This window comes from Devosia honganensis (assembly GCF_042648785.1).
Lineage (GTDB): Bacteria > Pseudomonadota > Alphaproteobacteria > Rhizobiales > Devosiaceae > Devosia > Devosia honganensis.
In genome coordinates, this window is the sequence record NZ_JBHRYD010000013.1 from 1 (window position 1) to 57256 (window position 57256).

The 57256-nt window shown below is 65.8% G+C and carries 48 protein-coding genes and 3 tRNA genes (1 of these 51 cut by a window edge); 32 read left to right on the forward strand and 19 right to left on the reverse strand.

The window, feature by feature from the left end; all coding sequences use genetic code 11:
* Positions 1-460: 460 nt before the first annotated feature.
* The 4 genes from ACFOOL_RS13250 to lipB form a co-directional block, all read right to left on the reverse strand.
* Positions 461-2230 carry an SLC13 family permease gene (locus ACFOOL_RS13250; protein WP_380097638.1) on the reverse strand — a complete coding sequence of 590 codons (1770 nt, stop codon included), beginning with the start codon at positions 2228-2230 and terminating at the stop codon, positions 461-463.
* 201 nt (positions 2231-2431) lie between these two features.
* Entirely contained in the window at positions 2432-3757 is a 1326-nt protein-coding gene (gene rimO / locus ACFOOL_RS13255) for a 30S ribosomal protein S12 methylthiotransferase RimO (protein ID WP_380097639.1), read from the reverse strand.
* Positions 3758-3890: 133 nt separating this feature from the next.
* A complete protein-coding gene (locus ACFOOL_RS13260) occupies positions 3891-4505 on the reverse strand; it encodes a DUF4282 domain-containing protein (RefSeq protein ID WP_380097640.1) in 615 nt (204 codons plus the stop codon).
* 427 nt (positions 4506-4932) lie between these two features.
* Positions 4933-5640 carry a lipoyl(octanoyl) transferase LipB gene (lipB, locus tag ACFOOL_RS13265; RefSeq protein ID WP_380097641.1) on the reverse strand — a complete coding sequence of 236 codons (708 nt, stop codon included), beginning with the start codon at positions 5638-5640 and terminating at the stop codon, positions 4933-4935.
* Positions 5641-5716: 76 nt separating this feature from the next.
* Between lipB and ACFOOL_RS13270 the strand changes: the two genes are divergently transcribed.
* The 7 genes from ACFOOL_RS13270 to ugpC all read left to right on the forward strand — a co-directional run bounded on the left by ACFOOL_RS13270 (position 5717) and on the right by ugpC (position 10674).
* Positions 5717-5950: a FliM/FliN family flagellar motor switch protein gene (locus ACFOOL_RS13270; RefSeq protein ID WP_380097642.1), complete on the forward strand. Its 234-nt coding sequence runs from the start codon at positions 5717-5719 to the stop codon at positions 5948-5950.
* Between the two features lie 62 nt (positions 5951-6012).
* Positions 6013-6138, forward strand: coding sequence for a hypothetical protein (locus ACFOOL_RS13275; protein ID WP_380097643.1), 126 nt, complete (start codon positions 6013-6015; stop codon positions 6136-6138).
* Positions 6103-6187: transfer RNA gene (locus ACFOOL_RS13280), tRNA-Leu, on the forward strand. Before ACFOOL_RS13275 ends, ACFOOL_RS13280 begins: the two co-directional genes overlap by 36 nt.
* Before the next feature lie 307 nt (positions 6188-6494).
* A complete protein-coding gene (gene ugpB / locus ACFOOL_RS13285) occupies positions 6495-7823 on the forward strand; it encodes a sn-glycerol-3-phosphate ABC transporter substrate-binding protein UgpB (RefSeq protein ID WP_380097644.1) in 1329 nt (442 codons plus the stop codon).
* Positions 7824-7890: 67 nt separating this feature from the next.
* Positions 7891-8775 (forward strand): sn-glycerol-3-phosphate ABC transporter permease UgpA, encoded by an 885-nt coding sequence (ugpA, locus tag ACFOOL_RS13290; protein ID WP_380097645.1) that lies wholly within the window; start codon positions 7891-7893, stop codon positions 8773-8775.
* 8 nt (positions 8776-8783) lie between these two features.
* On the forward strand, positions 8784-9623 hold the full coding sequence (gene ugpE, locus ACFOOL_RS13295; RefSeq protein WP_380097646.1) for a sn-glycerol-3-phosphate ABC transporter permease UgpE: 840 nt from the start codon (positions 8784-8786) through the stop codon (positions 9621-9623).
* Positions 9624-9627: 4 nt separating this feature from the next.
* Positions 9628-10674: a sn-glycerol-3-phosphate ABC transporter ATP-binding protein UgpC gene (ugpC, locus tag ACFOOL_RS13300; RefSeq protein ID WP_380097647.1), complete on the forward strand. Its 1047-nt coding sequence runs from the start codon at positions 9628-9630 to the stop codon at positions 10672-10674.
* A 402-nt stretch (positions 10675-11076) separates the two neighbouring features.
* Here the strand turns inward: ugpC and ACFOOL_RS13305 are convergent, their stop codons facing one another.
* Positions 11077-11433, reverse strand: coding sequence for a hypothetical protein (locus ACFOOL_RS13305; RefSeq protein WP_380097648.1), 357 nt, complete (start codon positions 11431-11433; stop codon positions 11077-11079).
* 118 nt (positions 11434-11551) lie between these two features.
* Here ACFOOL_RS13305 and mgtE point away from each other — a divergent pair, with 118 nt between their 5' ends.
* The 3 genes from mgtE to ACFOOL_RS13320 all read left to right on the forward strand — a co-directional run bounded on the left by mgtE (position 11552) and on the right by ACFOOL_RS13320 (position 14398).
* Entirely contained in the window at positions 11552-12967 is a 1416-nt protein-coding gene (mgtE, locus tag ACFOOL_RS13310) for a magnesium transporter (protein WP_380097649.1), read from the forward strand.
* Positions 12968-13298: 331 nt separating this feature from the next.
* On the forward strand, positions 13299-13976 hold the full coding sequence (locus ACFOOL_RS13315; RefSeq protein ID WP_380097650.1) for a glutathione S-transferase family protein: 678 nt from the start codon (positions 13299-13301) through the stop codon (positions 13974-13976).
* Positions 13973-14398 (forward strand): DUF1489 family protein, encoded by a 426-nt coding sequence (locus tag ACFOOL_RS13320; protein ID WP_380097651.1) that lies wholly within the window; start codon positions 13973-13975, stop codon positions 14396-14398. The genes ACFOOL_RS13315 and ACFOOL_RS13320 overlap by 4 nt, the downstream gene beginning before the upstream one ends.
* Positions 14399-14593: 195 nt before the next feature.
* Here ACFOOL_RS13320 and uvrA read toward each other — a convergent pair whose 3' ends face one another.
* Positions 14594-17488, reverse strand: coding sequence for an excinuclease ABC subunit UvrA (gene uvrA, locus ACFOOL_RS13325; RefSeq protein WP_380097652.1), 2895 nt, complete (start codon positions 17486-17488; stop codon positions 14594-14596).
* Between the two features lie 390 nt (positions 17489-17878).
* Between uvrA and ssb the strand changes: the two genes are divergently transcribed.
* On the forward strand, positions 17879-18367 hold the full coding sequence (gene ssb, locus ACFOOL_RS13330) for a single-stranded DNA-binding protein (RefSeq protein ID WP_380097653.1): 489 nt from the start codon (positions 17879-17881) through the stop codon (positions 18365-18367).
* 159 nt (positions 18368-18526) lie between these two features.
* On the opposite strand, the gene ACFOOL_RS13335 is transcribed toward ssb, so the two are convergent.
* A complete protein-coding gene (locus tag ACFOOL_RS13335) occupies positions 18527-19048 on the reverse strand; it encodes a hypothetical protein (RefSeq protein ID WP_380097654.1) in 522 nt (173 codons plus the stop codon).
* A 215-nt stretch (positions 19049-19263) separates the two neighbouring features.
* The gene (locus tag ACFOOL_RS13340) at positions 19264-21669 is read right to left on the reverse strand and encodes an efflux RND transporter permease subunit (protein WP_380097655.1); all 2406 of its coding nucleotides are present in this window, start codon (positions 21667-21669) and stop codon (positions 19264-19266) included.
* 193 nt (positions 21670-21862) lie between these two features.
* On the opposite strand from ACFOOL_RS13340, the gene gyrA reads away from it, so the two are divergent.
* The 10 genes from gyrA to map all read left to right on the forward strand — a co-directional run bounded on the left by gyrA (position 21863) and on the right by map (position 32885).
* Positions 21863-24637: a DNA gyrase subunit A gene (gene gyrA / locus ACFOOL_RS13345; protein ID WP_380097656.1), complete on the forward strand. Its 2775-nt coding sequence runs from the start codon at positions 21863-21865 to the stop codon at positions 24635-24637.
* Positions 24638-24670: 33 nt separating this feature from the next.
* On the forward strand, positions 24671-25489 hold the full coding sequence (locus ACFOOL_RS13350) for an aminoglycoside N(3)-acetyltransferase (RefSeq protein ID WP_380097658.1): 819 nt from the start codon (positions 24671-24673) through the stop codon (positions 25487-25489).
* 137 nt (positions 25490-25626) lie between these two features.
* Positions 25627-26121 (forward strand): pantetheine-phosphate adenylyltransferase, encoded by a 495-nt coding sequence (gene coaD, locus ACFOOL_RS13355; RefSeq protein ID WP_380097659.1) that lies wholly within the window; start codon positions 25627-25629, stop codon positions 26119-26121.
* On the forward strand, positions 26118-26705 hold the full coding sequence (locus tag ACFOOL_RS13360) for a peptidylprolyl isomerase (RefSeq protein WP_380097661.1): 588 nt from the start codon (positions 26118-26120) through the stop codon (positions 26703-26705). Before coaD ends, ACFOOL_RS13360 begins: the two co-directional genes overlap by 4 nt.
* A 241-nt stretch (positions 26706-26946) precedes the next feature.
* Complete coding sequence (locus ACFOOL_RS13365; protein ID WP_380097662.1) at positions 26947-27459, forward strand: peptidylprolyl isomerase; 513 nt, start codon at positions 26947-26949, stop codon at positions 27457-27459.
* 126 nt (positions 27460-27585) lie between these two features.
* Complete coding sequence (gene queA / locus ACFOOL_RS13370) at positions 27586-28665, forward strand: tRNA preQ1(34) S-adenosylmethionine ribosyltransferase-isomerase QueA (protein ID WP_380098010.1); 1080 nt, start codon at positions 27586-27588, stop codon at positions 28663-28665.
* Positions 28662-29288, forward strand: a complete 627-nt coding sequence (locus tag ACFOOL_RS13375) for an exopolysaccharide biosynthesis protein (RefSeq protein ID WP_380097664.1) — start codon at positions 28662-28664, stop codon at positions 29286-29288. The genes queA and ACFOOL_RS13375 overlap by 4 nt, the downstream gene beginning before the upstream one ends.
* Positions 29289-29331: 43 nt before the next feature.
* Positions 29332-30459, forward strand: coding sequence for a tRNA guanosine(34) transglycosylase Tgt (gene tgt / locus ACFOOL_RS13380; protein ID WP_380097665.1), 1128 nt, complete (start codon positions 29332-29334; stop codon positions 30457-30459).
* Positions 30460-30485: 26 nt separating this feature from the next.
* Complete coding sequence (gene pgi, locus ACFOOL_RS13385) at positions 30486-32126, forward strand: glucose-6-phosphate isomerase (RefSeq protein ID WP_380097667.1); 1641 nt, start codon at positions 30486-30488, stop codon at positions 32124-32126.
* A 3-nt stretch (positions 32127-32129) separates the two neighbouring features.
* On the forward strand, positions 32130-32885 hold the full coding sequence (gene map / locus ACFOOL_RS13390) for a type I methionyl aminopeptidase (RefSeq protein ID WP_380097669.1): 756 nt from the start codon (positions 32130-32132) through the stop codon (positions 32883-32885).
* A gap of 190 nt (positions 32886-33075) precedes the next feature.
* On the opposite strand, the gene ACFOOL_RS13395 is transcribed toward map, so the two are convergent.
* From ACFOOL_RS13395 to ACFOOL_RS13410, 4 genes are all read right to left on the reverse strand, one after another.
* Positions 33076-33603 carry a hypothetical protein gene (locus ACFOOL_RS13395; RefSeq protein WP_380097671.1) on the reverse strand — a complete coding sequence of 176 codons (528 nt, stop codon included), beginning with the start codon at positions 33601-33603 and terminating at the stop codon, positions 33076-33078.
* 53 nt (positions 33604-33656) lie between these two features.
* Entirely contained in the window at positions 33657-33830 is a 174-nt protein-coding gene (locus tag ACFOOL_RS13400) for a hypothetical protein (RefSeq protein ID WP_380097672.1), read from the reverse strand.
* A 99-nt stretch (positions 33831-33929) separates the two neighbouring features.
* Positions 33930-34004, reverse strand: a tRNA-Lys gene (locus tag ACFOOL_RS13405).
* 152 nt (positions 34005-34156) lie between these two features.
* Positions 34157-34942, reverse strand: coding sequence for a hypothetical protein (locus tag ACFOOL_RS13410; RefSeq protein ID WP_380097673.1), 786 nt, complete (start codon positions 34940-34942; stop codon positions 34157-34159).
* A 141-nt stretch (positions 34943-35083) separates the two neighbouring features.
* Between ACFOOL_RS13410 and glmU the strand changes: the two genes are divergently transcribed.
* On the forward strand, positions 35084-36436 hold the full coding sequence (gene glmU, locus ACFOOL_RS13415; protein ID WP_380097674.1) for a bifunctional UDP-N-acetylglucosamine diphosphorylase/glucosamine-1-phosphate N-acetyltransferase GlmU: 1353 nt from the start codon (positions 35084-35086) through the stop codon (positions 36434-36436).
* Between the two features lies 1 nt (position 36437).
* A complete protein-coding gene (gene glmS, locus ACFOOL_RS13420) occupies positions 36438-38264 on the forward strand; it encodes a glutamine--fructose-6-phosphate transaminase (isomerizing) (protein WP_380097675.1) in 1827 nt (608 codons plus the stop codon).
* 321 nt (positions 38265-38585) lie between these two features.
* Here the strand turns inward: glmS and recG are convergent, their stop codons facing one another.
* A complete protein-coding gene (gene recG / locus ACFOOL_RS13425) occupies positions 38586-40694 on the reverse strand; it encodes an ATP-dependent DNA helicase RecG (protein ID WP_380097676.1) in 2109 nt (702 codons plus the stop codon).
* Positions 40695-40848: 154 nt separating this feature from the next.
* Between recG and ACFOOL_RS13430 the strand changes: the two genes are divergently transcribed.
* The 3 genes from ACFOOL_RS13430 (at position 40849) to ACFOOL_RS13440 (ending at position 45468) form a co-directional block, all read left to right on the forward strand.
* Positions 40849-41127, forward strand: a complete 279-nt coding sequence (locus ACFOOL_RS13430) for an FAD assembly factor SdhE (RefSeq protein WP_380097677.1) — start codon at positions 40849-40851, stop codon at positions 41125-41127.
* Positions 41124-44612, forward strand: coding sequence for a transcription-repair coupling factor (mfd, locus tag ACFOOL_RS13435; protein ID WP_380097679.1), 3489 nt, complete (start codon positions 41124-41126; stop codon positions 44610-44612). The genes ACFOOL_RS13430 and mfd overlap by 4 nt, the downstream gene beginning before the upstream one ends.
* 145 nt (positions 44613-44757) lie before the next feature.
* A complete protein-coding gene (locus tag ACFOOL_RS13440; protein WP_380097681.1) occupies positions 44758-45468 on the forward strand; it encodes an invasion associated locus B family protein in 711 nt (236 codons plus the stop codon).
* Positions 45469-45744: 276 nt separating this feature from the next.
* On the opposite strand, the gene ACFOOL_RS13445 is transcribed toward ACFOOL_RS13440, so the two are convergent.
* Positions 45745-46902 carry an FAD-dependent monooxygenase gene (locus tag ACFOOL_RS13445; RefSeq protein ID WP_380097682.1) on the reverse strand — a complete coding sequence of 386 codons (1158 nt, stop codon included), beginning with the start codon at positions 46900-46902 and terminating at the stop codon, positions 45745-45747.
* Positions 46903-47162: 260 nt separating this feature from the next.
* Between ACFOOL_RS13445 and ACFOOL_RS13450 the strand changes: the two genes are divergently transcribed.
* From ACFOOL_RS13450 to ACFOOL_RS13460, 3 genes are all read left to right on the forward strand, one after another.
* Positions 47163-48080 carry a TerC family protein gene (locus tag ACFOOL_RS13450; protein ID WP_380097683.1) on the forward strand — a complete coding sequence of 306 codons (918 nt, stop codon included), beginning with the start codon at positions 47163-47165 and terminating at the stop codon, positions 48078-48080.
* Positions 48077-49048: a quinone oxidoreductase family protein gene (locus tag ACFOOL_RS13455; RefSeq protein WP_380097684.1), complete on the forward strand. Its 972-nt coding sequence runs from the start codon at positions 48077-48079 to the stop codon at positions 49046-49048. Before ACFOOL_RS13450 ends, ACFOOL_RS13455 begins: the two co-directional genes overlap by 4 nt.
* 378 nt (positions 49049-49426) lie before the next feature.
* A complete protein-coding gene (locus ACFOOL_RS13460; protein ID WP_380097686.1) occupies positions 49427-49957 on the forward strand; it encodes a dihydrofolate reductase family protein in 531 nt (176 codons plus the stop codon).
* Between the two features lie 17 nt (positions 49958-49974).
* Here ACFOOL_RS13460 and ACFOOL_RS13465 read toward each other — a convergent pair whose 3' ends face one another.
* The gene (locus tag ACFOOL_RS13465; protein ID WP_380097687.1) at positions 49975-50442 is read right to left on the reverse strand and encodes a GNAT family N-acetyltransferase; all 468 of its coding nucleotides are present in this window, start codon (positions 50440-50442) and stop codon (positions 49975-49977) included.
* Between the two features lie 75 nt (positions 50443-50517).
* Positions 50518-50607 (reverse strand) — tRNA-Ser (locus ACFOOL_RS13470).
* 207 nt (positions 50608-50814) lie between these two features.
* On the opposite strand from ACFOOL_RS13470, the gene recJ reads away from it, so the two are divergent.
* Together recJ and ACFOOL_RS13480 are read left to right on the forward strand one after the other, a co-directional pair.
* On the forward strand, positions 50815-52605 hold the full coding sequence (gene recJ, locus ACFOOL_RS13475) for a single-stranded-DNA-specific exonuclease RecJ (RefSeq protein ID WP_380097689.1): 1791 nt from the start codon (positions 50815-50817) through the stop codon (positions 52603-52605).
* A gap of 177 nt (positions 52606-52782) precedes the next feature.
* The gene (locus tag ACFOOL_RS13480) at positions 52783-54018 is read left to right on the forward strand and encodes a class I SAM-dependent methyltransferase (protein ID WP_380097690.1); all 1236 of its coding nucleotides are present in this window, start codon (positions 52783-52785) and stop codon (positions 54016-54018) included.
* Between the two features lie 104 nt (positions 54019-54122).
* Here the strand turns inward: ACFOOL_RS13480 and rpmG are convergent, their stop codons facing one another.
* Positions 54123-54290, reverse strand: a complete 168-nt coding sequence (rpmG, locus tag ACFOOL_RS13485; RefSeq protein ID WP_380097691.1) for a 50S ribosomal protein L33 — start codon at positions 54288-54290, stop codon at positions 54123-54125.
* Between the two features lie 118 nt (positions 54291-54408).
* Here rpmG and ACFOOL_RS13490 point away from each other — a divergent pair, with 118 nt between their 5' ends.
* Positions 54409-54825, forward strand: coding sequence for a hypothetical protein (locus ACFOOL_RS13490; protein WP_380097692.1), 417 nt, complete (start codon positions 54409-54411; stop codon positions 54823-54825).
* 6 nt (positions 54826-54831) lie between these two features.
* Here the strand turns inward: ACFOOL_RS13490 and ACFOOL_RS13495 are convergent, their stop codons facing one another.
* Together ACFOOL_RS13495 and rnr are read right to left on the reverse strand one after the other, a co-directional pair.
* A complete protein-coding gene (locus ACFOOL_RS13495; protein WP_380097693.1) occupies positions 54832-55230 on the reverse strand; it encodes a DUF983 domain-containing protein in 399 nt (132 codons plus the stop codon).
* A gap of 3 nt (positions 55231-55233) precedes the next feature.
* On the reverse strand, positions 55234-57256 hold the 3' portion of the coding sequence (gene rnr, locus ACFOOL_RS13500; protein ID WP_380097695.1) for a ribonuclease R. It continues 257 nt past the right edge of the window; 2023 of the gene's 2280 nt are visible here — the last part of the coding sequence; the start codon falls outside the window, past its right edge — the gene reads right to left on this strand; its stop codon occupies positions 55234-55236.

Consider the following 57256-nt stretch of genomic DNA (forward strand, 5'->3'; position numbering starts at 1 on the left):
AACGAAGTAGAATCAATGTCATGCACGTAGTCCAGAAAATTTAACCGGACAGCAGTGGGCTCGACCCGAGGGCCGGCTTGGGAGCCCCGAAATTCGAGTTTCTTGCGCGTGGACAGTGGCCCTCGGGTCAAGCCCGAGGGCAGCCCGGTGGGTGGGGTGGCGGCGTTCAGATTTTGACGGAAGCGGCGACCGGCGCTCCCCGGAGCGGAGGGTTGGGGGGTGGATTTGCGAGCCACGGTAGGACCCCCACCCCCGACCCCTCCCCTCAAGGGGGAGGGGAGAGTGCCCGGGACGCGGAACGCCATAGCCATTCGAGCGTAGCTCTCATGGCCTTCTGACCTAAAATCGCTCCACCGGAGCGATTTTGCCGAAGGCACGGTCTTGCCACTCGAGCATAGCTCTCGTGGCCTTCTTCGCTCAAATCTCTCCACTGGAGAGATTTGTCCGCTGCGCGGAACGCTCAGAAGGGCCAAACGATCATCAGGGCGGGGACGGCGACGAGGACGACGAGGATGGAGAGGGGCAGGCCGAGGCGCCAGTAGTCGCCGAAGCGGTAGCCGCCCGGCACCATGACCAGCGTGTTGCACTGGTGGCCGATGGGGGTGAGGAAATCGCTGCCCGCGCCGATGGCCACGGCCATGAGGAAGGCCTCGGGGCTGTAGCCGAGGCCGGTGGCGAAGGCGGCGGCGATGGGCGCCATGACCAAGACGGTGGCGGCGTTGTTGAGAAAGGGCGTCACCGCCATGGCGGCGAGCATGATCAGCGCCAGCGCCGCCCAGCCGGGCAGGGTCTGGGCGAGCTGGGTCAGCCAGACGGCCACCAGATCGGTGCCGCCGGTGGCCTGCAGGCTCTCGCTGACCGGGATCAGGCAGGCCAGCATGATCAGGATCGGCCCGTCGATCTGGGTATAGACCTCGCGCAGCGGCAGGGCGCCGGACAGGATCATCAGCGCCGCGGCGGCGAAGAAGGCCGGGGCGACCGGCACGAAGCCCAACGCGGTGGCGGCCATGGCGGCGAAGAGGATGGCCAGCGGCAGGAGGCCGCTGCGCACGCTGCCCAGCTTGATGCCGCGCTCGACCAGCGGCAGGCAGTCCCATTCGCGCAGCAGCTCGGGAATGCGCTTGAGGTGCCCCTGCAACAGGATCACGTCGCCATTGCGGAAGCGGATCTGGCCCAGCCGCTCGGTGAACCGCTCGTCGCGGCGCGAAATGGCCAGCAGGTTGAGCCCGGTGCGGTCGAACAGGGTCAGCTCCTGTGCGCTGGCGCCGATCAGGGGCGAACTGTCCCCGATGATCGCCTCGATGACGCCGACATTGGCGCTGTCGCGGGCGGCGCCGCCCCGGCGTTCGGAAAAGGACAGGCCCGTCTGGCTGACCATCTTGTCGAGCGCTTCCGGATCGCCCTCGACCAGAAGGATGTCGCCGGCGCGCAGCGTCACGTCGGGCAGGGGGGTGCGGCGCCGGCCCGCGGCGCTGACGATGCCGGTGACCATGGCGGCGCCATCGGCGGCGGCATGCAGATCGGCCACGGTCCGGCCGATGGCAGTCGAATCGGGCAGCACCCGCGCCTCGGTGGTGTAGTTCTTGATCTCGATGGCCTTGTCGAGGCCCGACTGCTCGCGCTTGCGCTCGGGCAGCAGCCAGTAGAACAGCCCCAGGAACACCACCCCCACCACCGCCAGCAGGGCGCCCACCGGGGTGAAGTCGAACATGGTGAAGGCGGTGCCGGTCAATTCCTGGCGCACGCCCGAGACGATGATGTTGGGCGAGGTGCCGATCTGGGTCATCAGCCCGCCCAGCAGCGAGCCGAAGGCCATGGGCATGAGGAACATGGAGGGCGAGACATTGGAGCGCCGCGCCATCTGGAAGGCGATGGGCATCATGATGGCCAGCGCGCCGATATTCTTGACGAAGGCGGAAAGCACCGTGACCACGGCCACCAGCACGATCAACTGGGCGCGCGGGCCGGGCAGGTCGGGCGCGAAGCGGCGGATGGCCAGCTCCATGATCCCCGACCGGGCCACCGCCGCGCTGACCACCAGCGCGCTGCCCACGATGATCACGATGTCATTGGCAAAGCCGGTAAAGGCCGCCTCGGCCGGCACGATGCCCGACAGCATGGCCACCAGCAACGCGCAGATCGCCACGATATCGTAGCGCCAGCGGCCGATCATGAAGGCGAACATCATACCCGCAATGATCAGGAAGGCGAGCAATTGCGGGGTTGTCATGGGCTGCTCCGTTACCGGACTACATAACGCGGCAGGCCCACAATAGTCGCATCGGCGCGCGGGGCATAAGCCGATTGTGGGGGGCGCGACGGTTTGGCTGTGGGAAAGGGAGGAAGGAGGATGCCCCGTCCGGCGCCACTGCGGGGCTTCGCGTGGATTGCCGGGACGAGCCCGGCAATGATGGGGGGCGGGGGCGTGGCGTCAATGCCTGGCCGGCTCGGCGAACAGGTCGTATTCGTCGCTGTCGGTGACGGTGACCGGGACGATGTCGCCGATCTTGATGCCGGTGGCGTTGTCGACGATGACCTGGCCGTCGACTTCCGGGGCGTCCCATTTGGAGCGGGCGATGGCGCGGTTCTCGTCCGGGCGGACGTCGTCGACGATGACCTCGATGGTGCGGCCGACCCTGGCGCGCAGCCGTTCGAAGGAAATGTCCTGTGCCACTTCCATCAGCCGGGCGAAACGCTCGTCCTTGACCTCGTCGGGCACGGCGCCCTCGAGCGCGTTGGCGGGGGCACCGGTGACGGGCTCGTAGCGGAAGCAGCCGGCGCGGTCGATCCCGGCTTCTTCCAGCCAGTCGAGCAGGAACGCGAAATCCGCCTCGGTCTCGCCGGGATAGCCGACGATGAAATTGGAGCGGATGGCCAGGTCCGGGCAGATTTCCCGCCACTTCCTGATCCGGTCCAGCGTCTTTTCCTGATTGGCCGGACGGCGCATGGATTTGAGCACGGAAGGGGAGGCGTGCTGGAAGGGAATGTCGAGATAGGGCAGGACCAGGCCCTCGGCCATCAGCTCGATGACGGCATCGACATGAGGGTAGGGATAGACGTAATGCAGGCGCACCCAGGCGCCGAGATCGCCCAGTTCCCGGGCCAGATCGTAGAATTTCGCCTTGACCGGGCGGCCGCGATATCTGCTCTCGGCATATTTGATATCGACGCCATAGGCGCTGGTATCCTGCGAGATGACCAGCAGTTCCTTGACGCCGGAACGCACCAGCCCCTCGGCTTCCGACAGGATGCCGGCGGCGGGACGCGACACCAGGTCGCCGCGGATCTGGGGGATGATGCAGAAGGAGCAGCGGTTGTTGCAGCCTTCGGAAATCTTCAGATAGGCGTAGTGGCGCGGGGTGAGCCGCAGGCCGCTTTCGGGCACCAGGTCCACGAACTTGTTGGGCACGGGCGGCAGGTGGTCGTGAACGGCACTGACCACGCTTTCATATTGATGCGGGCCGGTGACGGCGAGGACGCTGGGATGGGTCTCCCGGATCAGGTCCTCCTCGACGCCGAGGCAACCGGTAACGATGACGCGACCGTTCTCGTTGAGCGCCTCGCCGATGGCCTCGAGGCTCTCCTGCTTGGCGCTGTCGAGAAAGCCGCAGGTATTGACCAGCACCACATCGGCGCCTTCGTAGTCGCGGCTGAACGCATAGCCCTGCGCGCGCAGGGTCGTCATGATGCGCTCGCTGTCGACGAGCGCCTTGGGGCAGCCGAGGCTGACTAAACCGATTTTGGGCGCCTGGGTCATGCGCGGGTCGATGTCCGGTTCTCTGTCTGGATGGCGCGTCATACAGAAAGTCGGGCGGCTGCGCAATGTGACCGCCCTGCCAGCAGGGCGGGGCAGGGTTGCGAGGGGCGGAGGGGTGGGGCCGGAAAGGCGGTCAGGCGGGCGGCTTGGGCGGGGTGCGCTTTGCCGTGCGGCGGGGCTTGTGGGTTTCGCCGGCCCTGGTGGCGGGGGCGCGCTTGGCCGCGGCGGGCGGCGACGGCGGAACGGGCGCGGGGGCCGGGGTGGCCGGCGCTGCGGGTGGGGCGGGCGGCGCGGGCGGAACGTGGGGCACGGGCTCGGTGGCGGGGGTGAAATATTCGTCGGCCTCGGCGTAGTCGGCTTCCTCGCCCTCCTCGGCCAGGTCGCGGATGGCGTCGCGCACCTCGTCCAGCAGCGAGGCGGAATAGCGCGAGCGCTGCACGGTGTCGCCGGCCGCCTCATGGCTCTTGAACCAGACCAGCAGCGCCTCGCAGCCAATGCGCAGGGCGATGAAGGCGAACAGGCCGAAGACCACGATCTCGAGCAGGCCCCAGAGCCCGTCACCGAAACCGGTGCCGAAGCGGAAGAAGAAATGGCTGATGGCCCAGAGCAGGATGGCGGCGAGGCCCAAAGCATAAAGGATCGGCATCAGGCGCGGCGCCAGGATCGCATCGAGACGGAACAGGGTCTGACGGGTCAGGAGGCGTTTGAGATCGTCCAGGGTCATCTTGTCCTCGATAGTCTGGGCCATGCGGGCCAAAGGGCGCCGTCCGGCGCTTCCCCCCGAAAACACCATTTTCGAATCGGCCTGACAAGACTCCTCGCCACCGGCAGTTCGGCGGGACGCGTTGCGAAGCGTGGATTCATTCCTCCGGCGGGGAGCAAGGGCACGGCTATCGCCGACGAATGCCGATGGGTTCCCCTCACGCTTGTGGGGAGTGTTCATTTCCCCACAGGGGGCTTCCCTCGGGCTTGACCCGAGGGCCTCTATCCACGTGCAGGAAACCCGGGTTTCAGGACGCCCAGGCCGGCCCTCGGGTCAAGCCCGAGGGCAGCAAAGTGCTTGTGTGGGCAACAAAAATCAATCCAGGAGGGTCCAAAGTAAACACTCCCTGGGAGGGAGGCGAAGGGAGCGGAGGCGCGGATTTATCCATGCGGCGTTGGCCGGCAGAGGGAACTCAGCCCGTGGGGCCGAAGATCGCTTCGAAGCGGGCGCGCAGCACCGAATCGACCTCGGCCATGGACAGCAGCACGCCCAGATCCTCGAAGGAGGTGACCCCCTGATCGGCGATGCCGCAGGGCACGATGCCGTCATAATGGGAAAGATCGGGAGCGATATTGAGGGAAATGCCGTGGAAGGTGATCCATTTGCGCACCCGCACGCCGATGGCGGCGATCTTGTCCTCGCGCCCGAAACCCTTTTCGGGCCGCGGGACCCACACGCCGACGCGGCCCTCGCGGCGCCCGCCGGCGATATTGTGGGCGGCGAGGGTGTCGATGACCCATTGCTCCAGCCCCTGCACCAGGCAGCGGATGTCGCGGCCGCGCCGCGTCAGGTCGAGCATGACATAGGCCACGCGCTGGCCGGGGCCGTGATAGGTGTATTGCCCGCCGCGCCCGGCGGGGTAGACCGGAAAGCGCGGATCGAGCAGGTCCCCGGGCCGGGCCGAGGTGCCGGCGGTGTAGAGCGGGGGGTGTTCGAGCAGCCAGACCGCCTCCGGCGCCGTTCCGGCGGCGATGGCGGCGACCCGCTCGTCCATCATGGTGAGGGCCGCCGGATAATCGAGCGGCGCCTCGAAAATGCGCCATTCGACCGCCTGGCCGTCGCCGCGCCAGAGTTTTGCGCCGCTTTGGCACGTTTCGTCCGGGCTCGTTAACACTTCCATAACCAGAGCTGACCGACTTTCCTCGTTACCGAATCCGCACGCGGGGCGCGGATCATCTCGCTCGAACGTCTTATCTATGAACACATTGGACAATATTGAAGTCGATATCACGGTGGAGCTGGGCGCGACCACCATGCCGATCCACCATTTGCTGCGCATGGGGCGCGGCGCGGTGATCGAACTGGACGCCACCGAGGACGATCCGCTGAGGATCTACGCCAACAATACGCTGGTCGCCAAAGGCGAGGTCAATGTGGAAGAAGGGCAATTGCGCGTCTTCGTCACCGAAAAGACCGCCCGGGGCGGCTGAACCGGGAGCGCCGGCCGGACCGTCCGCCGGCGGCGGCGCCGAAGTCTCCACAAGCCGGAAGAATGACGATTTATCCGCTTGAGGTTGTGGAGGAGCTTTGCTACACCGCACTCGCTTCGGTGCCGCTGGCGCAGAAGCTTCTACCACACAGTGCGGTCGTGGCGGAATTGGTAGACGCGCAGCGTTGAGGTCGCTGTGCCGCGAGGCGTGGAAGTTCGAGTCTTCTCGACCGCACCATGTCACTTCGGTGACGACGAGGAAGCTGCCTGCGGGCGGCTTTTTTGTTTTTGGGGCCTCGCCATTCGAGCATAGCTCTCATGGCCTTCACACCTGAAATCGCTCCACCGGAGCGATTTCGCCGCGAAGCGGCCGGTGTGAAGTCATCGATCCTTCATCAAAGCTTCAAGCAAGCGTCAAGCGCGCTGACTAGAGAGACCGCGGCGCGCCGGTGGTTTCGGTTGGTTTCGGATGGTTTCGTCTCTCCGGCCCGGCGCCGCAGATGACAGGTCCGGCCGGTGCCGGGCCGGCCTATTGGGAGACTGACATGAAGACCGTGAACCGCGTGGGCCTCGCCGCCCTTTCGCTGATGCTTTCGACTTCGGTGGCGCTCGCGCAGACCGAAATCAACTGGTGGCACTCCATGGGTGGCGAACTGGGCGCGCGCCTGGAAGGCATCGCCGCCGATTTCAACGCCAGCCAGTCCGACTATGTGGTGGTGCCCTCCTATCGCGGCGAATACGAGGAATCGATGGTCAACACCATCGCCGCCTTCCGCGCCGGCGAGCAGCCGCACATCGTGCAGGTCTATGAAGTGGGCACCGGCACCATGATGGCCGCCAAGGGCGCCGTCTATCCGGTCTATCAACTGATGGCCGACCATGGCAGCAATTTCGACCCGAGCGCCTACCTGCCGGTGGTGACGGGCTATTACACCGACACCGAGGGCAACATGCTCTCGATGCCGTTCAACTCCTCGACCCCGATCCTCTACTATAACAAGACCGCCTTCGAAGCCGCCGGCCTCGACCCGGACGTGGCGCCCAGGACCTGGGACGACATCGAAGCCTTCAGCCAGCAGATCATCGACGCCGGCGCCGCAAAATGCGGCTTCACCATGGCCTATACCGCCACCTGGCTGGGCACGGAAAACCTCTCGGCCCTGCACAACGTGCCCTATGGCACGCTGGAGAACGGCTTCGGGGGCCTGGGCAGCGAGCTGACCTTCAACCACGACCTGGCCGTGCGCCTGTGGGAGAAGCTGGCCGAATGGCAGCAGTCCGGCGTCTATTCCTATGGCGGCACCGCCGGCGGCGCCGACAACGCCCCGAAATTCTACTCGGGCGAATGCGCCATCTACATGAACTCCTCGGCCTCGCGCGCCGGCGTGCTGGCCAATGCCGACGGGTTCGAGGTCGGCTTCGGCATGCTGCCGGTGTTCGGCGACGTCGCGGGCGCGCCGCAGAACTCGATCATCGGCGGGGCCACGCTGTGGACGCTGGCCGGCCACGAGGACGCCGAATATGAAGGCGTCGCGCAGTTCCTGACCTATCTGTCCTCGCCGGAAGTGCAGGCCGCCTGGCACCAGGCCACCGGTTACCTGCCGGTTACGCTGGCCGCCTACGAACTGAGCCAGGAACAGGGCTATTACGACGCCAATCCGGGTTCGGACATCGCCATCCAGCAGATCAACCTCAACCCGCCCACCGAGAACTCGAAGGGCGTGCGCTTCGGCAACATGCCGCAGATCCGCACCGTGGCCGACGAGGAACTGCAGGCCGTGCTGAACGGCTCCAAGACCGCCAGGGAAGCGCTGGATTCCGCCGTCGAGCGCGGCAACCAGATCCTGCGCGAATTCGAAGCCGCCAACCAGTAAGCGCGCTCACCCTATCGAAAGGCCGGCTCCGGCGGGGCCGGCCTTTCACCATCCGGACAGGCGGACGATGGAAACCAAGCGAACGATTTTCCCCAACAAGGGGCTGCCCTATCTGCTGGTGGCGCCCCAGTTGATCATCACCTTCATCTTCTTCATCTGGCCGGCCAGCCAGGCGGTGAAATCCTCGTTCGAGCGGCAGGACCCGTTCGGCATGTCCACCCAGTTCGTCGGGCTGACCCATTATCTGCGCCTGTTCCAGGACCCGTACTACCTCGCCTCGATCGGGCGCACGGCGCTGTTCGCGGTGGCGGTGACGGCCATTTCCATGGGCTTCGCGCTGGTGCTGGCGGTGGCGGTGAGCCGGCTGATCCGCTCGGCGCAGGCCTATACGACGCTGCTGGTCTGGCCCTATGCGGTCTCGCCGGTGGTGGCAGGCATATTGTGGTGGTTCCTGTTCAACAGCGCCACCGGCATATTGCCCTTCGTGCTGCGCTATTTCGGGGTGAACTGGAACGCCAACCTCAATGGCGACCACGCCATGATCCTCATCATCGTGGCGGCGAGCTGGAAGCAGATCTCGTATAATTTCCTGTTCTTCGTGGCGGGGATGCAGTCGGTGCCCCATTCGCTGACCGAGGCGGCGGCCATAGACGGCGCCGGGCCGTGGAAGCGATTCTGGACCATCGTGTTCCCGCTGCTCTCGCCCACCACCTTCTTCCTGTTCATCGTCAATGTGAACTACGTCATGTTCGACACGTTCGGCATCGTCGCCGCGACCACGGAGGGCGGGCCGAACCAGGCCACCAACATCCTGGTCTACAAGGTCTATTCGGACGGGTTCATCGGCCTCAATATCGGCTCCTCCTCGGCGCAGTCCGTGGTGCTGATGCTGTTCGTCATCCTCCTGACCTTCGTGCAGTTCCGCTATGTGGAACGGCGCGTGCAGTATTGAGGCACCCCATGGTCGAGAACCGTCCCTTCCTCAATCTCCTGACGCATCTGGTGCTGGTGCTGGGTGTCGTCATCGTCGCCTTCCCGGTCTATGTGGCGGTGATCGCCATGACCCACACCGAAACCGTGCTCAATACCGGCGCGCCGCTGCTGCCGGGGGGCGAGCTGTTCGCCAATCTGGAAAAGGTGTGGAACTTCGATCCGCCGGGCCTGCCGCCGTTCCGGGTGATGGTGTGGAATTCGACGCTGATGGCGCTGATCATCATGGCCGGCAAGATCGCCATCTCGATCGTCTCGGCCTATGCCATCGTCTATTTCCGCTTCCCCTTCCGGGTGCTGGCCTTCTGGATCATCTTCATCACGCTGATGCTGCCGGTGGAGGTGCGCATCATCCCCACCTATGAGGTGGTGGCCAATCTGGGCATGCTCAATTCCTATGCCGGGCTGACCATTCCGCTGATCGCCTCGGCGACCGCCACTTTCCTGTTCCGGCAGTTCTTCATGACCGTTCCGGACGAATTGATGGAGGCGGCGCGGGTGGACGGGGCCGGGCCGGTCAAGTTCTTCTTCGATATCCTGCTGCCGCTGTCGCGCACCAATATCGCGGCGCTGTGCATCATCCTGTTCATCTTCGGCTGGGTCCAATATCTCTGGCCGCTGCTGGTGACGACGCGGGAAGAGCATTTCACCCTGATGATGGGCGTCAAGCAGATGGCCGGCGCCCAGGAAGTCGATCCGCAATGGAACATCATCATGACCGCCGCGGTGCTGGCCATGCTGCCGCCCGTCCTCATCGTCATCCTCATGCAGCGCCTGTTCGTCAAAGGCCTCGTGGAAACGGAGAAATAGCCAGATGGCAAATATCGACCTCAGACATGTCCGCAAGGTCTATCCGGGCAATGTCACCGCCATTCACGGGCTCGACCTCGAAATCGAGGATGGCGAGATGGTGGTGCTGGTGGGGCCCTCGGGCTGCGGAAAATCCACCCTGCTGCGGATGATCGCCGGGCTGGAGACGATCAGCGAAGGCACGATCTCCATCGGCGCCGAGGTGGTCAACAGGAAGGAGCCGGCCGAGCGCGACATTGCCATGGTGTTCCAGAACTACGCGCTCTATCCGCATATGAGCGTGCGGCAGAACCTCGAATACGGGCTGAAGAACCGCGGGACCCCACGCGGCGAGATCGACCGCCGCGTCACCGAAGCGGCGCGGGTCCTCGAGATCGCGCCCTTCCTCGAGCGCCGCCCGCGCCAGCTTTCGGGCGGGCAGCGCCAGCGCGTGGCCATGGGACGGGCCATCGTGCGCCAGCCCAAGGCGTTCCTGTTCGACGAGCCGCTGTCCAATCTCGACGCCAAGCTGCGCGGGCAGATGCGCATCGAGATCCGGCGGCTGCAGCGCTCGCTCAAGACCACCAGCGTCTATGTGACCCACGATCAGCTCGAGGCGATGACGCTGGCCGACCGGCTGGTGGTGATGAATGGCGGGCGCATCGAGCAGGTCGGCAAGCCCATCGAGCTCTACGACCGGCCCGCCAGCCTGTTCGTGGCCGGCTTCATCGGCTCGCCGCCGATGAACCTGCTGCCGGTGGAGGCGCTGGCGGGCCTCGCCGGCGCGGCGCTGCCCAGCCTGCCCCGGGGCACCGACATCGTCGGCATCCGGCCGGACGGCATCGCCTTCGGCCCTGTTCCGGACGGAATCCCGCTGTCCGGCAAGGTGGAGCTGATCGAGCCGGTGGGCGGGGAAAACCACCTCTATGTGCGCGTCGCCGGACTGGAGCAGACGCTGATCCTGGTGCAGCAGGGCCGCTCGGGCACGAACGAGACCGAGAGGGTGGAGTTCACGCTGCCCTTCGCGGCGCTGCACGCCTTCAACCGGGAGAGCGGCTTGCGGATGGGGTAGGCCTCACCCCCACCCTCCGCCCAACCCACAAGAACGGCAAATACACCATCTGCTTCGGCGCCATCCCCGTCGCAACCATCGATCTCAATACCCAGAACTGACTGTCAGGCATGTCTCCGAACACCTGTCAGGCATCTCTCCGGGCTTTACACTTGTCCGGGCAATCCAGGGGAGCATTGCAAAGGTGGATTGCCGGGACGAGCCCGGCAATGACGAAGGAGATGGGTTTAGGGCTGGTGGGGCGTCGGGGCGGCTGCCTGGGATGGCGTGGGGTGGGTGGCGGCGAAAGGACGGCGCGTTCGGCAGGCAACAATCGCCTTCCCCATCGTCACTACCGGGCTTTACACGCGTCCCGGTGGTGACCGCGAGGAGAGAAGCGATTCCACGCCAACGCCCGATGCTCTAATCGATGCTCTTTTTGAGGCTTTCGGGGGCCTTGAAGACCCAGGCGTCGTGCAGGCGCAGCGAGAGTTCCTCGTCGCCGATCTTTTCGAGGTCGATGAGCATGGCGTCGTAGCCGACATAGTGCTCGGTCTCGAAATAGATGTGGGGCGAGATTTCCATCAGCAGAACCTTCTGGTCGACCGGGCATTGCAATACGGCGGTGGCCGGATCGAGCAGGCGGACAAAGGCCACGCCGCCGACCGCGAGGGCGGGGGTGCGGTAGCTGGTGGATCGCTCCACGCCGGGCAGGTTGCGGGCAGCGGCGAGGCGGAGCAGGCGGGCGAAACTGGTGTCGAGGGAAGGGCTGTCGGTCATTTGAAGATCATCTCCCCGAAACGGCGAAAAAGCGCGAGGACGACACTGGCGCAACGCAGGACGATTGGCTACAGCTTGTCCCGCCCCTGAAACCCCCAGGACACGCAAAGGGCTCCCGATGAGTGACGATTCCGACATTCCGCCCGGTGGCGAGACCTGGGTGGCGAGCGACGCTTTCCGCGACGAAGAGGGCCAGATCGGCGCGCTCTGGCTGGAGCGGCTGAAGGCGTTCATCCTCGGCCGGCGTAGCGAGGACATGGCGCTGGTGATGGCGCCGCTGCACATCGCCGATGTGGGCGACGTGCTCGAACAGCTCGAGGCGCAGGAACGCATCGCGCTGGTGCGGATGCTGGGGGAGCGGTTCGATTTCTCGGCGCTGACCGAGGTGGACGAAAGCATCCGCCTCGAAATCATGGAAGCCCTGCCCAATGCCGAGATCGCCCGCGCCATGGCGGAACTCGACAATGACGACGCGGTGTTCCTGCTCGAGGACCTGGAGAAAGCGGACCGGGACGAGATTCTCTCGGCCCTGCCGGCCTTCGAGCGGCTGGCGCTGAAGCGAAGCCTCGACTTTCCCGAGGATTCCGCCGGGCGGCGGATGCAGACCGATTTCATCGCCATTCCGCCGTTCTGGACGGTGGGGCAGGCCATCGACTATCTGCGCGCCGACCAGGACCTGCCGGACGAATTCTACCAGCTCTATGTGGTGGACGCCGCCTACAAGGTGCTGGGCACGCTGCCGCTGGACAAGTTCCTGCGGGCCAAGCGCGCCACCCGGATCGAGGCGATCATGAATACCGGCCAGGTGCTGGTGGACGCGCTGGAGGACCAGGAGGAGGCGGCGCGCAGCTTCGAGCGCTACGACCTGGTGGAAGTGGGCGTGGTGGACGAGAACGGGCGGCTGGTGGGCGTGCTGACCATCGACGACATCGTCGACGTGATCCATGAGGAAGCCGACGAGGACATCAAGCTGCTGGCCGGGGTGGGCGACGAGGAGGTGTCGGACACCACCCTCGACACGGTGAAGAGCCGCATGCCGTGGCTGTCGGTCAACCTGGTCGCCGCCGTGCTCGTCTCCTTCGTCATCGGGCTGTTCAACGCCACGATCGAGCAGATGGTGGCGCTGGCGGTGCTGATGCCCATCGTCGCCTCCATGGGCGGCAATGCCGGAACCCAGACCATGACGGTGACGGTGCGCGCCCTGGCCATGCGCGAGCTGGAGGGCGGACGACTCAGGCGGCTGATTCGCCGCGAAATGGTGGTCGGGGTCGCCAATGGGGTGATTTTCGCCATTTTCATCGGCGTCGTCACGGCCTTCCGCTATGGCAGCATGGCGCTCGGTGCCGTCATCGGCAGCGCCATGGTGATCAACATGATCGTGGCCGGAACCTTCGGAATTCTCATTCCGGTGACGCTGGACCGGCTCAGGGCGGACCCGGCCATCGCCTCGGCCGTCTTCGTTACCACCATCACCGACATCATTGGTTTCTTTGCCTTTTTGGGCATTGCGGGGCTGTGGTTCGGACTGTTTTGAGGCGGTGCGAGGACAATTTGATGGCTGTGGAGTGTTGCAGTTTGGTCGCTTGCTTCCCATCTGCCGGACGGTTAACGATTCCATACCGGCGCCGGGACTCGAGCCCGAACGCCGGAGTGGACGACTGACAAGGAGCGATCTATGCGCAGTCAACCCAAGGCCAATGTCTGGCAGACGATGAGCTGGGCGCTGGTATGCCTCTTATCCATGGGGCTGGTTTTCTCCGTAGTTGCTGGCGTCTAGAAAAGACGCTGGAGTTATTCACTTCAGAAGATTACCAGAAGGGCGCCCCCAGGCCGGGCGCCCTTCTCTATATGGGGGTAAGAAAGCCATGAAGCTGCTGATCGGGAACCGGAACTATTCCACGTGGTCGCTGCGCCCCTGGCTGGTGCTGCGCCATTTCGACATCCCCTTCGAGGACGAGGTGCTCCAGCTTTCGGGGCCGGGATGGCGCGAGGCCATCGCCGCCCGCTCGCCCACCGGCAAGGTTCCCCTGCTGATCGATGGCGAACTGGCGGTGCCCGAGACCATCGCCATCATCGAATATCTGGCCGACCGCTTCCCCGACCGGGCCATCTGGCCGGCGGACCGCGAGCGCCGGGCGCTGGCCCGGGCCGCGGCGGCGGAAATGCATGCCGGGTTCACCGCCCTGCGTACCCATGCGCCAATGAATCTGCGCGCCGCGCATCCGGGCAAGGTCGACCCGGAGGCGGTGCGCAAGGACCTGCACCGGCTGGAGGCGCTGTGGGGCGGGCTGCTGGCGCGCTCGGACGGGCCCTATCTGTTCGGCGAATTCACGGCGGCAGACGCCATGTATGCCCCGGTGGCGACGCGGCTGCGCACCTATGACCTGCCGGTCTCGGACGTCGCCGGGCGCTATGTGGAGGCGATCTATGCGCTGCCGGCCTTCCAGGAATGGCTGGGCCTGGCGCTGCAGGAGGCCTGGGTGGTGGACGAGGACGAGATCGACGTGATCCAGGGCCGCGTGAAGCCGGGAACGCTGGCATGATCCACATGATCAAGCTGTGCGTGGGCATTGCCAGCGTGGAGGAGCTGGAAAGCTATCGCGACGAGCGCGCCCATTGGTGGGACGCCGATTATGGCGAGGACGTGCATGTGCACCGCACCCGCATGATGCCGAAGCGGCGGGCGGAGATGGAGGGCGTGTCCTCGATCTACTGGGTGATCGCCGGCGCCGTCGCCTGCCGGCAGCCGATCCTGCGGCTGGCGCCCTATACCAATGCGGAAGGCAAGAATTACTGCGACATCATCATGGCGCCGACGCTGGTGCGCACCGTGCCCTATCCCAAGCGGCCGTTCCAGGGCTGGCGCTATCTGCGCCCCGAAGACGCCCCGCCGGACCTGGAGGCCGGGGCGAACGAGAACTCGGCGGAACTGGCGGCAGAACTGGCGCGGATGGGGCTGATCTAGAGGCTTTCAGGTTTTGACGGAAGCGGCGGCCAGCGGTTGGGGAAGGGGGCTTGCGGATCACCGAAGGACCCCCACCCCCGACTCCTCCCCTCAGGGGGGAGGGGAGCAAAGGCACCGATTCCGCCTGACTTTCCACAAGCATCGTGGGCGTGGAGAGAACCCCTCCCACGAGGGAGAGGGGTAGGGCATCGCGTCCTACTCCGCCGCCCTGGTGGTGAAATGGGGGCGGCGTTCCATGACTTGCTTGAGGAAGGCACCGGTATGGGAGCGGGGATTGGCGGCGACCTCCTCGGGGGTGCCGATGGCCACGATCTCGCCGCCGCCGTCGCCACCCTCGGGGCCGAGGTCGATGATCCAGTCGGCGGTCTTGATGACCTCGAGATTGTGCTCGATGACCACGACCGTATTGCCGCCCTCGACCAGTTCGTGCAGCACGTCGAGGAGCTTGGCCACGTCGTGGAAGTGGAGGCCGGTGGTCGGTTCGTCCAGCATGTAGAGGGTGCGGCCGGTGGCGCGCTTCGACAGCTCCTTGGACAGCTTGACGCGCTGCGCCTCGCCGCCCGAGAGCGTGGTGGCGGGCTGGCCGATCTTGACATAGCCCAGCCCCACCCGCTGGAGCGTGGCGAACTTGTCGCGGATGACCGGGACGGCGGAGAAGAAGTCGACGCCCTCGTCGATGGTCATGTCGAGCACGTCCGAAATGGACTTGCCCTTGAACTGCACTTCCAGCGTCTCGCGATTGTAGCGCTTGCCCTTGCAGACATCGCAGGTGACGTAGACGTCGGGCAGGAAGTGCATCTCGATCTTGAGGACGCCGTCGCCCTCGCATTTCTCGCAGCGGCCGCCCTTGACGTTGAAGGAAAACCGCCCCGGCCCGTAACCGCGCGCTTTCGCTTCCGGCAGTCCGGCGAACCATTCGCGCAGCGGCGTGAAGGCGCCGGTATAGGTGGCCGGATTGGAGCGCGGCGTGCGGCCGATGGGCGACTGGTCAATATCGATGACCTTGTCGAGGAATTCGAGCCCGGTCAGCGCTTCATGCGGGGCCGGCACGACGCGGGCGCCATTGAGGCGGCGGGCGATGGCCCGGTACATGGTGTCGATCATCAGCGTCGACTTGCCGCCGCCGGAAACGCCGGTGATGGCCACGAACAGGCCCAGCGGAACGTCCACCGAGACGTTCTTGAGATTGTTGCCGGCGGCGGCGCGGATGGACAGCGCCTTGCCCTTGCGGCCCTGCCGGCGCTCGGGCGGAATGGCAATGCCCATGCGGCCCGAGAGATATTTGCCGGTCAGGGAATCGGGGTGGTCGAGAATGTCGGCGGGCGTGCCCTCGGCGACGATGCGGCCGCCATTGACGCCGGCGCCGGGGCCGATATCGAGCACATAGTCGGCGGTGAGGATGGCGTCCTCGTCATGCTCGACCACGATGACCGTATTGCCCAGGTCGCGCAGGCGCTGGAGGGTTTCCAGGAGCCGCGCATTGTCGCGCTGATGCAGGCCGATGGACGGCTCGTCGAGCACGTAGAGCACGCCGGTCAGCCCCGAGCCGATCTGGCTGGCCAGCCGGATGCGCTGGCTCTCGCCGCCCGACAGGGTGCCGGAATTGCGCGACAGGGTGAGATATTCCAATCCCACATCGTTGAGGAATTTCAGCCGCTCGCGGATTTCCTTGAGGATGCGCTCGCCGATCTGGCTCTGGGTCGGGGTCAGCTTGGCCGAAAGATCGATGAACCATTGCGAGGCGTTGCGGATCGACATGTCGGTGACCTGGCCCACATGCAGGCCATCGATCCTGACCGCCAGCGCCTCGGGCTTGAGCCGATAGCCGCCACAGGCCACGCAGGGCTTGGCGGACATGTATTTCTCGATCTCCTCGCGCATGCCGGCGCTTTCGGTTTCCCGGTAGCGGCGCTCGAGATTGCCGATGACGCCCTCGAAGGCCTTCGAGGTCTTGTACTGCCTGAGGCCGTCGTCATAGACGAAATCGATCTTGGTCCGGTCGGTGCCGTAAAGCACGGCATGCTGCACCTCGAAGGGCAGCTCGTTCCAGGCGGTGCCGGTGGAGGCGCCGAAATACCTCACCACGGCTTGCAGCGTCTGCTGGTAATAGGGGGCGCTGGTCTTCGACCAGGGCAGGATGGCGCCGTCGCGCAGCGACAGGGTGGGATCGGGGACGATCTGGTCCGGATCGATCTTCTGCTCGGTGCCCAGGCCATCGCAGACCGGGCAGGCGCCGAAGGGATTGTTGAAGGAGAACAGGCGCGGCTCGATCTCGGCAATGGTGAAGCCGGAGACCGGGCAGGCGAATTTTTCCGAAAAGGTGAGCTGGCGCGGGGTGCCGTCCTCGTTCTGCTCGTCGGCGAATTCGACCAGCGCGATGCCATCGGCCAGCTTGAGCGCGGTCTCGAAACTCTCGGCCAGCCGCCCGGCAATGTCGGGAGCGACGACGAGCCGGTCGACCACCACCTCGATATCGTGCTTGAACTTCTTGTCGAGGGCAGGGGCGTCCTCGATCTCGTGATAGTCGCCATCGATCTTGACGCGCTGAAAGCCCTTGCGCATCAGATCGGCCAGCTCCTTCCTGAATTCGCCCTTGCGGCCGCGCGCGATGGGGGCGAGCAGGTAGAGCCGCGTGCCCTCGGGCAGCTCGAGCGTGCGGTCGACCATCTGGCTGACGGTCTGGCTCTCGATGGGCAGGCCCGTGGCCGGCGAATAGGGTATGCCGACGCGGGCATAGAGCAGGCGCAGATAGTCGTAGATCTCGGTGACCGTGCCCACGGTGGAGCGCGGATTGCGGCTGGTGGTCTTCTGCTCGATGGAGATGGCGGGGCTGAGGCCCTCGATGTGCTCGACATCGGGCTTCTGCATCATTTCGAGGAATTGCCGCGCATAGGCGGACAGGGATTCCACATAGCGCCGCTGCCCCTCGGCATAGATGGTGTCGAAGGCCAGCGAGGATTTGCCCGAGCCGGACAGGCCCGTCATCACGATCAGGCTGTCGCGCGGCAGCTTGACGTCGATGCCCTTCAGATTGTGCTCGCGGGCACCGCGCACGATGATTTCGCGGTTGAGGCTCGGCTTGTCGGTCATTCTCGGTCCAGTTGCATGTCGCGCCGGGGAGGAGGGGCGGGCGAAGGCCAACAGATAAGCCTCCGCCGTGTCGCCTGCAAGTCAACAGCCCGCCCCACGAATATGTGAACGTAACCAGAACGGACGGGATTCGGTCAAGGCGGCATAGGCCAGCGTGCTGACATGGGGTGTCAGCAGGGCGGCGCGGCTTGACTTTTACCGTGCACTTGAGAACATATGGGGAACAGTGGCGCCGGGCTGTGCAGAACCGCAAATGGCGCGTGTGCCGCGGGCCGAAAGGTTTATTGTGTGCCGACCGGGCCGGGCCGCGCGCCGCAAGGCGCCGCCGGGCCCCATGCGGGAAAGCGCCCCATGCCGGCATGGCGGGGCTGAATTGGAAGGAAGAGCGCCATGGCTGGCAGCGTGAACAAGGTCATTCTGGTGGGCAATCTGGGTGCCGACCCGGACGTGCGGAACCTGCCCAGCGGCGGCAAGGTGGTCAATCTGTCGGTGGCGACCTCCGAGCGCTGGCGCGACCGCAATACCGGCGAGCAGCGCGAAAAGACCGAGTGGCACCGCGTGGTGATCTTCTCGGAAGGCCTGGCGCGCGTCGCCGAGCAATATCTGCGCAAGGGCTCGAAGGTCTATCTCGAGGGCCAGTTGCAGACCCGCAAATGGCAGGATCAGTCGGGCCAGGACAAATATTCCACCGAAGTGGTGCTGCAGAACTTCAACTCCTCCATGGTGCTGCTCGACGGACGGGGCGAGGGTTCCGGCGATGTCGGGGGCGGCGGTGGCGGCTTCCGCGGCGTGCGCGAGAGCCCGGGAGGCGGCCGCCCGCCCGCCGGCAATGCACCGGCCTTCGAGCCGGGCGGCATGGACGACGACATTCCGTTCTGAACGGAGCGACATGGGGCGGCTTGAGGGCCGCCCTTTTCATTGAGAGAGGGGTGGGCCCACCCCTCATCCTGAATGATTTGCTGGACGCCGATTATTCTGTCCCTCTCCCACAGGGGGAAGGGAGCGAGAAAGCGCTGATCCGCTTGACAGTGAAGGGCTCTAACGGCTGAAGGGGACTTCGGCGCGGAGGCTGTCGCCGGATTCGATGTAGACCACTTCGAACACCACCTGGATGGCGTCGCGGTTGAGCTGGATCTGGGCCGAGATGTTCATGTCCTTGCCGGCCTCGTCCTTTTCCCGCTCGCGCAGATTGAAGATGAGGCCGGAGCCGCGCTTCTGGCCGACGGCGATGCCGGTGAAGGTGGCGTTGGAGGTCATGGCGGCCTCGAAGCGCTTGTTGGTCTCGACATAGGCCAGCGTGCCGGCAACGGACAGGTTGGAGCCGGCGAGGGTGCAGCGGCCGTTATAGTTCACCTTGTCCTGATTGCCCTGGGTGAGCGAGAGGCGGCACACCACGCTTTCCTTGTTGGCGCCGATGAGCACGCCGCGCCCGCGCCATTCCCCGATATAGGATTTGAGCAAGGCGACATCGGCCGGCGCCGCCAGGGCCGGGGCGAGCCCGGCGGAGAACAGCACACCCGCCAGCGCGAAAGCGCGCATCAGGGATCGAGAAACGGTCATGGCACATTGCCTCCGAATTGCCAAAACGAGCCCCCCGGCTGTCCGGCATCCATACCGGAGCGGGCCGCCGGCACGCCGATTCCCGCTGTCGGCCCATGCTCTAGCAAATTTGCCCGCCTCTTGCGCATGGATTTCTCCGGAAAGTGAACGCTTCGGGCGGATCGGCCCCGATTGATGCGGGATTGCCGCAAGGCGCGAGGCGGCGGCGGGCCGGTTCATATGGGCGTCGGCCGATCGAGCTCGGCGGGCCTTCCGCCGCGCGTGGTGTGGGTATCGCCCATAGGGTCGTCGGGGGTGGGCTCGTCGTCGGCCATGCGCACCCCGATCCGGCCCAGCGGATGGAAGAAGCGCCCGCCGGCGATCAACAGGGCCGGCAGGATGAACAAATCGCCGATGACCGCGAAGGCCAGGGTGGAGACGAACAGCGTGCCGAACAGCGCCACCTGGGGCAGTTCGGAGAAGGTGACGATGACCACGCCCGAACACAGGATGATGGTGGTCGCCACGATGGCGCCGCCGATGCGGTTGAGCGTATGGCGTACCGCATCCTCATGCGTCATGCCCTCGCTGCGCCGGGCGTGCAGGTAATGCGACAGGAAGTGCACGGTGTCGTCCACGGCGATGCCGAAGGCGATGGTGAGGGCGATCACCGTCGTCAGTTGCAGGCCGGCGCCGGAAAAATACAGCCAGGCCTCGGTGCCCAGAACCGGAAAGAGATTGGGAATGGCCGAGGCGAAGGCCACGCGGAAGGACTGGAAGGCGAAGCCGATCAGCCCCAGATTGACGATCACCGACAGGGTCAGGTCCAGTTGCAGGCCGGTGACGATATCGTCGGTGGCGAAGGTGGTGAGGATGCGGAAGCCGCCGATCTCGGCGTCGGCGATGCCGGCGGCCCGCATGTCGGCCTGAAGCTCGTCGACCAGCTCCTTGAGGCGGTCGGATTCGATGATGGTGGGCATGAAGCCGGTCACCAGGGCCTGGGACCCGTCATCGGAGATGAAACGGCGCTTCATGAACGGCCCCACCGCCTCGAACACCTCCTCGCGGGTGAAGCCGTTGTCGGTGTAACTTGTCATGCTGGCGGCGGAGATGACCTTGTTCTCGCCCAGATGCCGCTCGGCGATGGCGTGGACCCTGGCGACCCTGTCGAAATCCGCCGGACCCAGATTGGGGTCCATTTCGTCCAGGGGAACGCTGATATAAAGCGGCGCCACGCCGCCCACGCCCTCGTCGATATCGGCGGCGGCGGAGAGGGCGGTGGAATCCCTGGCCACGAAATCCTCGAAGGAGAATTGCGGCTTGATCAGCACATAGGGGATGAACAGCACGATGGTGACGGCGATGGCGGCGATGGAGAGGGGGCGGCCATAGCGGCTGGCGAGGAACCAGCTCAATGGCAGCGGCGCGGTGAGCACCGGGCTGACCTTGGGCGGCGCCCTGAACCCGAGCCGGATCGCCAGCTTGAGCAGCAGCGGCATGAAGCTCATCAGGCACACGAACAGCAGGAAGGTGCCCATGGCGCCCGCCGCCGAAAATTCGCGGATGCCCTGGCCCGGGGTCAGGGCCAGCGAGGCGAAGCTGATGAAGGTGGTGAGCATGGTGAGCGCCGCCGCCGGCCCGACCAGCTTGACGGTGGCGTCCACCGCCTTGTTGGGCTCCATGCCGTCGCGCCAGAAGGCCAGCCAGTTGAAGACGAAGAACATGGATTCGGCAAAGGAGATCACCAGCACCAGCGTGGTGACGATGATGGTGAGGAAGGAGAACGAGCCGAAGAACAGAAGGATCGTGCCCATGGTCCACATCACCGCGAGAAAGGGCGTGGCCGCCACGATGATGGCGCCGAAAAAGGAGCGCAGCGCCAGCAGCGCGATCGCGGCGCCGAGCCCGAACCCCCAGACGGTGAAGCGGACCTGGTCGTCCACGGCGGCATTGAGCATTTCCGAGGTCCAGACCGGCGGCCCGGTCAGATCGATCCTGACCGCGTCGGACTGGTAGAAGGCGATGGTCTCGCGCAGGCTGGCGATCATGGCCTTGGCGCCGTCCTGCTTCACCTTCGCCTGATCGGGGAAGACGATGATGACCACGCCCGTCAGGTCCGGCGTGATCAGGTTGCGCATCATCGGGTCGTGCTGCTGCAGGTCCATCAGCGCCATCGCCACCTCGTCGGGCGTCAGCAGGTCCTCGGGCACCGCCGGCACCGAACCGCCATTCGCGTCCGGCTTGCGCAGGGTGAAGGGCGACATGGTGCCCACGGCGTAGTCGTCCAGCTCAAGCTCGAAGGCGAGGCTGCGGATCTCCTCGAGGATTTCGGGGTCCACCAGCCGCTCGGAGGTGACGAGGACATAGATGTCGTTCTCGAAGGTGCCGAAGGTTTCGGAAAGATGGGCATAGGCGTCGTAGTGCTCGCCCGAATGGGCATAGACGCGCAGCAGGTCGCCATCCACATTGGCCCTGGGGACCTGGGAGAAGGCGAGGATGGTGAAGGCGAGCACCGCCAGGGCGGCGAGGCGGGGATAGCGCAGCGTCGCCAGCCCGATATATTCCAGGCCGAAACCGATGGATCGCTTGTGGGTGAGGCGGTCGAGCGCCCGCCTGAGAAAAGATCCAGAACTCGCCGTCACCCGAATCCCCCCAAGGCGGCACTGAAATGGTTTTTACGGGCTTGCCGGCGGCAGGTCCAGCATCCGCAGGATCGCCAGCATCCGGACCGGGGCCGGAAAACACCGCTCTCCACAGCGGCGGGCACGGGAAAATTGGTAATCCGGCTCGGAATCGCCTATCTATCGGACAAGAAAACCAACGTAGAATCACCCCGTGACAGATACGCCTGAAGACGTGAGCGGCGGCCCCGCGCCCTCCGACATCGCCCCGATCTACATCACCGACGAAATGCGCAAGAGCTATCTCGATTACGCCATGAGCGTGATCGTCAGCCGGGCGCTGCCGGACGTGCGGGACGGGCTCAAGCCGGTGCACCGGCGCATCCTGTTCTCGATGAGCGAGAACGGCTACGAGCACAACAAGCCGTTCCGCAAGTCGGCCCGCGTCGTCGGCGACGTGATCGGTAAATATCACCCGCATGGCGACAGCGCCGTCTATATGGCGCTGGTGCGCATGGCCCAGGATTTTTCCATGGGCCAGATGCTGGTGGAAGGGCAGGGCAATTTCGGCTCCGTCGACGGCGACATGCCGGCGGCCATGCGCTACACCGAAGTGCGCATGCAGAAGATCACCGGCTTCATGCTGGACGATCTGGACAAGGACACGGTGGATTTCCGCCCGAACTACGACGGTTCGGAGCACGAGCCGACCGTGCTGCCGGCGCGCTTCCCCAACATGCTGGTCAATGGCGGCGGCGGCATCGCCGTGGGCATGGCGACCAACGTGCCCACGCACAATCTGGCCGAGACCATCAACGCCACGCTGGCCGTGCTCGACAACCCCGCCATCTCCACCGAGGAATTGCTCGAGCACCTGCCCGGGCCGGACTTTCCCACCGGCGGCATCATCCTCGGGCGCGCCGGCATCCGCCAGGCCTATGAGACCGGGCGCGGCTCGATCATCGTGCGCGGGCGCTCCACCATCGAGGAGGTGCGTAAGGAGCGCGAGGCCATCGTCATCACCGAAATCCCCTATCAGGTGAACAAGGCCTCGATGGTGGAGAAGATCGCCGAACTGGTGCGCGACAAGCGCATCGAGGGCATTGCCGACCTGCGCGACGAATCCAGCCGCGAGGGCATGCGGGTGGTGATCGAGGTGAAGCGCGACGCGCTGCCCGACGTGGTGCTCAACCAGCTCTACCGGTTCACGCCGCTGCAAAGCTCGTTCGGCTGCAATTTCGTGGCGCTCAACGGCGGCAAGCCGGAGCTGATGAACCTCAGGCAGATCCTCGACTGCTTCATCGAGTTCCGCGAGGAAGTGGTGACGCGGCGGGCGCGGTTCCTGCTCAACAAGGCGCGCGACCGCGCCCATGTGCTGGTGGGCCTGGCCGTCGCCGTCGCCAATATCGACGAGGTGATCGCGCTGATCCGCACCGCGCCCGATCCCGCCTCGGCGCGCGAGCAATTGATGACCCGCCGCTGGCCGGCGGCGGACGTGGCGCCGCTGATCAAGCTGATCGACGATCCGCGCCACCGCATCAACGAGGACGGCACCTTCAACCTCTCGGAAGAACAGGCCCGCGCCATCCTCGAGCTGCGCCTCGCCCGCCTGACCGCGCTGGGCCGCGACGAGATCGGCGACGAGCTCAACGGGCTGGGCGGCGAAATCGAGGATTATCTCGATATATTGCGCTCGCGCGAACGGGTCCTCGACATCATCCGCAAGGAGCTGGAGGACATCCGCGAGCAGTTCGGCTCGCCGCGCCGCACCGAAATCACCGACCATGCCGCCGACTTCGAGGACGAGGACCTGATCGCCCGCGAGGACATGGTGGTGACGGTCAGCCATGCCGGCTACATCAAGCGCGTGCCGCTCTCGACTTACCGGGCGCAGAACCGCGGCGGCAAGGGCCGCTCGGGCATGGCCACGCGCGAGGAGGATTTCGTCTCGCGGCTGTTCGTGGCCAATACCCATACGCCGGTGCTGTTCTTCACCAGCCGGGGCATCGCCTACAAGCTCAAGGTCTGGCGCCTGCCACTGGCGGCCGCCAATGCGCGCGGCAAGGCGCTGATCAACATCCTGCCGCTGGAGCAGGGGGAGCGCGTCACCTCGATCATGCCGCTGCCCGAGGACGAAAGCTCCTGGGGCGATCTCGACATCATGTTCGCCACCACGCGCGGCACGGTGCGCCGCAACTCGCTGGCCGATTTCGTGGAGGTGCGCCAGAACGGCAAGATCGCCATGAAGCTGGACGAAGGCGACGAGATCGTGGGCGTCGAGACCTGCACGGTCAACAACGACGTGCTGCTGACCACGGCGCTGGGGCAGGCGATCCGCTTCCGCGTCGATGACGTGCGCCTGTTCAAGGGCCGCGATTCCATGGGCGTGCGCGGCATCCAGCTCGGAGAGGGCGACACGGTCATCTCCATGGCGGTGATCAACCATTCGGACGCCTCCGCCGAGGAGCGCGCCGCCTATCTCAAGATGAGCCGGGCGATGCGCGGCGAGGCCGACGACGGCAGCGCCGACGAGGGCGAGGCCGACGCGATGGCGGGCGAACTGGGCCAGGAGCGCTATGCGCAGATGGGCGCCACCGAGCAGTTCATCCTGACCATTTCGGAAAACGGCTACGGCAAGCGCACCTCCAGCCACGAATACCGGATCACCGGACGCGGCGGCAAAGGCATCGTCGCCATGGCGGTCAACAAGCGCAACGGCAGTCTGGTGGCCAGCTTCCCGGTGGAGGACGAGGATCAGATCATGCTGATCAGCGATGGCGGCCAGACCATCCGCCTGCCGGTGGGCGGCGACAAGCCGATCCGCATCGTCAGCCGCGCCTCGCAAGGGGTGATCGTGTTCGACACCGCCGAGGACGAGAAGGTGGTCTCGGTGGAGCGCATCAGCGAACCGGAGGACGAGGACGGCGACGAGGGCGACGATAGCGCGCCTGAGGCGCCCGAGACACCGGTGGAAGGCGGCGACAGCTAAGCGACCGGCTTCGGCGGACGACGGGGAGGGTCCATGTCCGAGTACGGTAGCATCGCGAACACGCCGCTGCCGCGTACGCGCACCAGCCTAGCCGCCGATTTCCGCCGGCTGGGAATAGCGCGGGGCAACATCGTGCTCGTGCATGCGTCGCTGAGCCGGATCGGCTGGGTCGCAGGCGGGCCGGTGGCGGTTATCGAAGCGCTGGGAGATGCCATCGGAGACAGCGGAACGCTCGTAATGCCGGCGCATTCGGCCGACTGGACCGATCCGGCCCGCTGGCAGGCGCCGCCGGTGCCCGCTGACTGGATCGAGCTGATCCGCGCCGAAATGCCGGCCTTCGATCCGGAGCGGACCCCGACGCGGAATATGGGAAGGATCGCCGAACTGTTTCGAAGCTGGCCCGGAGTGCGGCGCAGCGATCATCCCGCTTGTTCCTTCGCCGCCCGGGGGCCGTTGGCCGAGACGATCCTTGCCGATCACGCGTTGGAAAGCCCGTTGGGCGAAGGGTCGCCACTGGCCCGGCTCTATGAGCTCGATGCCCATATCCTGTTGCTGGGTGTGGGCCTGGAGCGCTGCACCATGCTGCATCTGGCCGAGCAGCGGGCCTGGCCCGGGCGCCGTTCCCATGTCGAGGGTGCTGCCATGCTGGTCGAGGGGCGCCGGCAATGGGTGTTCTATCGCACGCCTCCTCTGGTCGATGCAGATCATTTCCTGTCCCTGAGCACGCCTCTGCAAGCTGCAAATCTTGTCCGAACCGGCATGGCAGGTTCGGCACCGTGTCTGCTATTGCCGGCCCGTACACTCGTGGATTTCGCGGTGGACGCCTGGAGCGGCATGCCGCTCCCGGAATAGGGCTGCTCGAGGAACTGGACGAACCCCACCTCGATCCAGCCACTCCGGAGCGATTGACCCTGCGGGACGGTTCGAAGCTTGCCACCGGCCGGTGGAAGTGACAAAAACGCCGTAACTACAAAGGGAAGGGGGTCCGCATGAGCGGTCTGGTCGGGTTCTATCCCGGGTCTTTCGATCCGCTGACCAACGGGCATCTCGACGTTATCGAGCGCGCCTGCAAGCTGGTCGATACGCTGGTGGTGGCGGTGGGCATCAACGCCACCAAGAAGAATCCCCTTTTCGTCCACGAGGACCGGGTGGCCATTCTCAACCAGGCGCTGCCGGCCATCGGCAAGCGCACCGGCACCAAATTCCAGGTGGTCGATTTTTCCGGGTTGATGATCAATGCGGCGCGCGAGCATGGCGCGCGGCTGATCATTCGCGGCCTGCGCGACACCACCGACTATAATTACGAAATGCAGATGGTAGGCATGAACGCGCAGATGGCGCCGGACCTGCAAACGGTGTTTTTGCCTTCCAGCCCGCCGGTGCGGCATATCTCGGCCACATTGGTACGGCAGATCGCAGAAATGGGCGGGGATATTTCCGCCTTCGTCCCGCCAATCGTTCTCAAGGCATTGCAGTCCCGATGATCAAGCTCACCCGCCGCACCTTCGCCGCCCTGACGCTGGGCACAACTCTCCTCGCCGCCGCCCCGGCCCTTGCGCAGGAGGGCACGCCGCATCTGCTGCTGACGCTGGAAGACGGCGTGGTCGACATCGAATTGCTGCCGGCCATCGCCCCCAGGCATGTGGAGCGGATCGTGACGCTGACGGAACAGGGGGCCTATGACGGCGTGGTGTTCCACCGCGTCATCGACGGCTTCATGGCCCAGACCGGCGACGTGGCCAATGGCAAGGCGGACAGCCCCGGCTACAACCTCTCCATGGCCGGCACCGGCGGCTCGGACCTGCCCGATGTCGAGGCCGAGTTCAATTCCGAGAGTTTTGTGCGCGGCGTGGTCGGCGCGGCGCGCTCGCAGAACCCCAATTCGTTCAACTCGCAATTCTTCATCACCACCGCCGATGCCAGCTTCCTCGACGGGCAATATACCGTGTTCGGCAAGGTGGTCTCGGGCATGGAAGCGGTCGACGCGCTGGAAAAGGGACCGCAGGAGCTGAACGGGGCCGTCGCCAATCCGGACAGGATCGTGAAGGCGGAAATCGCCTATCAGTAGGGTCCGGGCGTAACGATCCGGCGGCACGCGCTTTCTTACCTCTCCCTTGGGGATGGGTTAGGGCAGGGTTCCGCGCCATCGATTTTTTCCCTGAAGCAATCGCGTTCGCCGACAATCCCGCCCGCCACCCTCGATCCTTCCCCCGCAAGGAGGAGGGAGGCGAAGGAGCCATCCTCGCCTTGCGCTTGGCGCCCAATGGGCCTAAATCCGGGCCACGTTCTTCAAAGGAAAGAGACCCCTCATGGCCTATGCCGATCCCGAAAACACCCTCGTCATCGAAACCACCCAGGGCAAGGTGGTCATCGCCATGAAGCCCGAAGTGGCGCCCGGCCATGTCGAGCACATCAAGAAGCTGGCGCGCGAGGGCGCTTATGACGGGGTGGTGTTCCATCGCGTGATCGAGGGCTTCATGGCCCAGACCGGCGACGTGAAGTTCGGCAATTCCAATTCGTCCGATTTCAACCCGTCGCGCACCGGCACCGGCGGCTCGCAATATGCGAACCTCAAGCAGGAATTCAACGCCGAGCCGCATGTGCGCGGCACCGCCTCGATGGCCCGCGCCCAGGACCCCGACAGCGCCAATTCGCAGTTCTTCATCTGCTTTGCCGATGCACCGTTCCTCAACCGTCAATATACGGTCTGGGGCCAGGTGATCGAAGGCATGGAGAATGTCGACCAGATCAAGCGCGGCGAGCCGGTGATCAACCCGGACAAGATGGTTTCGGTCAAAGTCGCGGCCGATATCGCCGAATAGGGGCCGCACCCCGCCTTGTCGTCCCCGCGAAAGCGGGGGCCTCCATCGGCGGATGCCCCGCTCCGTAACAGAGGCTCCCTTTCGCGGGAATGACGCGGTGGCGGGGCGACCATGGCAGCCACTCCCATGCGCGTTTCCGAATTCGACTTCGACCTGCCAGAACGCCTGATCGCGCTGCACCCGGCCGAGCCGCGCGACAGCGCGCGGCTGCTGGAGGTCGAGCCCGGCGCCGGCCTGCGGGACCTGCATATCCCCGACCTGCTGACGCTGTTGCGGCCCGGCGACGTGCTGGTGGTCAACGACACCCGCGTGCTGCCGGCGGAGCTGAAGGGCGTCCGCATTCGCGGCGAGGCCCGGGCGGGCGTGTCGTTCAACCTGCACAAGCGCGTGGATGCGCATGGCTGGCGGGCCTTTGCGCGGCCGGCCAAGAAGCTGGCGCTGCTCGACCGGCTTGAGCTGGGCAATGGCGCCGCCGCCCCGCTGGTCGCCCGGGTGACCGGCAAGGGCGAGACCGGCGAGGTGACGCTGGAGTTCGAGCTGGGCGGGGCGGAGCTGGACGAGGCGATCAAAGCCCATGGCGCCATGCCGCTGCCGCCCTATATCGGGGCCAAGCGGGCGGTGGAGGAGCGCGACAAGGTCGATTACCAGACCGTCTATGCCGCCGAGGACGGGGCGGTGGCGGCGCCGACGGCGGGCCTGCACTTCACCCAGGCATTGCTGCAGCGGCTCGCCGACATGGACGTGGTCACCGAGCGGGTGACGCTGCATGTGGGGGCGGGGACCTTCCTGCCGATGAAGGTGGACGACACCGAAGACCACGTGATGCATTCGGAATGGGGCGAGATCGACCAGGCGACAGCCGGGCGGATCAAGGCGCGCCGCGCCGCCGGCGGGCGCGTGGTGGCGGTCGGCACGACCAGTTTGCGGCTGCTGGAAACGGCGTCCCGGGCCACCGGCGAATTGCAGAGCTTCATCGGGGACACCGATATCTTCATCACGCCCGGCTTCCGCTTCCGCACGGTGGACCTGCTGATGACCAATTTCCACCTGCCGAAGTCCACGCTGTTCATGCTGGTCAGCGCCTTTTCGGGGCTGGAGACGATGAAGGCGGCCTATGCCCACGCCATCGCGGAAGGCTACCGCTTCTATTCCTACGGCGATTCCTCGCTGCTCCATCGCGCTCCCCATCCCGGGGACGGGGTGTGAGCGAGCGCGTCGCGCCGATCTCACGCTATACAAGGCGGATCGCCTCCGCCCTGCGCCGGGCTGCAGAGGGCGAGCAATCCCACCTCACCCTTTCCGGGCTGGTGCTGCTGCTGGGGCCGAAGGCGCATCGGCTGCTGCTGCTGGTGGTGTCGCTGTTCAACATGATCCCCGGCCCGCCGGGCTATGGCGGCACCATCGCCTGGACCACCTGCGCCATCGCCGTCGCCATGCTGCTGGGACGGCCGATCCGCCTGCCGGGCATCATCGGCAATCGGCGGCTGAAGCTGGATATGCTGATCAAGGCCAGCGACCAGGTGGTCAAGGTCGCCGCGGTGCTGGCGCGGCTCTCGCGGCCGCGGCTGCGATTCCTTACCGGAGCGGCGGCCAATCTGCCCTATGCGCTGCTGGTGATCCTGGTCAGCGTGGTGATGTCGCTGCCGATCCCCTTCATCAACGCCATCCCCAATGTGGGGCTCTGCATCATCGCCTTTTCCATGCTCAACCGCGACGGCATCGGCGTCATCGTCGGGCTGGGCGCGACCTTTCTGGGGCTGATGCTCGCCGGCGGCATCATCGTGGGCGCCTATCACCTGGGCCTTGCCGCGGTGACTGCGCTGGCATGAGCGGGGCTTCCATCCACCCGGCCAAACCGGTAGAACCGCGCGCATGAAACAGGTCAGCTTCTCCCTTCTCGCCAGCGATGGCCAGTCCCGCCGCGGCCGCATCGACACGCCGCGCGGCGAGATCAACACCCCCGCCTTCATGCCGGTGGGCACGGCCGGCACGGTCAAGGCCATGTATCCCGAGCAGGTGCGCGAGACCGGCGCGGACATTCTGCTGGGCAATACCTATCACCTGATGCTGCGCCCCGGCGCCGAGCGGGTGGCGGCATTGGGGGGGCTGCACGTGTTCATGGACTGGCAGCGGCCGATCCTGACCGATAGCGGCGGGTTCCAGGTGATGTCGCTGGCCAAGCTCAGGAAACTCACCGAACAGGGCGTGACCTTCCGCTCGCATATCGACGGCTCGACCCACGAATTGACGCCGGAGCGCTCCATCGAGATCCAGACCCTGCTCGACAGCGATATCATCATGCAACTGGACGAGTGCATCGCGCTGCCGGCCGAGCGCCGGGAGATGGAGCGGGCGATGGAATTGTCGCTGCGCTGGGCGGACCGGTCCAAGACGGCCTTCGCCAACCAGGCCAACCGGGCGCTGTTCGGCATCGTGCAGGGCGGGGACGATCCGGAATTGCGGGCGCGCTCGGCGGCGGGGCTGAAATCCATCGGCTTTGACGGCTATGCGGTGGGCGGGCTGGCGGTGGGCGAGCCGCAGGCGGTGATGTTCCGCGTCTTGGACGAGATCGTGCCGGAACTGCCGGAGGACCGGCCGCGCTATCTGATGGGCGTGGGCAAGCCCGACGACATCCTGGGCGGCATCGAGCGCGGCATCGACATGTTCGACTGCGTGCATCCCACACGGGCCGGCCGGCACGGCCACGCCTATACGCGCTTCGGCGTCATCAACCTGAAAAACGCCCGGCACAAGGATGATCACCGGCCGCTGGACGAGGCCTCGCCCAACGCCAATTGCCGGCGCTGGAGCCGCGCCTATCTGCACCATCTGGTAAGAACCGAAGAGATTTTGGGCGCCATGGTGCTTTCGCAGATCAATCTCGCCTATTATCAGGAACTGACTTCGGGCGCGCGCGCCGCCATCGCGGCGGGCACCATGACCGACTTCGCGGCGCAGACACGCGCCGCCTGGGCGGCCGGCGACCTGCCGGCGCTGTAATCCATTCAATGCAGGGGTTCAAACAGATGGCTAAATCGGGACGCAAGGCCGGTTTCGAGGCACTGGGCAAATTGCGCAAGGCAATGGAGGACCAGCCCATGCGGCTGCTCTTCGCCGAGGACCCCAACCGCTTCCGGCGCTTCTCGGCAAGCGGCGCGGATATCTTGCTGGATTACTCGAAGAATCGCATCGACGAGGCTGTCATGGCTGCGCTTTTCGAGCTGGCGCGCGCCGCCGGCGTCGAGGAGCGACGCGCGCAGATGTGCGAGGGCGAGCATATCAACACCACCGAAGACCGGGCCGTCATGCATATGGCGCTGCGCTATCAGGGCGACCGGCCGGTGGAAGTCGACGGCAAGGACGTGATGCCCGAGGTGCGCGGCGTGCTCAAGGCCATGGAGGCCTATAGCAACGGCGTACGCAAAGGCGAGATCACCGGCCATGGCGGCGCGCAATTCACCGATGTGGTCAATATCGGCATTGGCGGGTCGGATTTGGGTCCGGCCATGGTGACGCTGGCGCTGGCGCCCTATACGCGGCCCGAGCTGCGCGCCCATTACGTCTCCAATGTCGACGGCGCCCATATCCACGACATCCTCAAGGGGCTCGACCCCCGCAGGACGCTGTTCATCGTCGCCTCGAAGACTTTCACCACCGACGAGACCATGACCAACGCCCATTCGGCCCGGCACTGGCTGGCCGAGGCGCTGGGCGAGGAGGCGGTGCCCAACCATTTCGTCGCCGTCTCCACCAATATCGAGGCCTGCGCCCGGTTCGGCATCCGCGAGGACCGCATTTTCGGGTTCTGGGACTGGGTCGGCGGGCGCTATTCGGTGTGGTCGGCCATCGGCCTGCCGGTGGCGCTGGCCATCGGCTACGGCAATTTCGCCAAATTCCTCGCCGGCGCCGATGCCATGGACCGGCATTTCCTTGAAACGCCGCTGGAAAAGAACCTGCCGGTGATCATGGGCCTCCTGGGCGTGTGGTATCGCAATGTGTGGGGGTTCTCGACGCATGCCGTGCTGCCCTACGACCAGCGGATGAGCCGGTTCCCGGCCTATCTGCAGCAACAGGACATGGAATCGAACGGCAAGTCGGTGACGCTGGCCGGCAAGCCGGTCGGCTGGTCCACCGGCCCCATCGTCTGGGGCGAGCCGGGCACCAATGGCCAGCACGCCTTCTTCCAGCTCATCCACCAGGGCACCGACGTCATCCCCTGCGATTTCCTGATCGCGGCGCAGCCGCACGAGCACCTGCCGCCGCATCACGACAAGCTGGTGGCCAATGTGCTGGCGCAGTCCGAGGCGCTGATGCTGGGCAAGACCGAGGAGGAGGTGGGCGCCGAGCTCAAGGCGCAGGGCCTGTCCAAGGCGGAGATCAAGGACCTGACGCCGCACAAGGTGTTCCCCGGCAACCGGCCTTCGAACACGCTGTTCTACCAGAAGCTGACGCCGGAAACGCTGGGCAAGCTGGTGGCGCTCTACGAGCACAAGGTGTTCGTGCAGGGGGTGATCTGGAACGTCAATTCCTACGACCAGTGGGGAGTGGAACTGGGCAAGCAACTGGCCAAGGCGCTGCTGCCCAAGGTCGAGGGCAAGGTAAGCGGGGAGGGGCACGACAGCTCCACCCAGGGCCTGCTCGGCTATTACCTGGCCAACAAGGCGTAGGCCGTGACCATCACCACCGAGGAGCAGCTCGACAAGCTCAAGGCCATCGGGCGCATCTGCGCGGTGGCGCGCGAGGCCATGGCGGCGGCCATGCGCCCGGGCATGACGACGCTGGAGCTGGATGAGATCGGGGCGAAAATCCTGGCGGAGCACGGCGCGGTGTCGGCGCCGATCCTCACCTATGATTTCCCCGGCGCCACCTGCATTTCCGTCAATGAGGAGATCGCCCACGGCATTCCCGGCGACCGGGTGCTGGCGGAGGGCGATCTGGTCAATATCGACGTCTCGGCCGCCAAGGACGGGGTTTTCGCCGATTGCGGCGCCTCCTATGTGCTGGGTCGGGGCGACAGGCGGCTGGAGGCGCTGTGCCGCGATGGCAAGAAGGCCATGTGGGCCGGCATCCGCGCGGTGAAGGCCGGCGCGCCGCTGGCCGATATCGGCACCGCCATCGGCAAGGTGGCTAAGAAGGGCGGCTACACGCTGATCCGCAACCTGGCCAGTCACGGCGTGGGCGACAGCCTCCACGACGAGCCGGGCGAAATCCCCACCTGGCCCGACCGTTCGGAACGCCGGCGCATCGGCGATGGGCTGGTGTTCACCGTCGAGCCCTTCCTGTCGCTGGGTGGGCAGATGGCCGAGCAGAAATCGGACGATGACGAATGGACGCTGATCGCCGAGCCGCTGGCGCCCTGCGTACAATATGAGCATACGGTGGTGGCGACGCCGCGCGGCGCGGTGGTGGTGACGCTGGCGGGCTAGGGGCTTTCAGGTCTTGACGGAAGCGGCGACCCGGCGCCCCCTCCTTCTTGAGTGAGGTGGATTTAGCGGATCACCGAAGGACCCCCACCCCCGACTCCTCCCCTCAAGGGGAAGGGGAGCAAAGGCAACGCCTGACAATGAAAGGCTCCAGGGTTGAGCTCGCTCCCCTCAAGGGGAGCAAGCCAAGGCGTTAAAGCCAGATCAGCAGCAGCGGGCCGAGGATGATGGCGGCGATGCCAAGCACGAAGCGCAGATTGCCCAGCCGGCGCAGGGCGGGAACGCTGAGCACGGTGGAGAGCAACAGGAAGCCGATCAGCACGAGGAGGGCGGGCAGGAGCGGGTTGAGATTGAGCGCGGCCCCTTCGCTCAGTTGCAGATAGACCATGTGGCCGCCGGCAAAGCCCAGCAGGGCGGCGATGACGACGGCGACCGCCTTGGCGGCGATGAGCAGGGCCATGTCCACGGTCGTGCTGGCGAGCAGCAGCGCCAGGCCCGAGGCGGTGACGTGGACCGCAGCGAGCGTGGAAAAGACCCGGCTTTCGGCCAGAAGCGGCACCAACTCGGGCGGGGCCCTGAGCGGCAGGGCGCCGACCATGGGCAGGTTGGCGCCGTACTGGGCCAACAGATAGATGGCGTAGAGCATGACCAGCGTGCCGGCCGCGAAAACCAGGAGGGTCGTGGCCAGAACCTTGAGCAGGTCAGTGGTATCCTGAGACATGAATTTTCCGCCATCAATTCGATCCCGTCGATATTACGGGATGGTGCTGATTCTCAAACAGCCATGCGCCGGTAGGCGCCGGACGGGCCGGAATAGGTCGTGGGCGCGCCGCGGCGCAGGGCCAGGAAAACGCGGGACGGCTTGCGGAATTCCTCGGACAGCTCGGCGGCGTCGGCCCGATGGTCGAGCTCGGCATAGGGATCGGGATCGATGCAGGATTGCGGCATGAGGCAAGGCGGCTCCGGGCCGGATCGGCCCTGATTTCCTGCCCGCAAGGGGATGCGGCGTCAAGATGGGCTTCAAGCAGGGAAGGCATGCGGAAAAGATGGTGCGCCGGCTGGGATTCGAACCCAGGACCATTCGATTAAAAGTCGAATGCTCTACCACTGAGCTACCGGCGCCTGCGGGGCGTTCCGCCTTCCGCGTCAACATCCTGATCGCGCATCCGGCCGGCCGAGCGGCGCTGTCCGGTCCGGAAGCGTTCGATGGCGCCCTGCGGCGTCGCGGCGGAACATAACCGCAGATGATGCGCTGTCAACCGCCTTGAAGGAGCTTACGGCGATATGACGAGGGGTGCGCCCGCATAGGGCATGGGCAGGCAGGATATGGAGACGCGCTCGAAACGCTGGCAGAGGGCCTGCGCTTCGGCCGCTTCGGCGAAAGGGCCGACGACGATGCGCTTGTCCTCGCCGGTGGCCGCATCGGCCAGCAGCGGCGACAGGCCGAACAGCAGCGGTCCGAGCTTGAGCGACAGATCGTTCCAGCGCCCGGGCGCTTCCTCCTCCGGCAGGGCGGCGCCCACCGCAATGCCATAGGCGCCGCCATCGGCCGCGGCTTGCGGGGCGAGCGGCGCCGGCAGGGGCTGGCCGGTGCCGATATCGGGCAGGGCGAGCGGCAGGGCCGAGCGGCGCACGGCGACCGAGCCGCCATCCGCATCGAAGGTCAGCGTTTCATCGGCGCCGATCGAGGCGGTGACGCTGGAGCGGTCGACCAGCGCCGCCGGCGGAATGGCTTCGAGCAGATCGGGCAGGCTGACCTCGAGCGCGCCGACGCGGCGCATCACCTCGTTGCCGGATTTTTCCTGGAGGGCGAAGCGCGACAGCAGCGTCTCGTTCTCGCGCCGGAGGCGCGCAGTCTGTTCGCCCAGATCGGAAACCTGCCGGCGCAGCGTCTCGATGGAGGCATCGGACAGGCGCGGCTGATGCAGGCCGCCGAGGACGCTCTGGGGCACCAGCGCCGAAATATTGGCGCCGAACACGGCGAGCCCGGCACAGGCCATCGCCACCATGCCCCACAACGTCACATCCGATTGCCGGAACTGCTCCGATGCCCTAGCCAAGTCGCGCACCTCCGAAGCGCTCCGAATCGCCGGGCGCATCCGGAAGACAGAGTGATCCGATTGTTATCGGTTCGCCAACTCTTGCCTGCCATAAATTTGTGAAAATGCTGGCACACAAGCCCGCAGCGCGGAGACAACCCCATGGCCGAACTGCTTTCCATCATTCTTGCGGCGGGCGAGGGGACGCGGATGCGCTCCGCCCTGCCCAAAGTGCTGCACAAGGTGGGGGGCTTGCCCATGGTCGGGCATGTGATGCGCACGGCTCTCAAGGCGGGCTCAACCGATATTTGCGTGGTGGTCGGCCCCAACCATGAAGCCGTGGCGGCCGAAGCGGCCCGACACGGGGCGGGCATCCATATTTTCAGCCAGTTGGAACGTCTGGGCACCGGCCATGCCGTCCGGCAGGCGCGCGACGCATTTGCCAATGCCTCCGGCAATGTGGTGGTGCTTTATGCCGATAATCCGCTGGTTTCCAGCGGCACGGTCCAAGCTATTACCAGCCGGCTCGACGATGGCGCGGATATCGTGGTGGTCGGTTATCGGCCAGCGGACCCCACGAATCTGGGACGCTTGCTGACACAGGATGGCCGGTTGCTGGCTATCCGCGAACACCGCGATGCCAGCGAAGAGGAGCGCAGGATCGGGCTGGCCAATTCCGGTATTATCGGTTTTCGCGCCGAGGCGCTGCGCGCAATTATCGACCGGATCAGCAACAAGAATGCCAAAGGCGAGTATTATCTTACCGACGCGGTGGAACTCGCCAATGGCGATGGCCGGCGGGTCGAATTCATTGAAGCCGACCCCGCGGAGGTAATGGGCGTTGACGACCGCTCCAGGCTGGCGGCAGCGGAGGCGCAGTTCCAGACGCTGCGCCGCGAGGATTTCCTGCAATCCGGGGTCACCCTGCGCGATCCGCAAAGCGTGTGGTTTTCCTGGGATACGCAAATCGGCCGGGACGTCACGATTTTTCCCAATGTGGTGTTCGGGCCGGGGGTGAAAATCGCCGACAATGTCGAGATCCGCGCCTTTTGCGACATCGAGGAGGCGGTGATCGGGGAGGGGGCCTCGATCGGGCCCTTCGCGCGCATTCGCGGCGGCGCCGAACTCGGGCCGGAGGTGCATCTGGGTAATTTCGTCGAAGTGAAGAAATCCCGCATCGGCGCCGGCAGCAAGGCCGGGCATCTGAGCTATCTGGGGGACGCCGAGATCGGCGCCGGGACCAATATCGGCGCGGGCACCATCACCTGCAATTACGACGGCGTGAACAAGGACAAGACCATTATCGGCGACAATGTGTTCATCGGCTCGCACGCCTCACTGGTGGCGCCGGTGACCATTGGCGACGGGGCCTATACCGCCTCGGGCAGCGTCATCACCGAGGACGTGCCGGAGGATGCGCTGGCGCTGGGGCGGGCGCGGCAGGAAAACAAGCCGGGCTATGCGTCCCGGCTGCGCGAGCGGGCATTGGCCAAAAAGGCCGCGAGGGGAAAATAGCATGTGCGGAATCGTTGGGATCGTCGGCGATGCCCCGGTGGCGGGGCGGCTGGTGGAGGCGCTGAGGCGCCTCGAATATCGTGGCTATGACAGCGCCGGCGTCGCCACGCTGGAAAGCGGCGCCATCGCCCGCCGCCGCGCCGAGGGCAAATTGGGGAATCTTGCCCAGAAACTCTCCTTCGAGCCGCTGGGCGGGCATATCGGCATCGGCCATACGCGCTGGGCCACCCATGGCGCGCCGACCGAGGCCAATGCCCATCCCCACGCCACCGAGCGCGTGGCCATCGTCCATAACGGCATCATCGAGAATTTTCGCGAACTGCTCGCCGATCTGGCCCAGGACGGCTATTTGCCCCAGACCCAGACCGACACCGAATCGGTGGCCCTGTGGGTGACGCGGGAACTGGATCGGGGCGCCGATCCGGAACTGGCGGTGGCGCGGACGCTGAAACAGCTCAGGGGCGCCTTCGCGCTGGCCTTCCTGTTCAAGGGCGAGAACGGCCTGCTGATCGCCGCGCGGCACGGCGCGCCGCTGGCCGTGGGCTATGGCGCGACCGAGATGTATCTGGGCTCGGACGCCATGGCGCTGGCCCCCTTCACCTCGCGGCTGGCCTATCTCGAGGACGGCGACTGGGCGGTGATCACGCCCGGGGGCGTCACCATCCGTGACGGCAGGGACGCGCTGGTGGAGCGCGAGCAGATGCTCTCGCAGGCCTCGGCGCTGCTGGTCGACAAGGGCAATCATCGCCATTTCATGGCCAAGGAAATCTACGAGCAGCCCGAGACCATCTCCCATACGCTGAGCCACTATGTGGACATGGGCGCCGAAAAAGTGGCGTTGAGGGAGACGCTTCCCTTTGATTTCGCGGAGCTTTCGCGGCTGACCGTGAGCGCCTGCGGCACCGCCTACTATGCCGGGGCCATCGCCAAATACTGGTTCGAGCGCCATGCGCGGCTGCCGGTGGACATCGATGTGGCGTCCGAATTCCGCTATCGCGAGCCGCCGCTGGAAAAGGGCGGGCTGTCGCTGTTCATCTCGCAATCGGGCGAGACCGCCGACACGCTGGCGGCGCTGCGCTATTGCGCCGGGCAGGGCCAGCACGTGGCCAGCCTGGTCAATACGCTGGAATCCACCATCGCCCGGGAATCGGGCGTGGTGTTCCCGATCCTGTGCGGCCCGGAAATCGGCGTGGCCTCGACCAAGGCGCTGACCGCGCAACTGACGGCGCTGGCCAGCCTGGCCGTGGCGGCGGGGCGGGCGCGCGGCGTGTTGAGCGGGGAGCAGGAGGCCGAACTGGTGCGGGCGCTGACGGCGCTGCCGGCGGCGGTGTCGGCGGCGCTGGGCGCCGAAGGCCAGATCGCCGAGATCGCCAAGCGCCTCTCCAAGGCCCGGGACGTGCTCTATCTGGGACGCGGGCCGATGTTTCCCGTCGCCATGGAAGGGGCGTTAAAACTCAAGGAAATCAGCTATATACACGCAGAAGGTTATGCGGCGGGCGAACTAAAGCACGGACCTATCGCGCTGGTGGACGAGGCCATGCCGGTGATCGTCGTGGCGCCCTCGGACGAATTGGTCGACAAGACGCTGAGCAATATGCAGGAAGTGGCGGCGCGCGGTGGCCGGATCATCCTCATCACCGATGCCGAAGGGGCGAAAACGGTGGGGCAGGGCGTGGCGGACATCATCGAAATCCCGCATGTCCACGCTTTCGTCGCGCCGATCCTCGCCACCATTCCAGTGCAGTTGCTGGCCTATCACACGGCGGTGTTCATGGGCACCGATGTGGACCAGCCGCGCAATCTGGCGAAGTCGGTGACGGTGGAATAGCACGGCCGGCCGGGGGCGGGGATAAGTTTTGCGCTCCGGAATGAATCGAAGACGCCGGCGCGGAGGTATGGATTCCGGACTGTGCCGGAATGACGGGGTGAGAATATCGTACCCCCTCCGACGTCACCGCCCGGTTTATCCGGGCGGTCCAGGCGATGTGGGTGGCAAAGCTGGATTGCCCGGATGAACCGGGCAATGACGGGTGGGAATATCGTGCTTCCGTCCAATAGATCGGGCGATCCGGTTAGGGACAAAGGCTAACGTTCAAGCCCGTGGCAGCAGCGGTGGGTGTGGGCAGCAGCAGGGGTGGCAGGCCCGGCGTCAGCCCGCCCGGATCAGCGGGATGGCGAGGTCTTTCCTGAACAGATACAAGAGGATGCGGGCCGCGTCGCCTTCGGGGCCGACAAGGCCGGGATTGCGGGCGAGCAGGGCCTTGGCGTCGTCATGGGCGAATTCGAGCAGGTGCCGATGCACGTCCGGCACGGCAAGGCGGTAGCCGGGCATGCCGGATTGCCTCGTGCCGAGCAGGTCGCCCTGGCCGCGCAATTCGAGGTCGCGCTCGGCGATGAGGAAACCGTCCTCGGTGGATTTTATCGTTTCCAGGCGGGCTTTTGCGGTTTCGCTGAGCGGCTCCTTGTAGAGCAGCAGGCAGGCAGAGCGCTGCGAGCCTCGGCCCACCCGGCCGCGCAACTGGTGTAGCTGGGCGAGGCCGAACCGCTCGGCATGCTCGATGATCATGATGGTGGCATTGGGCACGTCGACGCCGACCTCGATGACGGTCGTGGCTACCAAGAGCTTGATTTCATTGGCCTTGAAGCGCTCCATCACCGCCTGTTTGGCGGCAGCGGACATGCGGCCATGGACCAGGGCGACGGTGTCGCCGAAGATTTTTTGCAGTTCGGCGAAGCGGTCCTCGGCGCTGACCACCTCCAGAGTCTCGCTCTCCTCCACCAGCGGACAGACCCAATAGGCTTGCGCGCCTTCGTCCAGGCGGGCCCGGAGCCGGGCAATGACCCGCGCATAGTCGCCGATGGACAGGACGGCCGTATCGATAGGCTGCCGGCCCACGGGCTTTTCGCGCAGGACACTCACCTCCATGTCGCCGAAATGGGTGAGCACGAGGGTGCGCGGAATGGGCGTGGCGGTCATCACCAGCAGGTCGGTATGGCGGCCCTTGTCGGAAAGGGCGAGGCGCTGGTGGACACCGAAGCGGTGCTGCTCGTCGACGACGACCAGGCCCAAGTCCTTGAATTCAACGCCGGATTGGAAGAGGGCGTGGGTGCCCACGGCGATGGAGATGGTGCCGTCGGCCAGGCCGGCCAGAATGGCGCGGCGCTCGGCGGCGGGCATCTTGCCGGTGATGAGGGTGCAGCCGAGCCCGGCGGCGTCGCAAAGCGGCTTGATGGTGCGGAAATGCTGGGAGGCCAGCAGCTCGGTCGGCGCCATCAGGGCCGACTGGGCCCCCGATTCGGCCATGGCCGCCATGGCCAGCAGGGCGACGACGGTTTTTCCCGAGCCTACATCGCCCTGCAACAGGCGGGACATGCGATCGGGCGCGGCAAGATCGGCGCGGATGTCCTCGAGGGCGTCCCGCTGTCCCTTCGTCAGGGCGAATGTCAGCGCATCGTTAACCTTTTTTGTCACATCCCCGGTGAATTTTCTCGCAATTCCTCGCTCCGAGACCATGGTGGAGCGGACGAGCTGCAGGGTGATCTGGCCGGCGAGATATTCGTCATAGGCGAGGCGCTGGCGGGCCGGAGAGAAGAGCTGCGCCTGTTCCGGGTCGTCCGGCAGATGGACCTGGCGCATGGCGGCGGGGAAAGATGGCCATTGCCGGCCCGCCATGGTCGCCGCATCGATCCATTCGGGCAGCGGCGGAACCGCCTCGACCGCCTCGCGCACCAGTTTGGCCAGCGCCCTGGAGCTGAGGCCGCTGGTCAGAGGATAGACCGGCTCGACCAGCGGGAGGGTAGAAAAATCGGCCGGCTCGACGATGTAGTCGGGATGGGTGATCTGCTTTTCGCCGTTGAAGAAGCCGATGCGGCCCGAAACATAGCGCTGCTCGCCCACCGGCAGCGCCTTTTCGACCCAGCCGCCCTGCGCGCGGAAGAAGACCAACTGGATGTCGCCGGTCTCGTCATGGGCGAAAACCCGATGGGGCACATGGGGCCGGCCGCGCGGCGGGGGCTGGTGGCGGTCGATATGCAGCAGCAGGGTGACGACCTGATCGAGCCAGGCTTCGGCCACCCCGACCTGGCGGCGGCGGTCGACCACGCCGGAGGGCATGTGCATGAGCACGTCGAGCACGATGGCGTCCTGCCCCTCGGGCGCGCCGAAATAACGGGTCAGCAGCGCCGCCAGCTTGTCGCCCACGCCCTTGACGGATCGCAGCGAGCGGAACAGCGGCTGAAGGGCTTCGGGACGGGACAAGGGCGATTCTCCTCGGGCGCAGGGTATTGGGGGATGGAGCGGCGGACAATGCAGGTGAGGGCGCGGGTGGTGTCGGGTTTGCCGTGACAAAAGGGGGCAAGCCGCGTAAGGAACCGGCCAAATCGGGAACGGATTGCAGGATCATGGGTGTCGAATGACTTCCGGTGAGGATATCGCCATTCGCCGCAAGCGGTTGCGGTATCGGGCCTGGCATCGGGGAACCAGGGAGATGGACCTGATCCTGGGGCCGTTCGCCGATGCCCATGTGGAGGCTTACGGCGCGGCGGAACTCGACCGGCTGGAAAAGCTGATGGACGAGGAAGACCCGCCGCTGCTCAGATGGGTGATGGGGCAGGAGGAACCGCCGGCGCATGTCGACCGGGCGTTTCTCGAGCTGCTGATCGCCGACCATGAGAAGCGGACCGGCCAATGAACGAGGTTTCCGGCATCGCGCCGCATATGCGCACCATCTCCAACGTGCCGGACGGCATGCAGCCGGCGGTGCTGGCGCGGCTGGTGGAAAAGCGGCTGCGCGAAGCGCCGGAGGACGCGGCGAGCCTGGTGTTCGTGGCACGGGACGGGCGGCGCCTGCTGCGCATGGCCGACGTGCTCGGCACCATGCTGCCGGGACACACCATCCTGACGCTGCCGGCCTGGGACTGCCTGCCCTATGACCGGGTCTCGCCCAACAATGTGACCATCGCGGCGCGGATGAACACGCTGGCGGCGCTGACCAGCGGCAGCAGGGGCGCGGTGGTGCTGACCGCGACCAATGCGCTGATCCAGAAGCTGCCGCCGCGCGACGTGGTGGAAACCATGTCCTTTTCCGCCGAGATCGGCCGGGTGGTGGACAGCGAGCGGCTGGTCGCCTGGGCGGCGAACAATGGCTATCTGCGCGTGCCCACCGTGCGCGAAAGCGGCGAATATGCGGTGCGCGGCGGGCTGGTCGATCTTTACCCCGCCAGCGCCGAGGCCCCGCTGCGCTTCGACTTTTTCGGCAGCCAGCTCGAATCGATCCGCACCTTCGATCCGGACAGCCAGCGCACCACCGGCACGCTGAAGCGCATCGACCTCACCCCGATGAGCGAGGTGGTGCTGAACGAGGACACCATCCGCCGCTTCCGGCAGAACTATACCGCGGCCTTCGGCGGCAATACGGTGGACGACACGCTCTATGCCTCGGTGAGCGGGGGCGCCCGCTATTCGGGCACCGAGCACTGGCTGCCGTTCTTCTACGAGCATCTGGACCGGCTGGCGGACTATGTGGGGGACGCGCCCTTCGTCTTCGACGACCAGGTGACGGAGGCCTTTGCCGAACGCGAAGAGCAGATCCGTGACTATTACGAGGCGCGCGAAAGCGCGCGGCTGGAGCCGCCGGTCGCCGGGGCAGGGGCGCCCTATAAGCCGATCCGGCCGGAACTGCTCTACGACATCGCGGCGGCGCCGACCGAACTGGCCGGGGCCTCGGTGATCCAGCTCTCGCCCTTCCTCTCGCCCCACACGCGGGCGGGCGACGATGCGGGCGGGCATATCGCGCCCAGCTTCGCGGCCGAGCGCGCCGCCTCCGACGTCAATCTGTTCGAGGCGGTGGTGGACCGGCTGCTGGCGGAACGGCGTGCGGGACGGCGCGCCATCGTCGCCTGCTGGAGCGCCGGCACGCGCGACCGCATGGCGCAGGTGCTCAAGGACCATGGGCTGACCAATCCGCGCCTCGCGGAAAACTGGCGCGACGCGGAAACCACCAGCGCGGCGACGACCTCGCTGGTGGTGCTGCCGCTGGAAACCGGCTTCGAGACCAAGGACCTGCTGGTCCTGTCGGAACAGGATATATTGGGCGAGCGCATATTGCGCCCGCAGCGCAAGAAGAAGGCGCAGGACGCGCTGACCGAAGCGGCGAGCCTCAATGCCGGGGACCTGGTGGTGCATGTCGATCACGGCATCGGACGCTTCATCGGGCTCAAGGTGATCGAGGCGGGCGGGGCGCCGCATGAATGCGTCGAGCTGCAATATGCCGGCGACACCAAGCTCTACCTGCCGGTGGAAAATATCGAGCTGCTGACGCGCTACGGCTCCGACGACGCCTCGGTGGCGCTCGACAAGCTGGGCGGCGTCGCCTGGCAGGCCAAGAAGGGCAAGCTCAAAAAGCGCATCCGCGAAATGGCGGAACAGCTCATCAAGCTCGCGGCGCAGCGGCTGCTGGTGAAGGCCGATGTGGTCGACGTCAATACCGGCGCCTATGACGAATTCGCGGCGCGCTTCCCCTATGAGGAAACCGAAGACCAGCTCACCGCCATCGACGCGGTGTTCGACGACCTGACCTCGGGCAAGGTGATGGACCGGCTGGTGTGCGGCGATGTCGGCTTCGGCAAGACCGAAGTGGCGCTGCGCGCCGCCTTCGCGGTGGCGCTCTCGGGCAAGCAGGTGGCGGTGGTGGTGCCCACGACGCTGCTGGCGCGGCAGCACTACAAGACCTTCTCGGAGCGCTTCAAGGGCCTGCCGGTGCGGGTGCGCCACGCCTCGCGCATGGTGCCCGCCGCCGAGATGAAGGCGACCAAGGCGGGGCTGGCGGACGGGCAGGTGGATATCGTGGTGGGCACCCATGCCCTCCTGTCGAAATCGATCAAGTTCAAGGATCTGGGCCTGCTGGTCATCGACGAGGAGCAGCATTTCGGGGTGGCGCACAAGGAACGGCTCAAGGAGCTCAAGGCCAATGTGCACGTCTTGACGCTGACGGCGACGCCGATCCCGCGGACGCTGCAACTGGCGCTGACCGGGGTGCGCGACCTGAGCCTGCTGGCGACGCCTCCGGTGGACCGGCTGGCCATCCGCACCTTCATCTCGCCCTTCGACCCGCTCTCGGTGCGCGAGGCGCTGCTGCGCGAAAAATATCGCGGCGGGCAGAGTTTCTACGTGGTGCCGCGGATCAAGGACCAGCCCGATATCGCCGAATTCCTGCGCAGCCAGGTGCCGGAAGTGTCGTTCGTGGTCGCCAATGGGCAGATGGCGCCGGGCGAGCTCGACGACATCATGAATGCCTTCTACGACAACAAGTTCGACGTGCTGGTGGCCACCACCATCGTGGAATCGGGGCTCGACATCCCCAACGCCAATACGCTGATCGTGCATCGGGCCGACAATTTCGGGCTGGCGCAGCTCTACCAGATCCGCGGGCGCATCGGGCGGTCCAAGCAGCGCGCCTATGCGCTGTTCACCGTGCCGCCGGACCGCAAGCTCACCGATACCGCCGAGCGCCGGCTGGGCGTGCTGCAATCGCTCGAGAGCCTGGGGGCCGGGTTCCAGCTCGCCAGCCACGACCTCGATATCCGCGGGGCGGGGAATTTGCTGGGCGACGAGCAGTCGGGCCATATCCGCGAGGTGGGCTACGAGCTTTACCAGGCGATGCTGGAAGAAGCGGTGGCGAGCCTCAAATCCGGCGAGGAGGACTACGAGGACCGCAACGAGTGGAGCCCGCAGATTTCGCTGGGCATGCCGGTGATGATCCCGGAACACTATGTGCCCGACCTGCAATTGCGCATGCAGCTCTACCGCAAGCTGGGCGACCTGACCGAGATAGGCGACATCGACGCGGCCGGGGCCGAGCTGATCGACCGGTTCGGGCCGCTGCCCGAGGAGGTGGAGGCGCTGCTCAAGGTGATCCTCGTCAAGTCGCTGTGCCGGCAGGCCAATGTCGAAAAGGTCGATGCCGGGCCCAAGGGCGCGGTGATCTCGCTCAGGAACAACGAATTCCCCAATCCGGCGGGGCTGGTGCGGCTGGTGAGCGACCCGGGCAACCAGGTGCGGCTCAAGCCCGATCAGAAACTCGTGTTCGCACGCAACTGGCCGAGCGCCGAACACCGGCTGAAAGGGGCCGCCGCCATCCTCTCCAAACTGGCGAAACTGGCGGAAAACCAAGCCTGACTGTGTCGGTTTTGCCAGCGGAAAGCATAATATTTTGGCAAGGTCCCTCGGTCATGTTATTGCCCGATTTGCGCCCTTGAAGGGCAGTTCAGTTTCTGTGGTGGCTTCGGGCCGCCGGGACCGCCAAGGAAGGCAAGGATATTCCATGAATTTCAGCAAACCTCTCGTCGCGGGAATTGCAGCGGCCGCGCTCATGCTGTCGCCGCTCCCGGCCTTCGCGCAGGACGCCACGACCGAGGAGGCGCCCGCCGCCGAGGCCCCGACCGAAGACGTCGCCGCCGCCGTCGACAATCTGGCGTCCCAGAACTGGCTGAAAGTCTGCGATCCGCTGCCCGACGGGCAGAAGGCCTGCCTGATGCGCCAGGTGGTGCTGGCCAACGGCCAGTTTCTCGGCTCGTTCCTGCTGCGCGACGATCCGGGCCAGGAAAGCCGCCTGCTGGCCGTGGCCGCCGTGCCGCTGGGGGTGCTGCTGCCCTTCGGCCTCACCTGGCAGATCGACAATGCCAAGCCGATTCGCGTGCCCTATATGCTGTGCGACGTGCAGTCCTGCTCGACCCAGCTAGTGATCAACGAGCAATATGTCACCTCGCTCAAGCGCGGCGCCAAGCTCAAGCTCACCGCCAAGAACCGGCAGAACCAGGACCTGACCATCGATATCGACCTGGCCGGCTTCACCGCCACCTATGACGGCGACTCGGCGCTGACCTTCGAGCAGTTCCAGCAGGAAAGCTCGGGCGAGAACGCGCTGGAGCAGGTGCTGCAGGACCGCGCCGAGCAGTTGCGCCAGCAGCTCGCCGGCGAAGGCGAGGCCCCCGCCGAGAACGCCGAAGGCGAGGAAGCGCCCGCCGAGCAGTAAGGCGGCAGGAAATTTTCGGGACTTGGAAAAAGGGCGCGGGGGACCGCGCCCTTTTTGCGTTCGGGGGGAGGGGAATTGCCTATGAAAAATCCGTGAGGCCGGACCCTTCGCCTCCCTCCCCCCTTGAGGGGAGGGAATGAGGGTGGGGGTTTGGGATTGTCCGGGAATCCGATTGATCCATCGAGAACATCGACGGCGCGGAACCCCCACCCCTAACCCCTCCCCTCAAGGGGGAGGGGAGCAAGAAAGCGCTGATCCGCTTGACAGTGAAAGCCCCTAACGCTCGCCCATGCCCAGGGCGAAGGCGCGGCGGCGGAGGGGGGGCAGCAGCTTGAGGGCCCAGAGCCCGCCGGCGCGGAGCATCTGGCCGGGGAGCATGTCGGCGAGCAGGGACCGGAACAGCGCATCGACCACGCCGCCGGTGCGGGCGAGGTCGCCGGCGCGGCGGGCGGCGTAGTCGGCGGCGGCCAGGCGGCCCCAATCGGGGTCGGTGCGATCGGCGGCGGCGACGGCGTCCACCAAATCGGCCACGTCGCGCAGGCCCAGATTGAGCCCCTGGGCGCCGATGGGCGGAAAGGCGTGGGCCGCCTCGCCCACCAGCGCCACGCCATCGGCGCCGGCCGTGTCCACCGTCAGCGTGGAGAGGGGAAAGACGAAACCGGGCGAGGCCAGCGCGATGGCGCCGAACAGGCGCTGCGAGCGCTCGTGCAGTGCCCGCAGCAGGGCGTCGGGGCCGGCGGCGAGCGTCTCGCGCAACAGGCTCTCCTCGTCGATCCACACCAGATTGGCCCTGTTGCCGCCGGCCGGCACCAGGGTGAAGGGGCCGCGCGGGTAATGGAACTCGATGGACGTGCCGCCGATGGGCCGGGCCAGCTCCAGATCGCACACCAGCGCCGCTTCGGCGAAGCGATGCTCGCGGGCGGCAATGCCGGCGGCGGTGCGAATGACGGATTTCTTGCCGTCGGCGCCGACGACCAGCGGCGCCTGCACGCTGGTGCCATCGGCGAGGGTGACGGCGCCGAGACGACCGCGCCGCTCATAGGAGACGACCGCCGCGTCGCGGGTCTGGAGACTGGTGGACGGGGCGAGGGACTGGAAGCGGGCCAGCAGCCGGGCATTGCCGAAATTCCACCCGAAGGCGGGCAGGCCCGCTTCGGCGGCCTCGAACAGGGTTTCGGGGGCGCGGATGAGGCGGGGCGTGGCGTCGATGATGCGGATGGCGGTCAAGGCGTGGCCGATCTCGGCGGGATCGTCGACCAGCCCGCTGCGGCGCAGGAAATCGACGCTGGGCATCATCAGCGCCGAGGTGCGCCGGTCGGGCGGGGCGGCGGGCGCGACGTGGACGACGGACAGACCGGCGCGCGCCAGGCTGACGGCGGCGGCGAGGCCGGCCAGGCCCGCGCCCACCACGACAATATCGGCATCCGCTTTCATGGCGCGCGGCCCGGGCGGCTGGCGGAGGGGCAGGCGCCGGCCGGGACGGCGGCGAGGGAGGGAAGGGCTTCCATGACTGTTTCCCGCATGGCGAATGGAACCGGAGCCTAGCATCGGCCATTGCCGCGATACCAGCGCAGCGCGGCGAGGGCCACACGGCCCGGTGACGCAGGGCCGGAAAATCCGCGCGCCGCCCCTTCACCGGAGGATGGCGTCCCCGTAGATTGACCGTATCCAGACTCGGAAACGGAGCCATTCCCATGCTTGAACTTCTGGCCGACCCCAATGTCTGGATGGCCTTTCTCGCCCTGACGGTGATGGAAATCGTCCTGGGCATCGACAATATCGTCTTCATCTCGGTGCTGGTGTCGCGCCTGCCGCGCGCGCAGGCCGAATTCGCCCGCAAGCTGGGCATCGCCCTGGCGCTGGTGTTCCGCATCCTGCTGCTGCTGCTGATCAGCGTCATCGTGCAATTGCAGGAGCCGGTCTTCGAAGCCTTCGGGCACGGTTTTTCCTGGAAGGACATCATCCTCGTCGCCGGCGGCGCCTTCCTCGTCTACAAGGCCACGCACGAAATGCACGCGGCCATCGAGGAGCCGCACGAAATGGGCATGATGGAGGCGGCGAAAACCTCGCTCCAGGCCATCCTCGTGCAGATCGTGCTGATCGACATGGTGTTTTCCATCGATTCGATCATCACCGCCGTGGGCATGGTGCCGGCCGATCAGGTGGCGGTGATGATCGCGGCGGTGATGGTGGCGGTGGGGGTGATGTTCGTCGCCTCCGGGCCGATCGCCAAATTCGTCGCCGATCACCCCACCACCAAGATGCTGGCGCTGGCCTTCCTGCTGCTGATCGGGGTGACGCTGGTGGCGGACGGGCTCGGCTTCCACATCCCCAAGGGCTATATCTATTCGGCCATGGCCTTTTCGGTGCTGGTGGAAGGCATCAACATCTTCGCCCGGCGCCGGCGGAACGGCGCCAGGGCCGGTGCGCGGCTGACGCCCTTTACCGGCGATACCGGCTCGGTCGAGACGGAAGCCGGGCTGGCGGCGGTAACGCGGCGGGGGGATGCGGCGCCGGCCGCTCCGGCAAAACCCCGTCCCAAATCGGGCTCGGTGAAACGGGCCCAGTCGCGGCCCAAATCCGCGCCACGCAAGAAGAAGGAAACGAAATGACCCGGGTAGTCGCAGTCAACAGCAATGGCGGACCGGAGGTGCTCAGCCTCGAAGACTGGCCGGTGGCCGATCCCGGCCCGGGCGAGGTCCGCATCCGCCAGACCGCCATCGGGCTCAATTTCATCGACACCTATCAGCGCTCCGGCCTCTATCCGCAGAAACTGCCCTTCGTGGCGGGGAACGAGGCGGCGGGCGTGGTGACCGCCGTGGGCGAGGGGGTGAGCGAGTTCAAGCCGGGCGACCGGGTCTGCTACCAGGGCCTGCTGGGCGCCTATGCCGAGGAACGACTGGTGCCGGCGGCAAGGCTGCTGCCCATTCCCGAAGGCGTGGACGAGCGCACCGCCGCCGCCATCCTGCTCAAGGGGCTGACCGCCTATTACCTGCTGTTCAAGACCTGGCCGGTGAAGCAGGGCGAAACCATTCTCTGGCAGGCGGCGGCCGGCGGCACCGGGCTGATCGCCACGCAATGGGCGAAGGCGCTGGGCGCGACGGTGATCGGCACCGCCGGCGGGCCGGAAAAGACCGCCTTGGCCAAGGCGCATGGCTGCGACCACGCCATCGACTACCGGGCGGAGGATTTCGCCGCGCGGGTGCGCGAGATCACCGGGGGCAGGGGGGTCGACGTGGTCTATGACGGGGTGGGCAAGGCCACTTTCGAGGGGTCGCTGGACTGCCTGCGGCCGCGCGGGCTGATGGTCAGCTTCGGCAACGCCTCGGGCGTGGTCAGCGTGCCCGACCTGGGCGTGTTGTCGCGAAAGGGCTCGCTCTACCTCACCCGGCCCACCGGCCTGCACTATTTCGCCCGGCGCGAGGACCTGCTGGAAGGCGCCGCCGCGCTGTTCGAGGCGGTGCGATCGGGCGCCATCAGGGTGGAAGCCAGCCGCAGCTACAGGCTGGACCAGGCCGCCGAAGCGCACCGGGCGCTGGAGGCGCGGGAAACCACCGGCTCGGTGGTGCTGCTGCCGTAAAGACGCCGCCGATGTTCTCGATGAATTGATCGGACTCCCGGACGATCCCGAACCCCCACCCTCAATCCCTCCCCACAAGGGGGAGGGAGGCGAAGGGGCCAGCCTCACGGATTTTTTCATAGGCAATTCTCCCTTGAGGGGGAGTGTTCGTTTCGGGCTCCTGGCACAATTTATCCCCCACACCGGGCTGCCCTCGGGCTCGGCCCGAGGGCCACTGTCCACGTGCAAGAACCCCCAGTTTCGGGCTCCCAAGCCGGCCCTCGGGTCGAGCCGAGGGCAGCACAGCGCTTGTGCCACCTCTTCGAGGGGAGGAATTGTGGGCCGCCCCGTTCCGGCGTATTCTGCGCCGCCTCAGGGAGCTTCGGAGGAGAAATTCCCATGGCCAGGCTCGTTTATGCGCTGAACCAGTCGTTGGACGGCTATGTCGACCACACCAGGTTCGCGCCCGATGCGGTGCTGTTCCGCCATTTCATCGACGACACGCGGAGCCTCGCCGGCAGCATTTATGGCCGCCGCATGTATGAGATCATGCGCTATTGGGACGAGGACCGGGCCGAATGGGACGAGGCGGAACGCGACTATGCCGCGGCGTGGCGGCGCCAGCCGAAATGGGTGGTATCGCGCTCGCTGACCGCGGTGGGGCCCAACGCCACGCTGGTCGGGGACGATGTCGAGGGGGCGATCCGGGACCTCAAGGCGCGGCTCGACGGGGTAATCGAGATCGCCGGACCGGAACTCGTGGGGCGCCTCGCCGATCCGGACCTTATCGACGAATATCGCCTCTATCTCCACCCCGTCGTGCTCGGGGGCGGCACCCCCTTCTTCACCGGCCCGCGCCCCAGGCTGCGCCTCGCGGAGACCCAGCGCATCGGCGCCGAGGTGATCCGGCTGAGCTATGTGCGGGCATGATCCTTTGCTGGAACGGATCAGCCCTCGCCCAGATCGAGCTTGTAGCCGTAATGGCTGCCAACGAAGCCGAGGCGCTCATAGAATCTATGGGCGTCCGGGCGCAATTTATCGGTGGTGAGTTGCACGAGGCTGCAGCCCCGCATCCTGCATTCCTCGATTGCCCATTGGAATATTTTCTGCCCGATCCCCAGGCCGCGATGCGCCGCCGCGATTCTGACGCCCTCGATCTGTCCACGCCATGCGCCCATCCGGGAGATGCCGGGAATGAAGGAAATCTGCAGGGTCCCGACGATCTTTTCTTCCGAAACGGCCACCGCCAATAGCTGATTTGGATCGTCAGCCACGGCGCGAAAGGCATCCACATAGCGCGAATGCAACGGAATGCCGGCATCCTCCCGGCTTTTTCCCAATTCATCATCCGCCAGCAAAGCCACGATCTCAGGCAGATCGGCGAGTTCGGCACGGCGAAAGAAGATGGCGGTCATTGCAGCCTCCCGGAATGCTGGGCGCTGCATACCACATTTGCCGCCACCTGCGAAAAGCGAGCGTAACGAGCGGGATGGCGGAGAGGAAGGGATTCGAACCCTCGAGACAGTTGCCCATCTGCACCCTTAGCAGGGGTGTGCCTTCGACCACTCGGCCACCTCTCCGGCGTGGCCGGGTCTAGCGGGAGCATTGGGGGATGGCAAGCGGTTTTTGCTTGAAGGGGGGTGGAAAGGAAATATCTGTGGAGGGAGGGAGGCGATCGGCAAGAGATGCGCTTTCCCGAAGCGGGACGATCCTTTCCTCGTGGAATTCCCGGGGACGTTTGCGATGCGCTATTTCTCCCTGGAGGCGAAATGGTCTAACCCTGCCTCATGTCCGGAGCTCCCCGCCCATTTCTCGACATCGCCCAATCGATCACCGGTCGTGCCTGGGTGGACCGGCTCGATGCCGGTTCGTCCCGCAATGCCACGGCCATCGGCCAGCGCTTCGCCGTGCCGGATATCCTGGCCCGGGTCATGGCGGGGCGGGGAATCGGTATCGAGGCGGTGGAAACCCATCTGGATCCAACCATTCGCGCGCTGATGCCCGATCCGTCGACACTGACGGATATGGATGCGCTGGCCGAACGTCTCGTCCGCGCTATCGCCGGCAATGAACGTGTCGCACTGTTCGGCGATTATGACGTGGACGGCGCCTGCTCCTGCGCGCTGATGCTGCGTTTCCTGCGCCATTTCGGCCTCGAGCCCGAGGTGCATATCCCCGATCGCGTCTTTGAAGGCTATGGTCCCAATATTGCCGCCATAGACAGGTTGATCGAGGAGGGCGCAAGTCTCATCGTCACTCTCGATTGCGGTACCACCAGCGACGGGCCCATCGCCCATGCGCGTGCGCGGGGCGCCGACGTGCTGGTCATCGATCACCATTTGTCCGACCGCGACCTGCCCCCCGCCACGGCGCTGGTCAATCCCAATCGGCCCGACGACATTTCCGGCCTTTCTTATCTGTGTGCCGCCGGCGTGACCTTCATGGTGCTGGTGGCGGTCAACAGGACGCTGCGCCTGCGTGGCGACACGAACCTACCGGATCTGCTGAAACTGCTCGATCTGGTGGCGTTGGCCACCATTTGCGACGTGGTGCCCCTGGTCGGCCTCAATCGTGCCTTTGTCGTGCGGGGCCTCGAAATCGCCAGGCGCGGCGATCGGCCCGGCCTTGCGGCGCTGGCGCTGGCGGCGCGGGTCAACGGCCCTCTCAATCCCTATCATCTGGGTTTTCTCATCGGGCCGCGCATCAATGCCGGCGGTCGCATCGGCGATGCGGCGCTGGGCATGCGTCTTCTCGCCCTGGATGATGAGCATGAGGCCATGGTTCTCGCTTCCCGGCTCGACGAGCTCAATGGCGAGCGCCAGCGCATCGAGGTGGAGGCCGTCGAGGAAGCGTCGGCCGCTGCTGCCGCGGAGATCGGGGCCGGCGAGGGGCCGCCGATATTGGTATTGGCCTCGGCCAATTGGCATCCCGGAGTAGTGGGGCTCGTCGCGGCGCGCCTGCGCGAACGCTTCGGCCGTCCCAGCTTCGCCATCGCCCTCCATCCCGATGGCACCGGCACCGGCTCGGGGCGCTCCATGCCGGGTGTCGATCTGGGCGGCGCCGTCATCGCGGCGGTCGAGGCGGGATTGATCCCCCGGGGCGGCGGCCATGCCATGGCGGCCGGCATCAGCCTTCGGCCCGGCGATCTCGGCCCCTTGCGCGCCTTTCTGGCCGACAGGCTCGGGGATAGCGTTACTGCCGCCCGCGCTGCCTCGGCTCTGCGGATCGATGCCGCGCTCACCGCTCGCGGCGCTACCGTCGACCTGCTGCACAGCCTCGAAAAGGCCGGTCCCTTCGGCGCCGGCAATCCCTCTCCGGTCTTCGTCTTTCCCGCCCATCGCGCCCGTTTCCCGCAAATCGTGGGGAAGGGCGGGCATGTCAGCTTCACCCTGGCCTCGGACGATGGCGCCCGCCTCAAGGCCATCGCCTTCCGCGCTGCCGGAACCTCGCTCGGCGATGTGCTGATGCGCGACGGAGATCAGTCTCTGCATTTCGCGGGGGGCCTGGCACTCGACCACTATCAGGGGCGCGAACAGGTCCAGTTCCGGCTCATCGACATTGCCCGTCCGCCGCGCTGAGCCGAGCGAAAAGGGTTCCATAGTCCGCTTGCATATCCATTTTTGACGGATAAACTATTGGCCGGGCATCCATTTGGAGGCCGGTTCGGCCGCCCGCTGGTTTGCCATTGACACTAATAATTTTGGCCTCGGCCATATGGCCGTCGCCGTTTATCGTGATAATCGGACCAAGCGGTAATGACGAAATCAGCCGTCGATCAAACCCGGACCGGCGCTTCGCCGTGGACCCATTTCACCTCTTGGCTTGTCGAGCGCATTGGCGTTTCGCTCATCGGCCGCCCACGCCATGGCTCGCTTACCGTCATTTTTCCAAATGGCCGCACCCGCACGGTGGGGCAGGGAAATAGCGGCCTGCACGCCACATTGCGACTGAACAATTTCAAGGTCATCACCGAGGCCATGCGGCGCGGCACGGTCGGCTTTGCCGCTGCCTATATGAATGGCGACATCGATGTCGACGACCTCACCGTCCTGTTCCGTTTCTTCCTGCAGAACCGAGACATGTTCGACGCCGCCAACAAGGGGTTTTTCCGAAAGGCAGCCGGCGACCTGCACTATCATCTCTCGCGTCGCAACACGCTGGAGGGGTCGAAGAAGAACATTGCCGAGCACTACGATCTCGGCAACGATTTCTATGGCCAATGGCTCGACCCTTCCATGACCTATTCGTCGGCCCTGTTTACCTCAGGCGATCAGACCCTCGAAGAAGCCCAGCGCACAAAATATCACCGCGTAGCCGACATGGCGGGCATCACCGAGGGCGCCTCGGTGCTGGAGATCGGCTGCGGCTGGGGCGGTTTTGCCGAAACCGTGGCCCGCGATTACAAGGCCCTGCTGCGGGGCATCACCCTGTCCGCCGAACAGCTGAAATATGGCCAGGAGCGTCTTGCCCGCCAGGGACTCGACCAATACGCCACCCTCGTTTTCGAGGATTATCGCCACACCGAGGGCCAGTTCGACCATATCGGCTCCATCGAGATGATCGAGGCGGTGGGCGAGGATAACTGGCCCAGCTATTTCCAAACTCTTCACGACAGGCTGAAGCCCGGCGGTACCGCCGCCATACAGGCCATCACCATCGCCGAGGAAGATTTCGATGGGTATCGGTCCGGCCCCGATTTCATCCAGCGCTATATCTTTCCCGGCGGCATGTTGCTGACCAAGACGGTGATGAAGCAATTTGGCGAGCGCTATGGCCTCGTGCTCGAAAATGTCGAGAATTTCGGCCTTTCCTACGCCCGCACACTTCGCCTCTGGCGCGAGCGCTTCCTCGAGCGCTGGGCCATGATCGCTCCGCTCGGCTATGACGAGCACTTCCGCCGCAAATGGGTCTATTACCTCTCCTATTGCGAGGCCGGATTTACCGAAGGCTCCATCGATGTCGGCATCTATCAGTATCGTCGTCCGGCCTGAATGCGGCGGTGAGAGCGATAAACAACCCGGTTTGACGGAATCGAAAAACAAAACCCCGCAATAGGCTTGCGGGGTTTTGTTGATTTTATACCGGAAGAGATCGACTACTTGATCTTGGCTTCCTTGAATTCCACGTGCTTGCGCACCACCGGATCGTACTTCCGGAAAGCGAGCTTTTCGGTCTGGGTGCGCGCGTTCTTCTTGGTCACGTAGTAAAAGCCGGTGTCGGCCGTCGAGACGAGCTTGATCTTGATGGTGGCGGCCTTGGCCATTTCGTGGTCCTTCACAAAGCGAAAGGCGCCGCGAGCGGGCAGCGCCGGAATTTGGGCGCAACCTACGGATTTGCGGCCCGTTGTCAAGAGAAAGCATGGCGCCGTGCAGGAGACGTCAATGACATCGCCGACAGAATTGCTGCGCAAGCTCCAGGTCCGCTCAGGCAGCCGGCTCTGGCTGATCAACGTGCCGCAAAGGCTGGCAGAAGAGCTTTCAGCCGGTGCCGAGGTGGAAATCGTGCATGAGAAAGACCCCTATGACGGGGTGCTGGCCTTTTTCGATTCTGCTGCCGAAGTGGAAGCGCTGGCCGGGCGCATATTGGCGGAGATGCCGGAGGACGGCCTGCTCTGGGCAGCCTATCGCAAGGGCCCGGCAGGGAGAGGGGCGGGCCTGACCCGGGACGTGGGCTGGGCTCCCTTCGATGTGGCGGGCTGGCGACCGGTTCGCCAGATTGCCATCGACCCCCAATGGTCGGCTCTGCGATTCCGGCCGCAAGCCTTGGTCAAGGCCAAGGCGGGAAGCCGCTTCGCCTGAATGGGACTATCGGTTTTCGGCGCCCGGGCCGAATTCGTACATCCGGTTGGCCCATTGCAGGCCAACGATCGCCCCCTTGACCGAAGGCAGGATGAGCAGGGGCAGCACGATTGCGAGCGGGATCATGGAGACCATATAGGTCAGGGGAGAGACCTCATAGGTCATGTCCATGTGCAGCATCAGAAAAACGATGATGTGCCCGACGATGGTGATGGCGATATAGGGCGGGAAATCGTCGGCGCGGTGGTGTTTCAGTTCCTCCCCGCAGGCGTCACACTGATCGGCGACCTTCAGATAGGAACGGAACATGCGCCCCTCGCCGCAATGCGGGCAGCGGCAGAGCGTGCCGCGCCACATGGCGAGGCCGACGCTGCGGTCATCGAGGGCTTTGGTCTGATCGTTCATCTATTATCTCTTTCGCCGGCCCCTGGGCCCAAAGTTCCTTGATGATTTTTTCGATGATCGCCTGCCAGATGGCGGATTGCCGCGCCTGCCCTCGGAAAGCAACTCGAACAGGAGGCCGCCGGCGACGGGAGTGGCCTCGAGCAGGCGCACTTCCACGACATCGCCCAGGGTAAAGGTTTCTCCGCCACGCTCGCCGATCATGGCCTGCCGTTCTTCGACGAAACGATAGTAATCCTGCCCGAGGCTGGAAGCGGGGATGAAACCGTCGGCGCCGGTCTCCGAGAGGCGCACGAAAAGCCCCGAACGGGTGACGCCGGAGATATGGCCCATGAAGCGCGCGCCGATGCGCTCGGCCAGGAATTGCGCTAGCAGGCGATCCGAGGTCTCGCGCTCAGCCAGCATGGCGCGTCGCTCCGTGGCCGAGATATGCTGGGCGATTCCGGGAAGCCGGGCCGCCTCCTGATCGGTCAGGCCATCATCGCCCAGGCCCAGCGCGCGGATGATGGCGCGATGCACGATAAGGTCGGCATAGCGGCGTATGGGCGAAGTGAAATGGGCGTAGCGGTCGAGATTGAGGCCGAAATGGCCGTAGTTCTCGGCGGCATATTCCGCCTGCGCCTGCGAGCGCAGCACCATTTCGCTGACCTGCCCGATATTCCCGGCGCGGCGGGCCTGGTCCAGAATGCGGTTGAAATCCTCGGCGCGCACGGCGTCAGACTTCTTGACGGCGATGTCGAGGCTGCCGAGGAAGTCGCGCAGCGCCTGCAGCTTTTCCGAGGACGGCTCGTCATGGACGCGATAAAGAACCTCGCTGCGCTTCTGTTCCAGCGTCTCGGCCGCCGCTACGTTGGCGGCGATCATCATCTCCTCGATGAGGCGATGGGCCTCGAGCCGTTCGGGCACGAAGATATCGCGCACCATGCCCTTGTCGTCGAGCACGATCTTGCGCTCGGGCAGGTCGAGGTCGAGCGGCCCGCGCCGGTCGCGCGCCGTGGCCATGGCCGTATAGGCGCTCCACAGCGGCTTGAGGATCGGCTCGAGCAGAGGGCCGGCCTGATCGTCCGGATCGCCATCGATGGCGGACTGGACCTGGCTGTAGCGGAGCCGTGCCGCCGACCGCATCAGGATGCGGTGGAAGGAATGGCTCTTCTTGCGGCCATCGGCGCCCATCACCATGCGCACGGCGAGGGCGGCGCGCGCCTCGCCTTCCTTCAGCGAGCACAAATCGTTGGAGATGCGCTCGGGTAGCATGGGCACGACACGATCGGGGAAATAGACCGAATTGCCCCGCAGATAGGCCTCGCGGTCCAGCACGGAGCCCGGCCGCACATAGGCGGCGACATCGGCGATGGCGACGGTGACGATGAAGCCTCCTGCATTTGCCGGATCGTCGTCGGCGGCGGCATGGACGGCGTCGTCATAATCCTTGGCGTCGGGCGGGTCGATGGTGACCAGCGGCAGGTCGCGCCAGTCCTCCCGGCCCTTGAGGCCGGCTTCCCTTGCCTCCTTGGCCTCGCGGATGACGGTGGCGGGGAAGACATGCGGGATTTCGAGATTGTGGATCGCGATGAGCGAGATGGCGCCTTCGGACCTGGGATTGCCGATGACATTGGTGACGCGGGCACGGGGGATCATCAGCCGGCCGGATAACTTCACCTCGACCTCGACGAGATCGCCATCACGCGCTTCGCCCAGATCGCCCAGGGGAATACGCATCTCCTTCTGCTTGCGATCGACGGGTACCAGGCGTGCGCCATCCTCGTCGCGGCGCACGATGCCGATATGGGCGCGGCGCGGCTTGTCGAGCACCTTCATGGGCTTGGCGGTATAGTCGGGCACCGTGTCCTCACCCGCATCGATGCGGGCCAGTATGCGGTCGCCCGGGGCGGGGGCGACGCGGGCCCTGGGGCCCACGAGGACGCGAACGCGCGGCATCTCCCCTTCCTCGGGGTTCCACTGGGCGGGGAAGGCATGCAGATCGTCGGGATCGGCGTTGGAGGGAATGTCGAGCACGGTCACATGGGGC

What these genes read in the sequence shown, in the direction of transcription:
- ACFOOL_RS13250 (WP_380097638.1), bottom strand. Translation starts at nt 2,230, where the DNA reads ATGACAACCCCGCAATTGCTCGCCTTCCTGATCATTGCGGGTATGATG.
- rimO (WP_380097639.1), bottom strand. Translation starts at nt 3,757, where the DNA reads ATGACCCAGGCGCCCAAAATCGGTTTAGTCAGCCTCGGCTGCCCCAAG.
- ACFOOL_RS13260 (WP_380097640.1), bottom strand. Translation starts at nt 4,505, where the DNA reads ATGGCCCAGACTATCGAGGACAAGATGACCCTGGACGATCTCAAACGC.
- lipB (WP_380097641.1), bottom strand. Translation starts at nt 5,640, where the DNA reads ATGGAAGTGTTAACGAGCCCGGACGAAACGTGCCAAAGCGGCGCAAAA.
- ACFOOL_RS13270 (WP_380097642.1), top strand. Translation starts at nt 5,717, where the DNA reads ATGAACACATTGGACAATATTGAAGTCGATATCACGGTGGAGCTGGGC.
- ACFOOL_RS13275 (WP_380097643.1), top strand. Translation starts at nt 6,013, where the DNA reads ATGACGATTTATCCGCTTGAGGTTGTGGAGGAGCTTTGCTACACCGCA.
- ugpB (WP_380097644.1), top strand. Translation starts at nt 6,495, where the DNA reads ATGAAGACCGTGAACCGCGTGGGCCTCGCCGCCCTTTCGCTGATGCTT.
- ugpA (WP_380097645.1), top strand. Translation starts at nt 7,891, where the DNA reads ATGGAAACCAAGCGAACGATTTTCCCCAACAAGGGGCTGCCCTATCTG.
- ugpE (WP_380097646.1), top strand. Translation starts at nt 8,784, where the DNA reads ATGGTCGAGAACCGTCCCTTCCTCAATCTCCTGACGCATCTGGTGCTG.
- ugpC (WP_380097647.1), top strand. Translation starts at nt 9,628, where the DNA reads ATGGCAAATATCGACCTCAGACATGTCCGCAAGGTCTATCCGGGCAAT.
- ACFOOL_RS13305 (WP_380097648.1), bottom strand. Translation starts at nt 11,433, where the DNA reads ATGACCGACAGCCCTTCCCTCGACACCAGTTTCGCCCGCCTGCTCCGC.
- mgtE (WP_380097649.1), top strand. Translation starts at nt 11,552, where the DNA reads ATGAGTGACGATTCCGACATTCCGCCCGGTGGCGAGACCTGGGTGGCG.
- ACFOOL_RS13315 (WP_380097650.1), top strand. Translation starts at nt 13,299, where the DNA reads ATGAAGCTGCTGATCGGGAACCGGAACTATTCCACGTGGTCGCTGCGC.
- ACFOOL_RS13320 (WP_380097651.1), top strand. Translation starts at nt 13,973, where the DNA reads ATGATCCACATGATCAAGCTGTGCGTGGGCATTGCCAGCGTGGAGGAG.
- uvrA (WP_380097652.1), bottom strand. Translation starts at nt 17,488, where the DNA reads ATGACCGACAAGCCGAGCCTCAACCGCGAAATCATCGTGCGCGGTGCC.
- ssb (WP_380097653.1), top strand. Translation starts at nt 17,879, where the DNA reads ATGGCTGGCAGCGTGAACAAGGTCATTCTGGTGGGCAATCTGGGTGCC.
- ACFOOL_RS13335 (WP_380097654.1), bottom strand. Translation starts at nt 19,048, where the DNA reads ATGACCGTTTCTCGATCCCTGATGCGCGCTTTCGCGCTGGCGGGTGTG.
- ACFOOL_RS13350 (WP_380097658.1), top strand. Translation starts at nt 24,671, where the DNA reads ATGTCCGAGTACGGTAGCATCGCGAACACGCCGCTGCCGCGTACGCGC.
- coaD (WP_380097659.1), top strand. Translation starts at nt 25,627, where the DNA reads ATGAGCGGTCTGGTCGGGTTCTATCCCGGGTCTTTCGATCCGCTGACC.
- ACFOOL_RS13360 (WP_380097661.1), top strand. Translation starts at nt 26,118, where the DNA reads ATGATCAAGCTCACCCGCCGCACCTTCGCCGCCCTGACGCTGGGCACA.
- ACFOOL_RS13365 (WP_380097662.1), top strand. Translation starts at nt 26,947, where the DNA reads ATGGCCTATGCCGATCCCGAAAACACCCTCGTCATCGAAACCACCCAG.
- queA (WP_380098010.1), top strand. Translation starts at nt 27,586, where the DNA reads ATGCGCGTTTCCGAATTCGACTTCGACCTGCCAGAACGCCTGATCGCG.
- tgt (WP_380097665.1), top strand. Translation starts at nt 29,332, where the DNA reads ATGAAACAGGTCAGCTTCTCCCTTCTCGCCAGCGATGGCCAGTCCCGC.
- pgi (WP_380097667.1), top strand. Translation starts at nt 30,486, where the DNA reads ATGGCTAAATCGGGACGCAAGGCCGGTTTCGAGGCACTGGGCAAATTG.
- ACFOOL_RS13395 (WP_380097671.1), bottom strand. Translation starts at nt 33,603, where the DNA reads ATGTCTCAGGATACCACTGACCTGCTCAAGGTTCTGGCCACGACCCTC.
- ACFOOL_RS13400 (WP_380097672.1), bottom strand. Translation starts at nt 33,830, where the DNA reads ATGCCGCAATCCTGCATCGATCCCGATCCCTATGCCGAGCTCGACCAT.
- glmU (WP_380097674.1), top strand. Translation starts at nt 35,084, where the DNA reads ATGGCCGAACTGCTTTCCATCATTCTTGCGGCGGGCGAGGGGACGCGG.
- glmS (WP_380097675.1), top strand. Translation starts at nt 36,438, where the DNA reads ATGTGCGGAATCGTTGGGATCGTCGGCGATGCCCCGGTGGCGGGGCGG.
- ACFOOL_RS13430 (WP_380097677.1), top strand. Translation starts at nt 40,849, where the DNA reads ATGACTTCCGGTGAGGATATCGCCATTCGCCGCAAGCGGTTGCGGTAT.
- mfd (WP_380097679.1), top strand. Translation starts at nt 41,124, where the DNA reads ATGAACGAGGTTTCCGGCATCGCGCCGCATATGCGCACCATCTCCAAC.
- ACFOOL_RS13440 (WP_380097681.1), top strand. Translation starts at nt 44,758, where the DNA reads ATGAATTTCAGCAAACCTCTCGTCGCGGGAATTGCAGCGGCCGCGCTC.
- ACFOOL_RS13445 (WP_380097682.1), bottom strand. Translation starts at nt 46,902, where the DNA reads ATGAAAGCGGATGCCGATATTGTCGTGGTGGGCGCGGGCCTGGCCGGC.
- ACFOOL_RS13450 (WP_380097683.1), top strand. Translation starts at nt 47,163, where the DNA reads ATGCTTGAACTTCTGGCCGACCCCAATGTCTGGATGGCCTTTCTCGCC.
- ACFOOL_RS13455 (WP_380097684.1), top strand. Translation starts at nt 48,077, where the DNA reads ATGACCCGGGTAGTCGCAGTCAACAGCAATGGCGGACCGGAGGTGCTC.
- ACFOOL_RS13460 (WP_380097686.1), top strand. Translation starts at nt 49,427, where the DNA reads ATGGCCAGGCTCGTTTATGCGCTGAACCAGTCGTTGGACGGCTATGTC.
- ACFOOL_RS13465 (WP_380097687.1), bottom strand. Translation starts at nt 50,442, where the DNA reads ATGACCGCCATCTTCTTTCGCCGTGCCGAACTCGCCGATCTGCCTGAG.
- recJ (WP_380097689.1), top strand. Translation starts at nt 50,815, where the DNA reads ATGTCCGGAGCTCCCCGCCCATTTCTCGACATCGCCCAATCGATCACC.
- ACFOOL_RS13480 (WP_380097690.1), top strand. Translation starts at nt 52,783, where the DNA reads ATGACGAAATCAGCCGTCGATCAAACCCGGACCGGCGCTTCGCCGTGG.
- rpmG (WP_380097691.1), bottom strand. Translation starts at nt 54,290, where the DNA reads ATGGCCAAGGCCGCCACCATCAAGATCAAGCTCGTCTCGACGGCCGAC.
- ACFOOL_RS13490 (WP_380097692.1), top strand. Translation starts at nt 54,409, where the DNA reads ATGACATCGCCGACAGAATTGCTGCGCAAGCTCCAGGTCCGCTCAGGC.
- ACFOOL_RS13495 (WP_380097693.1), bottom strand. Translation starts at nt 55,230, where the DNA reads ATGAACGATCAGACCAAAGCCCTCGATGACCGCAGCGTCGGCCTCGCC.